Annotated in this window: 55 protein-coding genes (2 of these 55 only partly in view); 33 read left to right on the plus strand and 22 right to left on the minus strand. The window is 65.8% G+C overall.

The window, feature by feature from the left end; translation table 11 throughout:
* The 13 genes from FHR56_RS08910 to FHR56_RS08970 form a co-directional block, all read left to right on the plus strand.
* Window positions 1–46, plus strand: partial view of a DUF3085 domain-containing protein gene (locus tag FHR56_RS08910; protein ID WP_160947709.1) — the 3' end only. Its footprint begins 317 nt before the window's first position; only the last 46 of its 363 coding nucleotides appear in the window; its start codon lies beyond the left edge, outside the window; it ends in the stop codon at window positions 44–46.
* 388 nt (window positions 47–434) lie between these two features.
* Complete coding sequence (locus FHR56_RS08915) at window positions 435–1,121, plus strand: hypothetical protein (protein WP_160947710.1); 687 nt, start codon at window positions 435–437, stop codon at window positions 1,119–1,121.
* Window position 1,122: 1 nt separating this feature from the next.
* The gene (locus FHR56_RS08920) at window positions 1,123–1,491 is read left to right on the plus strand and encodes a DUF3085 domain-containing protein (RefSeq protein WP_160947711.1); all 369 of its coding nucleotides are present in this window, start codon (window positions 1,123–1,125) and stop codon (window positions 1,489–1,491) included.
* A gap of 342 nt (window positions 1,492–1,833) precedes the next feature.
* A complete protein-coding gene (locus FHR56_RS08925; protein WP_160947712.1) occupies window positions 1,834–2,757 on the plus strand; it encodes a DUF3577 domain-containing protein in 924 nt (307 codons plus the stop codon).
* Between the two features lie 63 nt (window positions 2,758–2,820).
* Window positions 2,821–3,534 (plus strand): DUF3275 family protein, encoded by a 714-nt coding sequence (locus tag FHR56_RS08930; RefSeq protein ID WP_160947713.1) that lies wholly within the window; start codon window positions 2,821–2,823, stop codon window positions 3,532–3,534.
* A gap of 93 nt (window positions 3,535–3,627) precedes the next feature.
* Complete coding sequence (locus tag FHR56_RS08935; protein ID WP_160947714.1) at window positions 3,628–4,035, plus strand: hypothetical protein; 408 nt, start codon at window positions 3,628–3,630, stop codon at window positions 4,033–4,035.
* Between the two features lie 16 nt (window positions 4,036–4,051).
* A complete protein-coding gene (locus FHR56_RS08940; protein WP_160947715.1) occupies window positions 4,052–4,312 on the plus strand; it encodes a hypothetical protein in 261 nt (86 codons plus the stop codon).
* Between the two features lie 75 nt (window positions 4,313–4,387).
* A complete protein-coding gene (locus tag FHR56_RS08945) occupies window positions 4,388–5,059 on the plus strand; it encodes a hypothetical protein (protein ID WP_160947716.1) in 672 nt (223 codons plus the stop codon).
* 74 nt (window positions 5,060–5,133) lie between these two features.
* Window positions 5,134–6,243: a DUF6094 domain-containing protein gene (locus FHR56_RS08950; RefSeq protein WP_160947717.1), complete on the plus strand. Its 1,110-nt coding sequence runs from the start codon at window positions 5,134–5,136 to the stop codon at window positions 6,241–6,243.
* A gap of 37 nt (window positions 6,244–6,280) precedes the next feature.
* Entirely contained in the window at window positions 6,281–6,598 is a 318-nt protein-coding gene (locus FHR56_RS08955) for a methyltransferase (protein ID WP_160947718.1), read from the plus strand.
* 137 nt (window positions 6,599–6,735) lie between these two features.
* On the plus strand, window positions 6,736–9,009 hold the full coding sequence (locus FHR56_RS08960) for a helicase-related protein (protein ID WP_160947719.1): 2,274 nt from the start codon (window positions 6,736–6,738) through the stop codon (window positions 9,007–9,009).
* Window positions 9,010–9,360: 351 nt separating this feature from the next.
* Window positions 9,361–10,116, plus strand: coding sequence for a YdcF family protein (locus FHR56_RS08965; RefSeq protein WP_160947720.1), 756 nt, complete (start codon window positions 9,361–9,363; stop codon window positions 10,114–10,116).
* Window positions 10,106–11,938 carry an ATP-binding protein gene (locus FHR56_RS08970; protein ID WP_160947721.1) on the plus strand — a complete coding sequence of 611 codons (1,833 nt, stop codon included), beginning with the start codon at window positions 10,106–10,108 and terminating at the stop codon, window positions 11,936–11,938. Before FHR56_RS08965 ends, FHR56_RS08970 begins: the two co-directional genes overlap by 11 nt.
* Before the next feature lie 71 nt (window positions 11,939–12,009).
* Here FHR56_RS08970 and FHR56_RS08975 read toward each other — a convergent pair whose 3' ends face one another.
* Entirely contained in the window at window positions 12,010–12,453 is a 444-nt protein-coding gene (locus FHR56_RS08975) for a hypothetical protein (RefSeq protein ID WP_237473322.1), read from the minus strand.
* A gap of 264 nt (window positions 12,454–12,717) precedes the next feature.
* On the opposite strand from FHR56_RS08975, the gene FHR56_RS08980 reads away from it, so the two are divergent.
* Complete coding sequence (locus tag FHR56_RS08980; RefSeq protein ID WP_202407026.1) at window positions 12,718–13,131, plus strand: hypothetical protein; 414 nt, start codon at window positions 12,718–12,720, stop codon at window positions 13,129–13,131.
* Here FHR56_RS08980 and FHR56_RS08985 read toward each other — a convergent pair.
* The 3 genes from FHR56_RS08985 to FHR56_RS08995 all read right to left on the minus strand — a co-directional run bounded on the left by FHR56_RS08985 (window position 13,115) and on the right by FHR56_RS08995 (window position 16,651).
* Entirely contained in the window at window positions 13,115–14,626 is a 1,512-nt protein-coding gene (locus tag FHR56_RS08985) for an MASE1 domain-containing protein (RefSeq protein ID WP_160947723.1), read from the minus strand. The two genes, FHR56_RS08980 and FHR56_RS08985, sit on opposite strands and share 17 nt — an antisense overlap.
* A 170-nt stretch (window positions 14,627–14,796) precedes the next feature.
* Entirely contained in the window at window positions 14,797–15,609 is an 813-nt protein-coding gene (locus FHR56_RS08990) for a hypothetical protein (RefSeq protein ID WP_237473323.1), read from the minus strand.
* The gene (locus FHR56_RS08995; protein ID WP_160947724.1) at window positions 15,590–16,651 is read right to left on the minus strand and encodes a hypothetical protein; all 1,062 of its coding nucleotides are present in this window, start codon (window positions 16,649–16,651) and stop codon (window positions 15,590–15,592) included. Before FHR56_RS08995 ends, FHR56_RS08990 begins: the two co-directional genes overlap by 20 nt.
* A gap of 147 nt (window positions 16,652–16,798) precedes the next feature.
* On the opposite strand from FHR56_RS08995, the gene FHR56_RS09000 reads away from it, so the two are divergent.
* From FHR56_RS09000 to FHR56_RS09040, 9 genes are all read left to right on the plus strand, one after another.
* Window positions 16,799–17,386, plus strand: a complete 588-nt coding sequence (locus tag FHR56_RS09000; protein WP_160947725.1) for a PilL N-terminal domain-containing protein — start codon at window positions 16,799–16,801, stop codon at window positions 17,384–17,386.
* A complete protein-coding gene (locus FHR56_RS09005; protein WP_160947726.1) occupies window positions 17,380–18,039 on the plus strand; it encodes a hypothetical protein in 660 nt (219 codons plus the stop codon). The genes FHR56_RS09000 and FHR56_RS09005 overlap by 7 nt, the downstream gene beginning before the upstream one ends.
* A 40-nt stretch (window positions 18,040–18,079) precedes the next feature.
* A complete protein-coding gene (locus FHR56_RS09010) occupies window positions 18,080–18,808 on the plus strand; it encodes a TIGR03759 family integrating conjugative element protein (protein ID WP_160947727.1) in 729 nt (242 codons plus the stop codon).
* Complete coding sequence (locus FHR56_RS09015) at window positions 18,793–19,401, plus strand: transglycosylase SLT domain-containing protein (RefSeq protein WP_160947728.1); 609 nt, start codon at window positions 18,793–18,795, stop codon at window positions 19,399–19,401. Before FHR56_RS09010 ends, FHR56_RS09015 begins: the two co-directional genes overlap by 16 nt.
* Window positions 19,398–19,991, plus strand: coding sequence for an integrating conjugative element protein (locus FHR56_RS09020; protein ID WP_160947729.1), 594 nt, complete (start codon window positions 19,398–19,400; stop codon window positions 19,989–19,991). The genes FHR56_RS09015 and FHR56_RS09020 overlap by 4 nt, the downstream gene beginning before the upstream one ends.
* A gap of 1 nt (window position 19,992) precedes the next feature.
* Window positions 19,993–22,185 (plus strand): type IV conjugative transfer system coupling protein TraD, encoded by a 2,193-nt coding sequence (traD, locus tag FHR56_RS09025; protein ID WP_160947730.1) that lies wholly within the window; start codon window positions 19,993–19,995, stop codon window positions 22,183–22,185.
* Window positions 22,182–22,931, plus strand: coding sequence for a TIGR03747 family integrating conjugative element membrane protein (locus FHR56_RS09030; protein WP_160947731.1), 750 nt, complete (start codon window positions 22,182–22,184; stop codon window positions 22,929–22,931). The genes traD and FHR56_RS09030 overlap by 4 nt, the downstream gene beginning before the upstream one ends.
* Window positions 22,932–23,236: 305 nt before the next feature.
* Complete coding sequence (locus FHR56_RS09035; protein WP_343160764.1) at window positions 23,237–26,224, plus strand: UvrD-helicase domain-containing protein; 2,988 nt, start codon at window positions 23,237–23,239, stop codon at window positions 26,222–26,224.
* An 87-nt stretch (window positions 26,225–26,311) separates the two neighbouring features.
* Window positions 26,312–27,373, plus strand: coding sequence for a hypothetical protein (locus FHR56_RS09040; protein WP_160947732.1), 1,062 nt, complete (start codon window positions 26,312–26,314; stop codon window positions 27,371–27,373).
* Between the two features lie 98 nt (window positions 27,374–27,471).
* On the opposite strand, the gene FHR56_RS09045 is transcribed toward FHR56_RS09040, so the two are convergent.
* The 18 genes from FHR56_RS09045 to FHR56_RS09130 form a co-directional block, all read right to left on the minus strand.
* A complete protein-coding gene (locus tag FHR56_RS09045; RefSeq protein ID WP_160947733.1) occupies window positions 27,472–28,047 on the minus strand; it encodes an alpha-ketoglutarate-dependent dioxygenase AlkB in 576 nt (191 codons plus the stop codon).
* Between the two features lie 10 nt (window positions 28,048–28,057).
* A complete protein-coding gene (locus tag FHR56_RS09050; protein WP_184502475.1) occupies window positions 28,058–31,180 on the minus strand; it encodes an error-prone DNA polymerase in 3,123 nt (1,040 codons plus the stop codon).
* A gap of 9 nt (window positions 31,181–31,189) precedes the next feature.
* Entirely contained in the window at window positions 31,190–32,512 is a 1,323-nt protein-coding gene (locus FHR56_RS09055) for a DNA polymerase Y family protein (protein ID WP_202407027.1), read from the minus strand.
* Window positions 32,451–33,245 carry a translesion DNA synthesis-associated protein ImuA gene (gene imuA / locus FHR56_RS09060; protein WP_160947735.1) on the minus strand — a complete coding sequence of 265 codons (795 nt, stop codon included), beginning with the start codon at window positions 33,243–33,245 and terminating at the stop codon, window positions 32,451–32,453. Before imuA ends, FHR56_RS09055 begins: the two co-directional genes overlap by 62 nt.
* 359 nt (window positions 33,246–33,604) lie before the next feature.
* On the minus strand, window positions 33,605–34,915 hold the full coding sequence (locus FHR56_RS09065) for a recombinase family protein (protein WP_160947736.1): 1,311 nt from the start codon (window positions 34,913–34,915) through the stop codon (window positions 33,605–33,607).
* A gap of 149 nt (window positions 34,916–35,064) precedes the next feature.
* Window positions 35,065–36,420 (minus strand): hypothetical protein, encoded by a 1,356-nt coding sequence (locus tag FHR56_RS09070; protein ID WP_343160765.1) that lies wholly within the window; start codon window positions 36,418–36,420, stop codon window positions 35,065–35,067.
* A complete protein-coding gene (locus FHR56_RS09075) occupies window positions 36,417–37,007 on the minus strand; it encodes a hypothetical protein (protein ID WP_184502610.1) in 591 nt (196 codons plus the stop codon). The genes FHR56_RS09070 and FHR56_RS09075 overlap by 4 nt, the downstream gene beginning before the upstream one ends.
* Window positions 37,008–37,077: 70 nt before the next feature.
* A complete protein-coding gene (locus tag FHR56_RS09080; protein ID WP_160947738.1) occupies window positions 37,078–37,602 on the minus strand; it encodes a hypothetical protein in 525 nt (174 codons plus the stop codon).
* A 24-nt stretch (window positions 37,603–37,626) separates the two neighbouring features.
* Window positions 37,627–37,953 (minus strand): hypothetical protein, encoded by a 327-nt coding sequence (locus tag FHR56_RS09085; protein ID WP_160947739.1) that lies wholly within the window; start codon window positions 37,951–37,953, stop codon window positions 37,627–37,629.
* Window positions 37,954–38,008: 55 nt separating this feature from the next.
* On the minus strand, window positions 38,009–38,548 hold the full coding sequence (locus FHR56_RS09090; RefSeq protein ID WP_237473324.1) for a DUF4189 domain-containing protein: 540 nt from the start codon (window positions 38,546–38,548) through the stop codon (window positions 38,009–38,011).
* Window positions 38,549–38,564: 16 nt separating this feature from the next.
* Window positions 38,565–39,695, minus strand: coding sequence for a type IV secretion system protein (locus FHR56_RS09095; protein WP_160947740.1), 1,131 nt, complete (start codon window positions 39,693–39,695; stop codon window positions 38,565–38,567).
* Between the two features lie 47 nt (window positions 39,696–39,742).
* Complete coding sequence (locus FHR56_RS09100) at window positions 39,743–40,381, minus strand: hypothetical protein (RefSeq protein WP_160947792.1); 639 nt, start codon at window positions 40,379–40,381, stop codon at window positions 39,743–39,745.
* 520 nt (window positions 40,382–40,901) lie between these two features.
* Complete coding sequence (locus FHR56_RS09105) at window positions 40,902–41,618, minus strand: response regulator transcription factor (protein ID WP_160947741.1); 717 nt, start codon at window positions 41,616–41,618, stop codon at window positions 40,902–40,904.
* A gap of 82 nt (window positions 41,619–41,700) precedes the next feature.
* Window positions 41,701–42,813, minus strand: coding sequence for a DUF6624 domain-containing protein (locus FHR56_RS09110; protein ID WP_160947742.1), 1,113 nt, complete (start codon window positions 42,811–42,813; stop codon window positions 41,701–41,703).
* Window positions 42,794–43,936 carry a hypothetical protein gene (locus tag FHR56_RS09115; protein WP_160947743.1) on the minus strand — a complete coding sequence of 381 codons (1,143 nt, stop codon included), beginning with the start codon at window positions 43,934–43,936 and terminating at the stop codon, window positions 42,794–42,796. The genes FHR56_RS09110 and FHR56_RS09115 overlap by 20 nt, the downstream gene beginning before the upstream one ends.
* Window positions 43,937–44,004: 68 nt before the next feature.
* The gene (locus tag FHR56_RS09120; protein WP_160947744.1) at window positions 44,005–44,199 is read right to left on the minus strand and encodes a hypothetical protein; all 195 of its coding nucleotides are present in this window, start codon (window positions 44,197–44,199) and stop codon (window positions 44,005–44,007) included.
* A 68-nt stretch (window positions 44,200–44,267) separates the two neighbouring features.
* Complete coding sequence (locus tag FHR56_RS09125) at window positions 44,268–46,454, minus strand: peptidase domain-containing ABC transporter (RefSeq protein ID WP_160947745.1); 2,187 nt, start codon at window positions 46,452–46,454, stop codon at window positions 44,268–44,270.
* Entirely contained in the window at window positions 46,447–47,721 is a 1,275-nt protein-coding gene (locus FHR56_RS09130) for an HlyD family efflux transporter periplasmic adaptor subunit (RefSeq protein ID WP_160947746.1), read from the minus strand. The genes FHR56_RS09125 and FHR56_RS09130 overlap by 8 nt, the downstream gene beginning before the upstream one ends.
* A 311-nt stretch (window positions 47,722–48,032) precedes the next feature.
* Between FHR56_RS09130 and FHR56_RS09135 the strand changes: the two genes are divergently transcribed.
* From FHR56_RS09135 to FHR56_RS09180, 10 genes are all read left to right on the plus strand, one after another.
* On the plus strand, window positions 48,033–48,410 hold the full coding sequence (locus FHR56_RS09135; RefSeq protein WP_160947747.1) for an RAQPRD family integrative conjugative element protein: 378 nt from the start codon (window positions 48,033–48,035) through the stop codon (window positions 48,408–48,410).
* On the plus strand, window positions 48,407–48,649 hold the full coding sequence (locus FHR56_RS09140; RefSeq protein WP_160947748.1) for a TIGR03758 family integrating conjugative element protein: 243 nt from the start codon (window positions 48,407–48,409) through the stop codon (window positions 48,647–48,649). Before FHR56_RS09135 ends, FHR56_RS09140 begins: the two co-directional genes overlap by 4 nt.
* A gap of 32 nt (window positions 48,650–48,681) precedes the next feature.
* On the plus strand, window positions 48,682–49,050 hold the full coding sequence (locus FHR56_RS09145) for a TIGR03745 family integrating conjugative element membrane protein (protein ID WP_160947749.1): 369 nt from the start codon (window positions 48,682–48,684) through the stop codon (window positions 49,048–49,050).
* Window positions 49,051–49,060: 10 nt separating this feature from the next.
* Window positions 49,061–49,510, plus strand: a complete 450-nt coding sequence (locus FHR56_RS09150) for a TIGR03750 family conjugal transfer protein (protein WP_160947750.1) — start codon at window positions 49,061–49,063, stop codon at window positions 49,508–49,510.
* Window positions 49,507–50,202, plus strand: a complete 696-nt coding sequence (locus FHR56_RS09155) for a PFL_4703 family integrating conjugative element protein (protein ID WP_160947751.1) — start codon at window positions 49,507–49,509, stop codon at window positions 50,200–50,202. The genes FHR56_RS09150 and FHR56_RS09155 overlap by 4 nt, the downstream gene beginning before the upstream one ends.
* The gene (locus FHR56_RS09160) at window positions 50,199–51,203 is read left to right on the plus strand and encodes a TIGR03749 family integrating conjugative element protein (protein ID WP_160947752.1); all 1,005 of its coding nucleotides are present in this window, start codon (window positions 50,199–50,201) and stop codon (window positions 51,201–51,203) included. Before FHR56_RS09155 ends, FHR56_RS09160 begins: the two co-directional genes overlap by 4 nt.
* Window positions 51,193–52,668: a TIGR03752 family integrating conjugative element protein gene (locus FHR56_RS09165; protein ID WP_160947753.1), complete on the plus strand. Its 1,476-nt coding sequence runs from the start codon at window positions 51,193–51,195 to the stop codon at window positions 52,666–52,668. The genes FHR56_RS09160 and FHR56_RS09165 overlap by 11 nt, the downstream gene beginning before the upstream one ends.
* Window positions 52,669–52,675: 7 nt before the next feature.
* The gene (locus FHR56_RS09170; RefSeq protein ID WP_160947793.1) at window positions 52,676–53,113 is read left to right on the plus strand and encodes a TIGR03751 family conjugal transfer lipoprotein; all 438 of its coding nucleotides are present in this window, start codon (window positions 52,676–52,678) and stop codon (window positions 53,111–53,113) included.
* A 77-nt stretch (window positions 53,114–53,190) separates the two neighbouring features.
* The gene (locus tag FHR56_RS09175; protein WP_160947794.1) at window positions 53,191–56,049 is read left to right on the plus strand and encodes a conjugative transfer ATPase; all 2,859 of its coding nucleotides are present in this window, start codon (window positions 53,191–53,193) and stop codon (window positions 56,047–56,049) included.
* 14 nt (window positions 56,050–56,063) lie between these two features.
* Window positions 56,064–56,478 carry the 5' portion of a thioredoxin domain-containing protein gene (locus tag FHR56_RS09180; RefSeq protein ID WP_160947754.1) on the plus strand. Its footprint extends 296 nt past the window's final position, so only the first 415 of its 711 coding nucleotides appear in the window; the start codon lies at window positions 56,064–56,066; its stop codon lies beyond the right edge, outside the window.

Below are 56,478 nucleotides of genomic sequence, written 5' to 3' on the forward strand. Positions count from 1 at the left end.
CGAGCAGCTCATGATGCTGGCCGTTCCCTCCGACCGCACGAACTGAGTTCGCTGCGCCTCCAAGCCCTCGCCACGCGAGGGCTTTTTCTTGTCTGGAATCCGGTTGCCGGCTGAGCGCGTTGAGGCTGGTCCGCCGACGCGGTCCGCAGGACGCTCCGGGCATGCCTGCCGACAGACGTCGGTGACATGCCAAGCAACCTCGGTCTTCAAGGTTGCGCGCAGCGCCCCACGTTGCGTGGCCGGACCAGTTCGCTTCGCATCCACTTCGCGAACGGCCTCCGATTGCTCGGTGGCGGATGCATTTGCCCACCCAACCCAGCACGGGGCTTTGCACCTTTCCCCGCTCGACGGGCCGGCGTGCCCCGATTCCAGTCCACCCCGCGGATGCCATGTCCGCAAGGGGCTGGCTCCGCATTCTTTCCAGGAGCCAAGCCATGGCAAACAGCTACTACGAGGGCACCGGTGTCCTCATTCTCGACCGCGTTACGCCGGTCATCCGAGCGCTGTTCAGCGAGTTCGCGCTGGATGCCGACTATCCCGGCAACGGAGAGGCGTACATCGCCCTTCGGTCCGACAGTTCCCCCAGTTGGGACGATCTGCGCGAGACGCTGATCGATCTTGCAGCGCCACTGGGCTTTATCCCTTCACCAGACAGCATCACGCCGATCGGTGAGGTGTTGCAGGTGCTCGGAAAGCACTTCTGCGCCGGCGGCAACGCGGCATTGGCATCGATGATCGAACGTGACGACTTCGGGGACGCAGCCGATCTCAAGGATCTTTTCCTGCTCGCCATCTGCTTCGATGACGGGCATCACCTTCGGGAGATCCGCTTCGAAGGCTGCTGGCGATGCGACAGGCCTCGTCTGTTCGAGTTGGGCGGCGCGGGCCACTACATGAGCCACGAGTTCGCACTGGACAGTGCGTCCAGCGATGCGCCACAGCTGGGCCCCTTGATCCGCAGCGCCCTGTCGAGCAACGACTTCGACGGCGCAGGCATCGTAGTTGCGCGAGAAGCGCTGCGGCTGCTGGCCGGCATTCGCGACGTGGCCCATCGCGACAAGGTGCAGCGCGCCGCCATCTGGAAGTTGATGGAAGGCCTCGTTGGCCAAGGGGAGCGATGACATGCCTCTCCGCTTCCGGGGCGTCGAGCTGCGCCCTGTCCTCACCGAAGCCATCCGTGAGCACTGCCCGATCGTCCTGCAGCGGGGTGACGGCGTGTACTGGCATGCAGCATGCAGTCCACCGCACTCTCGCGGATACCTCACTCCAATCGCGTACGCGCTCGGCTCCAACCCGCGGGTGAATGCTTTCGAGCACTGGTGGGACCGGGCCTGCGACACACTGGGCACCGACACCCTTTGCAGGGCGTTCGATCCCCGAGATGCCGTGTTTGCCTGCATCCTGTACGGCAACTTCGATCTGGAGCTATCGGCAGAGCCTAGCCCGCTGTCGATACGGCCTGTCCCGGCCGGTACGCTGTTTCACCACTGAGCTTCCGTTGTTCCCTAGCCCCCGCCATGCGGGGGCTTTTCTTTTGCGCTCAATGCGGTCACGCCGCAGCGCGCGTTATGGCTCGCGGGTCGAGGCGGAACGCAGGACGCTCCGCGCATGCCTGCCGACAGAAGTCGGCGACATGCCAGGCAACCCTCGGTCTTCGAGGTTGCGCGCAGCCGCCAGGCTGCGTGACCGCCCCAGTTCGCATCGCATCCTCGCGCGAACGGCCACTGGATCCCGGTGGCGATGCATCCGCCTGTTCAACCCACCGCGGGGTTACGCACCTCTCCCCGCACGATGGGGTCGGTGTGTCTCCGCTTCATCCTATGGAGCACCACCATGGCTACCTCATCGTCATCCGAAACGAAGTCGTACTTCGATTTGCACACCTCGGGCATCGGCTACCTGAAAAATGTCCGCGAGGTCCCTGTCCGCGGCGGTCGCCGCGCCCAGCCGTTCCTCGCTTGCAAGATCGACGCGCTGGTCGGTTCCGCAAAGGATCCAAGCTACCGCACCTTCGATCTGAAAGTCTCCGGTGCCAAGGCCAAGGAACTGGTCGAAAGCTACATGGGCGTGGACGACCGCCGGAAGCGGCCCCTTGTCCGCTTCCGCGTCGGCGACCTCTGGCCCGATCCCTTCATCCGCAATGAAGGGGAGCGCAAGGGCGAAGCCGCAGCGGGCCTCAAGGGCCGTCTGCTGAAGGCGGAGCTGGTTGATCGCGGCGAGTTCATGCGCATCGAAACACACGAGCTCATCACGCGCGGCATCGGCTATCTCAACCGCCCGGAGGACGTTCGTCCGAAGGACGGCGATCCGTTCCTCGCCTGTTGCATTGCCGCGCTGGCCGGGCCGACCGACGAGCCGGAGTACCGGTACGTCGAGGCAAAGGTGACGACGGAATCCGCAGCCCACCTGGTGCGGCGTTGCGTGCAGGCCGTGGAGGCCGAGCGCAAGGTGCTCATCTCGTTCCTCCTGAACGACATGAAGATCGATGCGTACCTTCGCACCAAGGGGGAACGTGCCGGCGAAGCCGCAGCCTCCCTGGAGGCCAATCTGGTCCACATCGGGCTCATCAAGATCGATGGCCAGAAGGTCTATCCGCTGGCCACGCCGGCTCCCGACACACCGCCGGCCGAGGATGCCTCCGCGTCCGAAGCCGATAGCGCCTCCGACTCCGCGTCCGCCCATGCCCCCGAGCCCGCCGAGCGCGACTCCGTGAGCGAGGAGCAGGACCGCGAGCAGGAAGCGGTCGAGTCGTTCTGAAACCGGCAGGGCCCCGCACGGGGCCCCGCCCATCTTCTCCCGAGCGAACGCAAGGACATCACCATGGACACCACCACACCCGGCGAGCGCGCGGCGCCCTCGCCCATCATCGTTCCGGGCCAGCTCACGCTGCGCACCATCCGCGGCCGCAACGGCCCGTTCACCGTCGGACGGCTCATCACGCACCTGGGCGTTTTCGCGGTCAAGGATGCGGAGCTGGAACAGTATCCCGAGGGCAGGTATGACGGAGAGTTCGTCATCCGCTACATCTTCCCCAAGTCCTACCCGGTGGGCGACGGCATGCGGTTCGAGATCCGCGCCAACCTGGACGGCATGACGCTCCACGGCATCGACAAGCTGAGCCGTGACGAGGCGCGCAGCTTTGCCACGCAGGACGTCGATCCCCTCGACGAAGAGCAGGGTGCGACTCCCGGCGCGCGCCAACCGGCTCCGGCAACGCCAGCCGAGCCAGCTACGCCGTCCACGGGCGCCGAGATGTCGCAGGCATCGACGGATCCCCTGATCGATACCACGCCTTTCGGCGTGGATATGCCCTCTTCCGCACACAGCGCCGCCAGCCAGCCGCAAGGTGCGCCCGGGAGCGAGGACGCGGCCCTGTTCGGCCTGCTCTGGCCGCTGCAGGACTGCGTGAAGCTCGATTCGACCATCGACCGCCGCACCTTGCGTGCGCAGATCGCCCGCCTGGGCGAACTGGGCTACGCGCTGGACATCAAGGCACAGGTCTGGAGCCGCCCGGCGGTGACCCAGGCCGCGTGATCGCTGGCACCGCATCCGCGGTGCTTCCCATCCATCCGCCGGGTGCGCCTCTCCTTCGGGAGGCGCCCGGCTCCATTCTTCAGGAGACCTCTCATGGGCTGGTATTTCTCCCATCAATCGCGGTCTGAACTGATCGCGGAACTGATCGCACCGCAAGAGACCGAGCGCACCAATGCGAAAGTTATCGCTCACGCCCTGCGCGGCAACGTGCTGTGGTGCGTGGTCGAAATGACCGTCAAGACCGAAAGCGCACATAGTGATCTGCCGCCGGGTCAGTCCCTGCGCTACATCCGCTGCGATCTGCTCGAACGCAGCTATGACCAGTGGGGCTACAAGTCGCTGGACGAGTCCATGCACCCGTACTACTACTCGTGCCCGCTGTCCTATCTGGACCTCGCGCCGGAGCAGTCCGCCGACTGGCGTGCAGGCGTTCGCGCCTACCACGCACGGCGGCGCACCCCCACCGCATCCGCGTCATCCGTCGCGGCTCTGGTGTCCTGAGCCAGGGAGAGCCGATATGGACCCGATTCTGTCAACCCTCCCTCGCCCGCTGCTGGCTTTCGTCGAAGGCCAACTGTCCAACGACGAGACGTCCACCGATGCAGAGCTCCAAGAGCACTTTGTCGCCAACGGCCTCACCGAGGACCAGGCGCGGCAGGCACTGACCTATCGCGCGCAGTACCTGAGCAACATCTACCTGGACGGCTTCACGCCCATCACCGCAGCCGACGACGTGCTGCGCTTCAACCCGTTCAGCCGGCAGTTCGAGCCGGTCTGAGCGCCACCACTCCACCCCATGGGGCAGCAACTGCCCCGAGGGCAGAGCTGTCCCCGCGTATCCGAGGACAACGCCATGCCCACCACCGATTCCCAGCCTTCTCCGCTCTACCGCATCGACGAATGCCCCGACGTCATGGCCGACGCGTGCGTCGCCGATGACCAGGGCGGCCTTGTGTTTCTCTCGATCTGGGCCCGCGACACGGCCGTCCAGCAGTTCCTCGCCCGCCTGACCCTGGGCCGGGACGAGCAGGGCCTGCAGCAGTTCAACATCGTCACGCCCGAGGGTGGCAGCGCCCCGGTGTTCGTCGGCAACGTGGATCGCCTGGAAAAGCGCATGACGCGCGCCTTCCGGCGAACCCTGTTCGGCTCGCTGTCCAACGTGTGGCTGTTCGACCGGCGTTGCGTCAGGCCCGACAAGGCCAACGCCAGCGCGCTGGCCGTGCTGCCAAAGGACAGCACGTGCAGGCTGGACCGCCTCTGGTCGCTGGTACGCGATACCTGTCCGCTGCCGCTGCTGGACCACTGGCGCGACCCGGTGCTCGATCTGCTGCATGGCCGCGACATGCTGTCGCGCCTTCCCTTCGCCCTCGGGCCGCTCGAAGGCCACCGGCTCGCGATCGACGTGCCGGTCCTCACGCAGGCCCTCGGCGGGCTCATCCGCAGCGGTGACCTGCGCATCGAGCCGCAGCGGCCGCCGCATTCCATCGCCTTCACGCCACAGCAATCGCTCGAAGCGGTGGCCTGAGTTCCGCAACGTTCGTGCCCGCGTCGACACCGCCGACACGAACGCATTCCTTCATCCATCCCAAGGAGCATTCCATGGCGCTCATGTTCGCGCGGCTTGCCCGCAACTTCATCAAAAGCGGGTATTACCCCACCGACGAAACCACGCTAGAAAGAGCCCTCCAGGCACTGGTGCCCGGCAACGGGCCGATGTGCATCCTCGATCCCTGCGCAGGCGAAGGCGCCGCCCTCGCCGAAGCCGCCCGCGCCCTCGGGAGCGAGCGCACGCAGGCGTATGCGGTCGAGTTCGACGCGGAGCGGGCACGCCATGCCCGCGGCCTGGTCGATCACTGCCTGCACGCCGACCTGATGGACACGATGATCTCCAAACAGGCCTTCGGGCTGCTGTGGCTGAACCCGCCCTACGGCGACCTGTCCAAGGACGTCGACGGCAACATCGGCTACCAGGGCCAGGGCCGCGCCCGCCTCGAAAAGCTCTTCTACCAGCGCACCCTGCAGTTGCTGCAGTACGGCGGTGTACTCGTCTTCATCGTCCCGGGCTACGTGCTCGACGCGGAGCTGGTGGGCTGGCTCACGCGCCACTATGCGGACCTGCGGATCTACCGAGCGGTGGACACGCAGTTCAAGCAGGTGGTGATCTTCGGCCGGCGCATCCGTCAGCGCGACCTGGCCGGCGATGCGGCAGCCGCCGCACGCACCCTTCTTCTACAGGTCGGGCACGGCGAGGTGATCCCCGACGAACTGCCCAGCGAATGGCCGTTCTTGCCTTACATCGTTCCCGCCAGTGTGTCCCCACCGGAGCACTTCTTCCGCGTGACCATGGAGCCTGAGCAGTTCGCCGATGAAGTCGGCCGGCTGCGAGGCCTCTGGCCGATGCTCGATACGCACCTGGGCGCCGCGCAGCAGTCGCTGCGCCCACCGGCGCGGGCCTTGTCTCCGTGGCATCTCGCCCTGGCTCTGGCCGCGGGCGCGATCTCGGGCGTCGTGCGCTCCAAGTCCGGGCGTGTGCTCATCGTCAAAGGCGACACCCACAAGGACAAGGCGCTGCAGCGCGAGTTCACCGAGCGCGAAGACGGCTCGATCGCCGAGACCCGCATCCTCACCGACAAGTTCGTGCCGGTGATCCGCGCCTGGGACATGACCCCAGGCTCTCCCACGCTGGGCGAGGTCCTGACCATCCGCTGACCCCAGCCGATCCATCCACCACAGAAGGAGAACCACAATGTTTCCACTGTTCCAGCGGCGCAAGCCGCTTCCGCAACCGCTGTTCGCGCCGGGCTCGATCCAACTGAGCGAAGAAGTGCGCTGGCTTGCGAGCAAAAGCCTGATCGATCCCCTGCCCTACGTGCATCGCCATGTGCGAGGCGATTGGGGCGAGGTCGGCGAAGCCGAGCGACAGGCCAACGATATGGCGCTGGAGTGCGGCGCTCCGATGACCTCACGGTTTGCCATCACCCCACGACTGTCCCTGATCGTCGTCACCAGCTCGGACCAGGGTACGACCGTCGTACAACTGCCCGAGGAACGGACGGTGACCTGACCCACACGCTTTTACTGCGGGCCGCGAGCGCCTGCGGCGTCTGACCACCTCGGCCGCGAGCCGAATCTTCATCCCACCCCGGGGCATGCCATCGCCCCTTGGGGGAGGTGCATGCCCCATTTTCTTGGAGCATCACCATGTCCCTCGATCTCGAACCCGCAGCCGATGCGGAGCCCGTACAAGGCGAACTGCTCGACGCAGAAGCCTCCCCCCTCTCCCTGAGCCTCACTGAGTTCATCACCGAATTCGGCGACGAGCTGCTCGAATCGCTCAACCGCGCCAATCCACCGGTCTATGCCGGCCAGCCGAGGGCGCATCGCGAGCGCGTCATTGCGGACCTCAAGCGCCGGCTCTTCCCCGCCCAAGCGGAAGTCGTCCACGCGGCCGCCGAGCTGCTGATCGACCGCGGCGAGCGCGCCGCGTTCATCAACGGCGAGATGGGCTGCGGCAAGACAACGGTGGGTATCGCCACCGCGGCCGTGCTGCACGCCGAAGGCTACCGCCGCACGCTCGTCCTGTCGCCGCCGCACCTGGTCTACAAGTGGCGCCGCGAAATCCTCGAAACCGTGGCGAATGCCAAGGTCTGGGTGCTCAACGGCCCGGATACGCTGGTCAAGCTCATCAAGCTGCGCGAGCAACTGGGCGTGCAGCCCACCGGCCAGGAGTTCTTCGTCCTGGGCCGGGTGAGGATGCGGATGGGCTTCCACTGGAAGCCCATCTTCGTCGAGCGGCGCATGCGCGACGGCCATGTAGCCGCTTGTCCGGACTGCGGCACGATCATCACCGACCTGGATGGCGAACCGGTCAGCCCGGTTGCGCTGCAGGCGGAGGAGTACCGCCGCAAGTGCAGCCACTGCGCCACACCGCTGTGGACGCTGATGCGCCCTCGCACCCTCTCTGGCAGCGACCAGTCCTCGGCCGTGCTAAAGGCGCTCAAGCGCATCCCCACCATCGGCGAGGTCACCGCGCAGAAACTGATGCGCAAGTTCGGCGACGGCTTCCTGGCCTCGATGCTGGGCGACAACATCCACGAGTTCATCAACCTCATGGATGGCGACGGGGAGCTGGTGTTCTCCGACCGCCAGGCCGCGCGCATGGAGCGTGCGATGGCCAACATGGAGTTCGGCTTCGGCGAGGGCGGCTACCAGCCCAGCGAGTTCGTCAAACGCTACCTGCCGAACGGCACGTTCGATCTGCTCATCGCCGACGAGGCGCACGAGTACAAGAACGGAGGCAGCGCCCAGGGCCAGGCCATGGGCGTGCTCGCATCGAAGTGCCGCAAGTCGCTGGAGCTCACCGGCACCCTGATGGGTGGCTACGGCGACGACCTGTTCTACCTGCTGTTCCGCGCCCTGCCCGGGCGAATGATCGAAGACGGCTACCGCCCCTCCAAGAGCGGCAGCATGACCTCGGCGGCCATGGCATTCATGCGTGAGCACGGTGTACTCAGGGACGTCTACACCGAGAGCGCGGGCACCGCGCACAAGACCGCCAAGGGCAACAAGGTCAGCGTGCGGACGGTCAAGGCGCCGGGCTTCGGCCCGAAGGGCGTGCTGCGCTGCGTCGTGCCGTTCACGCTCTTCCTCAAACTGCGCGACATCGGCAGCGATGCGCTCCCGCCGTACGACGAGGAGCTTCGTGAAGTGCCGATGGCACCTGCACAGGCCGCCGCCTATGCGGCGTTGTCCTTGCGGCTGACCACCGAGTTGCGGCAGGCACTGGCCCGCCGCGACACCACCCTGCTGGGTGTCGTCCTCAACACGCTGCTCGCCTGGCCGGACACGTGCTTTCGCGCGGAGAACGTCGTGCATCCCCGCACGCGCGCCACGCTCGCGTTCGTTCCGTCCCAGTTCCACGACATGGAGACCATGCCCAAGGAGCGGGAGCTCATCGACATCTGCCGGCAGGAGAAGGCCCTGGGCCGGAAGACGCTGGTCTACACGACGTACACGGGCAAGCGCGACACGACTTCGCGGCTGAAGCGAATACTCGAACTGGAAGGCTTCAAAGTCGCGGTGCTTCGCGCAACCGTGGATGCGAGCCGTCGCGAAGACTGGATCGCCGAGCAGGTGGACCGGGGTGTGGATGTCCTCATCACCAACCCGGAGCTGGTGAAGACCGGGCTCGATCTGCTGGACTTTCCGACGATCGTGTTCATGCAGTCCGGCTACAACGTCTATTCGCTGCAGCAGGCCGCGCGTCGGTCGTGGCGTATCGGCCAGAAGCAGGACATCCGGGTGATCTTCCTGGGCTACGCGGCGTCATCGCAGATGGCGTGCCTGCAGCTGATGGCGCAGAAGATCATGGTGGCGCAGAGCACGTCGGGAGACATCCCGGAAAGCGGGCTCGAGGTGCTGAACCAGGACGGGGACTCCGTGGAAGTCGCGCTCGCGCGTCAGTTGGTGGCTTGAACGCCTGGCACTGCAATTCGCAACTCTCAACGGCTCCTTCGGGAGCCGTTTTTTTTTCCTTCGCAGGTTCCCGTCATCAACGAAGCTCGGCGCCCCGGCTTTTATTCATCGGCTACGTTGCTGGGCACTTGCTGTGCGTGAGCGCTAGAAGCCATCCCCAAGCCGCTCCCCGATCGTGGCCATGGCTCCCGGAAACAGGTGAGTCAGCAGTGCCCCGATCGCCAGGGCGACTGCTATGCTGGATACGGTCACAGCACCGGTACGCATGATCCTTGCGATCAAAGACCGGCGGGTTGTCGATGGGCATCCAGTAGTCATCTGCATAGACGGGCAAAGCGGCAGATCAAGAATATGACAGTTCTTCTGGCACTTCTAGGGATCCTCGTTGGCGGTCTGCTTTTCAAGAAGAATCAAGCACGTTGGGCCTTCGCCACGTGGCTCGGCACCGGCGCAGCGCTGATCTTCATCGGCTGCGGCCCCGGTGCCCAGGTCTTGGTGGACGGTGTTCAAGCCGGGTATAAGAGTCTTCCACCCCCGCAATGGGGGGCCAGGAACGCGATCGTGGTCCTCGGCGCCGGGACAGAACGCATCGATGGCGCCGCCTCGCCGGAAGTCGGATTTCTGGCCTACGGCCGGCTGGTGAAAGGCCTGGAGCTGTATCGCGGCTGCAAAGCGGTGGCAGCCGAATGCCGGCTGCTTCTCAGCGGCAGCGACGTGCACAAGCATGGCCGCACCGAGGCGGCGCTGTATGCCGACGCCCTCGTGCGGATGGGCGTCAGCAGTAGCGACCTGATCCTTGACTCCAACAGCGACAACACGTGGGAGAACGCAAGAAACTCGTCGGCGATGCTGAAAGCGCTCAAGCCCGACCGCACAGTCCTCGTGACTTCGGGCGTCCACATGCGACGTTCGCTGGAGTACTTCGCGCAATTCGGCGTGCGGCCGACGCCCGCCAGGAGCGATTACCTGAGCCCGCTCCCATCGCTTGTGCCGCTGTCGTACAACCTGACGGTCGCGGACATCGCCCTGTACGAGTACCTGGGCATCGCCCGCCTGCACATCTACAACGCCCTGGGCCTGAACAAGAAGGTGCACGATGCAGGATGAGGCCCAGGACAGCTCACTCACATTGGTGGAGGTGGCGGACAAGCTGCGCCACAAGGAAATTGATGCGATCGTCAGCGGATACCGAGAACGATCCGTTTCCCTGAAGCGGACCGTCCTGGTCTTCGCGGTAATTGTCTGGGCCCTCTACTGGAGCCGCGGCGCGATCACAGATCCTCCCGATGGATGGCAGCATCTATCGCTCGATCAGGTGCTCCCCATCGAGGCGACGAAGCTGCTGCCGTGGCTCATTGGGCTGCTGCCCGCCTGCGCGATCTGGATGGTGCTGCTGCGAGCGGGAAAGATCCAGGAAACGGAGTTCGTCGATGGCGCTGGCGCGATCGCCAACTACATCATCATCGGAGTCATGCTTTCGTTGGCGTGGAACCTGACCATGGCGAGCGCCACGGTCTTGCCGATCATCAGCATCATCATCGGCGCGAGGTTCGGCAGGCGGTATTTCTACCTCAGCATGCTGCTCGCCTGCGTCATCGTCGCGATCGCCGCACCCGAGCATTATTGGGTGAAGCGTCCCGCGTTCGCTGTCTTCGCGTTCGGCTTCCTCGTCGGAATCCCGCTGATGACAAACAAGCTGCTATCGACCCTGTGGGTCATCTCGGCACAGGCGGTGAGATCGCGCGACGCGCAAAACCGGTTCATCGCCACCATGAGCCACGAGTTGCGGACGCCGTTGAACACGGTGATCAATGCAACAGCCCTGATCGACCGTTCGCAACTTCCCGAGCAGCAGCAAGAACTGATTGCATCGGCCGAAGTGAATGCCTGGGCGTTGCTGGGTCGCGTCAACGATGTCCTGGACGTGGCCGCCATCGATCGCGGGCAGATGGCCTTCGAGAATGGTCCATTTCGGTTCTCGGAGGTACTGCAGACAGTGCAGGGCGTCTGCGGGCCACAGGCACTCGCCAAAGCCATCGACTTCGAGATTGCAGGCGCGACCGACCTTCATGAAATCTTCGTCGGCGATCCGGCCCGGGTGGAGCAGGTCATCAGCAACCTGGTCAGCAATGCGATCAAGTTCACACCCGCTGGCGGCGCCGTCACACTGCGCATCATCGATTCCGGCCCGGACATGGCGGGGCGCCAGCGCCTGAGCATCCAAGTCATCGATTCCGGACCCGGAATTCCCGCTGCGGATAGGAGCAGGATTTTCGATCCCTTCTACAAGGGTGGGGGCTCTGTGGTCCGTGCGCAGAGCGGCGTAGGCCTCGGTCTCTACATCGTCAAAGCGGTCGCAGAGCAGATGGGCAGCCAGGTCGAGGTCTCCGACAATCCTGGTGGCGGATCCGTGTTCACCTGGAACATCGCGTTCGCGAGAGCCGCACCAGGTCAGCAAGTGGAGGCGCCCATTCCGTTGCACCAGGCGCTGGATCGCCATCGCGCCACCATCCCGGCGATGAGTTTCCTGGTGTTCGAGGACAACCTCCCGAACCGGCAGGTCATCCAATGGCTGATGAACCTGGCTGGTCACTCCGTCAGGTTCGCCGTGCCTGGAGCCGCCCCGATCAAAGCACTACTGGCGGATAGGCCCGACGCCATCCTCCTCGATCTGCACATGCCCGAGCGTTCTGGCTGGGATGTACTTGCGGAAATCGAAGCGCACATAGGCATCCACCAAGCCCCCCCGATCGTCATCATCAGCGCTGATTCCGACCCCAACACCGTAGCGGCCTGTTTGGAGAAAGGCGCGGTGGCCTACCTGACCAAGCCGATCGCCCCGCACAAACTTCTATCGTCGGTGCAGGCGATTTCCCACATGGCGCGGCCAGGTTCCCAAGCAGGCAGAGCAGATGGGAGGAACCCATGAGCCGAGAAGCGCAGGCCCGATGATTGACGTGCAAGACACCACACTATGAACCCAGGCCAGCCTGTCAACGTCTATGGGCCGGAGGCCGCACGGAAGCTGAGGATCAGCTTCACGGCGGCGCGGGCGACGGCCTCGAAGCGCCGCTCCAACGGAGCCCGATCAGCGCCGTGGCAGGCGTCCAGGCGGAGTTGCTCGCAAGCCATCCGCAACTGCTGGGAGCCGATCGGCGCTATGGCATTTTTCAGTGCGTGTATCCGTTCGAGGAGGTTCTCCGGGCCGACGTCCTGGGCCGTGGCGCGGCTTTCTGCAACGCATGCCTCAATGTCGGATACGACCGCATGCACGTACGCGGCGGCTGCCTCCCGAGATAGCGTGGACAGCATGAAATCGAGGGTAGAGCCGGCTTCGACTTGAGGCTGTTCGTACGATATGCCGGCGGCGGCCGCCTTAGCCTCTTTCGTCAGCTTTCGCGGTTTCAGCCCGATCGTGCGGAACAACTTGCGAACGTAAACCATGGGAGCCATACCTGGGCGTTTCGAGGATGGGGCAGGACGCATTTCGCGCCCCATGCTTCTGTCCTCCACGAGCACTATGCAACGCTCCTGGGCGTATCTCCATACCCCCCATGCCCGGGTCAGCAAGCTGAACCAGCCATCCGCCCGTGCCGTGGACTTGTCGACCGCTCACGTCATCGGACCACGTACCTTGGATCGGCCTGAAATGCAGGCGATAGCTCCCGGAATGGGACGAGGACGACCATGAAAAGGATGAAGACGAGCATGCTGATCCACATCGCACTGGCGGGTGCCCTGCTGGCTTGTGCCGGCGCGGCACAGGCATGCTGCCCCGACGGCGGCCACGGGGCTCCGGCGGCCGCGGCGGGGCTGGGCGAAAGCCTGCCGAAGGCCCGGAACCTGGCGTTGGATCCGGCGTGGCGGATCTATGAGTTCAGCCGCGATGGAGTCACCTACCTGCAGATCAACGATGTGGCGGGCACGGTGCGTGCGGCCGTGGGTCGGGTCAACGACACGCTGTGGGTGTTGCCCATGGGTGCGGACGTCGCACGCGTGACTGTGCCGGACAAGGGCGCGGGCACCAGCGGGTCCGTGGTGTACCAGACGTCGGGCTTTGTCGTGCGCGTAGTGCCAGGCCGCAACGGCGGCGACGCCTGGGAAATCAGCGCCGCAGACTGAGCCCTTCGCCCACCGACTCAGAAACGAGAAAGCTGAGGCAGTACGCATGGCGGCGCCGGCAGGTGCCGCCATGCACTTTGAGCCTGGCCGCGAGCTCCCAGTCGGCATCGTGGGCCACGGTACGGCGCCGATCCAGCGGGGACGCGTCGGCGACTACGCAGAGCACGATGCCTTGGCGCCTTCCGGCTCGCCACACCCTGCCCTTGATGAGATGGCGCTTCGCTGGCGGCAGGGTTTCGACAACGTTGAGGATGCATCGGTACGCGACAAGCTGCAGCCCGAGGGAGAGCTGCATGGGATCGCCATGCAGGCGGCACTCGAACTCGGTATCGCAGAGATTGCTCATCGCGACCGAACGCAGGGTGACGTACAGGCCATGCGTCTCGATGCCCAGTGGGTACAGCGCGGTGACGTACTCGTCGAGCAATTGGGCCTGGATCACGCCCGTGCGCGTCATCTCCATCGCCGCGGCATGCTGTCCCCGCGAGCGGAGATGGGCCACGATGTCCGTGCGCAGCTTGTTGATGTGGACGGCCAGGTCGCTGTACTCGACCACCCGGCGGCGCAGCGTGCGTTCCGCCTGCATGTAGCTCGCCTGCGCAATCTGCCAGGCTTCCTGACGCTGGTGGCGAAAGTGGCGGGCGTGCTCGAAGGCCGCGGACAGCCGGGACCCGAAAACGAACAGGCCCGTGGCCGCAGCGGCGAGAGCGACCTGCACACGGAATGCCTCGGCATGGTAGGCCGCCAGCGTCATGGCGTCCGGCAACATGATCCCGATCGCCACGTTGGCGAGCACGACGCCGACAGCGGCGCCGCGCCAGCCGTGCAGCAGCGTGAGCACCACCGAGGGGACGACCATCAGCGACATCAGGATCTGGTGCGACAGGCGGTCCTGCGCCATACCGGAGATCAGGAACAGCGCCACCACGGCTGCCGACCCGAGCAGGCCATCCCTCGGCAGCCGCGGCCGGGCTGTGACCGGCTCCTCCCGGCGCAGCCAGAGCAGAGCCGGCAGCGTGAACATCAGCATGCCCAGGTAGTCGCCCAGCCAGTAACGCGTAAGCGCCTCCAGCGGGGTCAGCGCGGTGTAGCCCTTGAACAGCGCATTCAATGCCATGTTGCACAACGTGCTCCACAGCGCGAGGATCAAGGCCAGGGGCAGCAGCAGGTACTCCTGGTCCACGAGCCGCGGTAGCTGCCGCCGCGCGGCATGCACGGCCAGCGCCACGCATGGCATCAGCAGGAAGGGACTGGTGTACGCCCACACAGGACTCGCGCCATGCTCGATCATCGGCACGCGGATCACCAGCAGCGCGGCCGCATCACCGGCGAGCAGATAGGGCCACAGGCGATACGGCAGGAACAGCAAGGTCGCGGCGCGCAAACCCGCCGGCAGATACCACTGATCCATGGAACAGCGCCATGCCAGCAGGAACGCGGCGCAATAGGCCGCGCTGAGCAGAGCCCCTTTGGCGATGTCTTTCCCCGCGGCCATTCCAACCGGTCCCTGGCGTGTGGGCGCCACTGTACAAGCGCGTTCGGCGCTTGAGGTAGACAGTTGCTTAGCCGCGTGCTTCACGCCTGGCGAAACATCGGCCATGCACCGTCAGCCCGCTACCGCGTGCTCTTACCGGGCTGATCGCGCGCTCCGCCTATTCAGAGCATCTATTCATCGTTGCGCCGAAGCTCCTTCTCCCGTAGCTCTCGATACAGCGGGGGGTAATACACCCGCAGAGAGGGCAAGGGCGCGAACCAGGTCTTGTTGAGCATCCAACATGCGGCCCAAACCAGCACGGCAGCAAGAAGGATGCCGGCGTCCCCGAGCTGGAAGATCAAGTCCAGGACAAGGGATCGACCATCTTTATGCGTGAACGCGAGCGCGAAGTCGGCAACAGCCATGACCAACGTCGCGAAAACGAGGTCGCCTAGGCGTCGATCCTCGGAGAGCCTATCTTTCCAACTTCGCCACTCGCCATCGTACATACGCAGCAGGAAATCGCTCTCTCGTTCCAACGCGAGATCAAGGAGCTTTCTGGCAGACACTTCGCCATACCTTTCCGAGCCCCGATCTGACGAATCGACGCCGACCCCGGGAAAGAGGAAGACGAACCAACGCACCCAAGCACCCAGCAGCGGCAGTACGAAGCTGACCAAGAGACCGAAGGTCGCTGCCGACACTACGAGAAAGCCGAGGTCCTTCCAGAGCATGTCGGCCGATGTCGACCACTGAAGCATCCCTTTCCCACCCTTGAAAACCAGCGCGGCATCGACGAACAGCACGATGCAGACGAACCGCATCACCCACTGAGCATCCCACGCCTTTTCCATCAGGCTGAGGTGGGGTAGCCCCTCCTTAGCGTTGTCCTTCGATTTTTCTTCACCTGCCATCTCTACGATCTCCTCTTCAGGGGGACGGTTCGGCAGAGAATGCCCTTCCCTGCCATTGATCGAGCGATGCTCAGACAACGAACCGGTCATGCATGCCCGGCAAGCACCATGTCCGCCACGCCTCATCGAGTGTTGCCTTCTCCTCCGGTCTCGCGCAGGCCGCACCCGCCATCGCGAACAGGCGGCCCAGGCGCTCCTCCTTCTCCTGCGACGTCACGGCGCCACGCACCACCATGGGTCCCACCGCCATGACGATGCGGTGGCAGATCTCCGCGTCGAGCCCATTGCCGTCCACGCCGAAGCCCATCGCTCGATTGGGCGTCAGCACCGGAGGCAGCGTGCGCAGGATGACCCGGTGCAAGGCCTTGTCTTCGGTGACGAGCGCGGGTGTTCCCACGAACTCGTATCCGGCCTGCCGCAGCATCGGGATGCTCAGCCATAGGTTGAGATCGCCGGCACGATTGCGGAGGTATGGCAGGGTGATGTGGTCCGTCTCGTCCTTCTTGCCAGGCTGAAAGCTCAGAAACGATTCGAGGTACGAGTACGCTGGTTTCGGGTCTCCGTCGAGCTTCAGGGACTGTCGGCCCTTGAGCAGAACGCAGAGCGCCAGCAGCATGGCCATGCCGGTAAAGCGTGGAACGTCGGCCTGCATCAGGGCGTCCAACTTCGCAAGCGCATCCTCCGCCGGCACCTTCTGCGACAGCAGCGATCGCATGAGCGCAACGTAGGGGAAGATCAGACTGAACTGGGTCCGCAGCGCTGGTTCGTTGTTTCGTAGCAGCGCGACCTGCTGCTGCGCGAACCCATCGCGGAACAGAAAGCCCCGCGACGCCAGCGCTGCCAACCTGTCGTTGATCCAGGCGGCAGGGTCGGTGCTCTCGCGGAGCTTCTGATTGGACATCCACTGCTCCATCAGCGCCGGCCACGGGTTGAGCGTGTAGCGCACGCGATCCGCGGCCGGGATCTGTTCTGCCCATTCCGTGCGCGCGAGCGCATTGGTGTCGAGGAACAGTTCGTACGGCCCGCCACCCTTCGCAACGTTGACGAACGGCCACACGAGGGCGGTGGTGCCGGATGGCGGAAGCCGCTCGCATCGCGCAGCGTACGGAATGGGTTGGTTGCTGGACTCCATGCTCAGTTTCTCCCTGCATTTCGTTTTGTTATCGGCGTGAACGCCGGCGACCCGGCAAAGCGCCGCGCCGCGATCCCGATTGTTGCCTGACTCAACGGCTCGCGATCGCGCATCGTCTCGACCACCCAAGTTACCGGGACGACCCGCATGCAGCCACACCCCTCGCCCGATCCACGCCGCTGGGGCTTCGCCCCGGTGGCCGCCGTGGTCGCATCGGCCCTGCTGGGCGGATGTGCCAGCGCTCCACCGACCGCCGACGCCGCCGATCCCAGCCCGCCGCCCTCGGTAGTTTCGCCCGCCAGGGCCGCCGCGGAACGGCCCTCGCCCGTGCCGGTCACGCGCCAGGGGCGCTACACCTTTGTGGAGATCGGCGCCGAGGATGGGCAGCGCGATCTGTTGATGCAGGTCATGGACGTCACGCTGCCATCGCCGGATGGGGCAACGGTGCTGGACGGCCTGCAGTACCTGCTGCGGCAGTCGGGCTACCGGCTGTGCCCACCCGATGCGGACAGCGCCACCCTCTACGCCCTGCCGCTGCCGGCGGCACATGTGCGTCTCGGTCCGATCACTCTGCGCGACGCGCTCCAGACCATGGCGGGCAGCACCTGGGCGCTCTCGGTGGACGAGACGACGCGCGTGGTCTGCTTTCACCGAACTGCCGCCGGCGCCGCCGACGCGGCCAGCGCCGCGGCGAATGACGCGGTCCTGCCTCCGAAGGAGAAACAGCCATGGTGATCTCCCATCCGCCCGCCGGGCGCCCCCGCGTTCGCTGGCCCTTGTGGGCCTGCACCATCGCCTTGATGGTCCTGGGCGGTGTGACCGCATACAACACCGTCCAACTGTCGCGCATGGCGCAAGAAGCCAAGCAAGCGAACGTCGATGCGGAAATGCAGAGCCTGGCCAGCAGCGTGGCGCAATTGCGCGGCGCATTCGATGCCGCGCGCCGGCAACCGGCACCCGTCAGCGAAGCAACCTTCTCCTCGGCGCAGAAGGCCCTGGGCGACCGGCTTACGGCGCTCGAACAGGCACGGGACGGCACGGCCCGGACCGAGGACCTGGCAGCCCTGTCCTCGCGCTTCGACGCCCTACAGGCCCATGTCGCCGCCCACAAGGCGCCCGCAGCGCCACGCAAGGCGCGTCTATCGGAGGGTGCGGCGGCCCGCGAGGCCGCGCCCTCCCCTCCACCGTTCACGGTGCTCGGCACCGAGATGCGGGCCGGCGTGCCCTTCCTGGCGGTCGGTCCCTCCGGGCAGGCGTCGCCCGCGCAGGTTCGGCTTCTGCGCGAGGGCGAACAGGAGAGCGGGTGGCGGCTGGAGGTGATCGAGCCGGAAACCGCGGTGTTCGCGGTCGGAGAGCAGATGCGCCGGCTTCCGCTGCGTGCACGCTGAGGCGGCCGACATGCGAGCGCAGAGCCGTGCAGCCATCGCGATGCTCATCGCCGCCAGCCTGTGCGTCCTGGCCCTGGGGTTGCCCGACGTGGTGCGCGCCCAGACGCAGGCAGCGCGCATTGGTGATACCCGCGCCGTGGCGAGCGCCGCCCGGCCGTTGAGCGATGCGCGCGACGACGAGACCCGGGCCCGCGACTGGGGTCTTCGCGCGGAAGAATGGTCGCGCTACCAGACATTGATGCAGGGCCCGTTGGGCATCTATTCCCCCAACCTCGACCCGCTGACCGCCCTCGGGATCGAGGCGCGCAACGAAGACGAGCGGCGGCGGTATGCCGAGCTACAGATCCAGGCCGAAGCACGCCGAGTGCAAAAGACCCTGGACTACCAGCGCGCGTACGACGCGGCATGGCAGCGGCTGTACCCCAACCAGCAACGAGTGGTGCTGCAGGGCGGCCCCGCAACGGGCGGCAGCGGTACTGCGGAGCCTGGGCGTATCGCCCTGTTCGTGAAGGAGGACTGCGCGGCATGCGACCAGCGCGTGCAGCAACTTCAATCCGCGGGCACGCCGGTGGACGTGTACCTCATCGGGAGCCGCGGCGATGACGAGCGCATCCGCCGCTGGGCCCGTCGCGCGGGCATCGATCCCGCCAAGGTGCGGGCGCGGACGATCACGCTCAACCACGACGGCGGCCGCTGGCTGTCGCTCGGTGCCTCCGGTGACCTGCCGGCGGTCATGCGCGAGGTGGGTGGTCAATGGCAACGGCAGTAATCCCGCAGCGCTGCTGCAGGGCCCTGAGCCTGGGGATCGTGCTGGGCACTTTCGCGTGGAGCGCGGTGTCCGCCCTCGCCCAGGAGCTTCCCCCACCCGCCTACCAGATCGCCGCGGCGCAGTCCGGCGTGCCGTCGTCCGTGCTCTACGCGGTCGCGCTGCAGGAAAGTGGCACCCGGCTGCGCGGCCGGCTGCTTCCCTGGCCCTGGACGCTCAACGTCGCCGGCACGCCGCAGCGGCACGCCACGCGCGTTGATGCCTGCCTCGCGCTGCGCCGCGCACTGCGGGACACCCCCGCTGAACGCATCGACGTCGGCCTCGGCCAGGTCAATGCGGGGTACCACGCGCACCGTGTGCAGCAACCCTGCGCATTGCTGAACCCATACCGCAACCTCGGCATCGCTGCGGAAATTCTGCATGAGCAGCACCGGCCCGGCGAAGACTGGCTGGCCGCGGTGGGCCGCTACCACCGTCCTGCAGGCGGCCCGCCCGCGGCGCGCTACCGCGGCGCCGTGCAACGCCACCTCGTACGCGTGCTGGGCAACCCGCAGGCGGTGGCCTCATTGAAGCCGCTTCGAGAGAACAACCCATGACGTTCCCTGCCTCGCGTTTCCGGCCATACGCGGCTCTGTGCCTGTCGCCACTGCTATGCCTGCCGTCCTTCGGCCTGCGGGCGGAACCCGCGCCGGCTGCACCGCCGACCCGCCCCAGCCTGATCGTCGTCGAGGACCGGGGAGGCGCACCGACGCAGCCCTACTACGACGAACTCGGGCTTCCACCGTTGCGCGTGGCCAGCGCCCCTTCGGCCGCGGGAACAGCCAGAGCCCCGGCCCAGGCCCAGATACAGGCACAGCTCGAGGCTGTGGGGCTGCCAGCGCGCTCCGTGCTACTGTCCCCGGGCGTGGTGGACGCTCGCCCGCTCCAGGCGCCGGGGCTCACCCCGTTCTTCCTGGTTGGTGACGACCCACGCTCCAGGGCATGGCTGCAGCAGCGCGCCGGCACGCTGCGCCAGATGCGCGCCGCCGGCCTCGTCGTGAATGTCGAGTCGTCGCGGGCACTGGAAGAGCTGCGCGCTCTGGCGCCGGGTCTTTCGCTTTCGCCGGCATCGGGGGACGACCTGGCCCGGCGCCTGGGCCTTCGCCACTACCCCGCCCTGCTGACCGCCACAGGCATCGAGCAGTGACATGGCCCAGGCGCATGCAGTCGAGGTGCTGCTGCGCCCCGCGGTGGAGCTATACACCGTTGCGGTCTGTGCCGGCGCCGCGCTGGCGTGCGTGGTGGCACCGTGGTCGCTCGCGCTGAGCCCCACGCTGGGAGTTGCCAGCGCCCTCGCCTTCGCGGCCTTCGGCGGCATCCGCCTGCGCCAGGCCCACGCCATCCTGCGCTACCGGCGCAACATCCGCCGCCTGCCGCGCTACGTGATGACGAGTCGCGACGTTCCGGTCAGCCAGCAGCGCCTGTTCCTCGGCCGCGGTTTCCGCTGGGACCAGCGCCACACCCACCGCCTCATGCAGACCTACCGGCCCGAGTTCCGCCGCTACGTCGAGCCAACCGCGCTCTACCGGCTTGCGCGGCGTTGCGAGGAGCGCCTGGAGTTCACCCCACCGCCGTTCGCACGGCTCGCGCGCTGGACGGCCTGGGACCATGCTCTGAACCCGGTGCGGCCGTTGCCGCCGGTCGGCGGACTACCGCGCCTGCATGGCATCGAGCCGCAGGAGGTGGATGTCACCCTGCCCCTGGGCGAGCGGGTCGGACACACCCTGGTGCTCGGCACGACGCGTGTCGGCAAAACGCGCCTGGCCGAACTGTTCATCACGCAGGACATCCGCCGCCGCGCGGCGGACGGCGGGTACGAGGTGGTGATCGTCTTCGACCCCAAGGGCGACGCGGATCTGCTCAAGCGCATGTACGTGGAGGCCCGCCGCGCCGGGCGCGAAGGCGAGTTCTATGTGTTCCACCTGGGCTGGCCCGACCTGAGCGCGCGCTACAACGCCGTCGGGCGTTTCGGCCGCATTTCGGAAGTCGCCACGCGCATCGCGGGTCAGCTGTCCGGTGAAGGCAACAGCGCGGCGTTCCGCGAGTTCGCCTGGCGGTTCGTCAACATCATCGCGCGAGCCCTCGTGGAACTGGGGCAGCGTCCGGACTACCTGCTGATACAGCGCCACGTCATCAACATCGATGCGCTGTTCATGGAGTACGCCGCGCACTTCTTCGCGCGCACCGAGCCGAAGGCCTGGGAAATCATCGTCCAGCTCGAAGCACGCCTCAACGACAAGAACATCCCGCGCAACATGATCGGGCGCGAGAAGCGGGTGATCGCGATCGAGCAGTACCTGGCTCAGGTGCGTGTGTACGACCCCGTGCTCGACGGCCTGCGCAGCGCGGTGCGCTACGACCGCACCTACTTCGACAAGATCGTCGCGAGCCTCTTGCCACTGCTGGAAAAGCTCACCACCGGCAAGATCGCACAGTTGCTGGCGCCGAACTATTCGGACCTGGCCGACCCTCGGCCCATCTTCGACTGGATGCAGGTCATCCGCAAGCGCGCGATCGTGTATGTCGGGCTCGATGCCCTCTCCGACGCGGAGGTGGCGGCCGCCGTGGGCAACAGCATGTTCAGCGACCTCGTCTCGGTCGCCGGCCACATCTACAAATTCGGCGTGGACGATGGCCTGCCCGGCGCCAACGCCAACAGCAAGGTGCCGATCAACGTCCACGCCGACGAGTTCAACGAGCTGATGGGCGACGAGTTCATCCCCATGGTCAACAAGGGAGGCGGCGCCGGCATCCAGGTCACGGCGTACACGCAGACCCTCTCCGACATCGAGGCGCGCATCGGCAACCGCGCCAAGGCCGGCCAGGTCGTGGGCAACTTCAACAACCTCGTCATGCTGCGCGTCAGGGAAACGGCCACGGCCGAACTGCTGACCCGCCAGTTGCCGAAGGTCGAGGTCTTCGCCACCTCCGTGACCAGCGGCGCCACCGACAGTTCCGATCCCACAGGCGCAACCGCATTCACATCGAACACCCAGGACCGCGTCGCCAGCACCAGCGTGCCGCTGATCGAGCCGGCGCACGTCGTCGCGCTGCCCAAGGGCCAGGCCTTCGCTCTGCTCGAAGGCGGCAACCTCTGGAAGGTGCGCATGCCACTGCCCGCGCCCGATCCCGACGAGGACATGCCGCGCTACCTGCAGGAGCTGGCGGCCGGCATGCGGTTGCACTACGTGATAGACGCCGGGAGCTGGTGGGACGGCCAGGGCGCCGCGGGCCCACGGGATGTCGGGCTGCCGGACGACCTGCTGCGAGACACGATCGCCGCGCCCGATGCGCCAGATCCCGACGGTCCGCACGATGTCGCTGAGGCCGATGCGCCATGAGCGACGTCGCCGCCACCGCGCAGCGCCAGCAGGTTCGCCAGCAGGGCTTCATCGTCGGCCTCATCACGTTGCCGTTCCGCTGCTTCGGCGTGCTGTGCGGCTCGCTGCTGCTGTGCATCGTGGTGGAGTGCGTAGGCATGGCGCTGTTCTGGCCCGAACAGGGATGGCGGCACGCGCAGGCCATGTTGGGCCATGAGCTGGACCAGCTGTCCGACTACTTTGTGCGCAGCGCCCTCGTGCAGGAGCCGGGTCGCACCGCGCACCACTGGGTGCAGCAGGGCTACGAGTGGGTGTTCGTGCGCAGCGGCCTGCTGGAATGGATGCGGGACGCCTCGCGCCAGGCCCGCGCGAACGCGGGCGTCCAGGCGTGGAGCCTGCAGAAAGCCCTCGGCACCGTGGCCACGCACACGCAGGACTACCTGATCGCCGCGGGCTACACCGTGCTCGTGTTCATGGTGCGCCTGCTCGTACTGTGCCTGTCGCTGCCGCTCTTCATCCTGGCGGCCTTCGCAGGCTTCGTGGACGGGCTGGTGCGCCGGGACATCCGGCGGTTCGGCGCGGGGCGTGAATCGGGGTTTCTGTACCACCGCGCGCGCGCCAGCCTCGTGCCGCTGGCGGTGCTGCCCTGGGTGATCTACCTGGCCCTGCCGGTCAGCGTGCATCCGGTGGCGATCCTGCTGCCGGCGGCGGTGATGTTGGGGGTGGCGATGGATATCACGGCGGGGAGCTTCAAGAAGTATCTTTGATTCGACCATAACGATGCTTGATAGACGGGCGCAGCTAGGCTAAGCGCACCGACCTTTCGCTTTCAGCCGCTTCGTCGCGCTCAAGGGAAGTTACCGTTAGCCGTCATCAGACACCCCAGCAGCAGTCCCGGACGACTCGACACGACATGCGGCCCGGAACCGAACGCAGGATCCCAATGGGCTACTGACGGAACCGCCGTACCCCTAAGCCACCACTTTTCTAATGACCGTCACAATCGCCAGCCCCTGGGACGTAGCGGCAGTCCCCGTCGCTTACCATCCTCCCCGAGAAGTGGGAGGTTTCGGTGGAAGTAGCGAACAAGGAAAAGCAGGCCCCGGCAATGCCGAGCCTTTCGGTCAGAGAGTCGTGGTGGGACGTCTGGTTCTGCTTTCGCAGGCCGATGACCCTGGAGATTGCACCGAAGGGACTGTCAATAGCTGGGCAGAAATTGCAGTACTGGCAGTTGTCGGCAGTGGAGAAACAGGAGCCGACCTGGTTTCTACCCCGATGCTTGGACCGCGGTCATCTCGTTCTGACGTACCGGTCCGGTGACGAGGAACGAGTTTCGTCCCTGGTCCTGCCGAGTAACGCCCGAGCGCAAGCACGCATTGACTTACTCCAGCGCGTGCATCTGGAACTCATACGTCGCCTGGACGGGGTAGATGAGGCGCTTCGCCCTGTTCGCTCCGACATCGAGCGCGTCTATAGGTCGGACCGTTACGTGCGTCATTCCCAAGCGAGCCGGCTCGCGAACGACCACTCACCAACGATCGGCAAGATGAAGTCGATCTTTGCTTGGCTCCATCGCCATCCACTTCTTCCGCCAAGCAGCCTGAAACGGGCTGGGGTGATGAAGGAGGAGCTGGCCGCCTTGGCCAAACTGGTCAACGACCCCGAAGTGTCGCGAGCAGAACACAACGAGCGATACATGGTTCTCCAAACTCAGGCGGAGGCAGCCTACTTCGCCGTGGTCGAAAGCAGCCCTCTAACCCCGGAGCAGACGGCCGCGGCGCTGGTGTTTGAGGATGCGACTTTGGTGATCGCTGCCGCGGGTTCGGGCAAGAGTTCGTGCATCGTCGGCAAGATTGGCTTTGCGCTCAAGACCGGGATGTTCCAGGACCGACAGGTCCTTGCACTCGCCTACAACAGCAAAGCGGCCAAGAGCCTGGGCGATCGATTGTCTAAGAAGCTCAACGATGCCATCGGACGCAAGGTGTCTGTGGCTTCGAAGACGTTCCATTCCTTCGGGTTGTCCGTTCTGATTGAGGCCAATGGCGAAGGAATTCGTCCACGCGTGTTCGAGGAGGATAAGGGCGAGGAAGGACGGTTCCTGCGCACGGTTATCGCGCGCCTGAAGGACGAAGATCTCTCATTCCAGCAGGCACTCGCCGATTGGTTGCTTTTTGCGCCTTTTGAAGACCCCACTCCCTTTGGCATAGCGGGCAGCGTGGAAGAGTGCGCGCGGCGCTATGAGGAAACCTGCCGGCAACGCATCAAGGCAAAGAGAGAGGAAGCAAAAGAACGCTACGACGCGACCATCCCCACGCTCGATCCTGCGGTGTACGTGCGGTCTCTCGAAGAGCGCGGTATCGTGAACTGGCTGGTCCTTCGCGGCGTGTCGTTCGAGTACGAAGCGCTCGACTGGGACGGTGCCACACTCCTTGGACTTGGCGTTTCCGCATCCTCGAAACGCAGACGGCCTTATAAGCCGGATTTCACCTATCGCGTGGTCCAGCGCCTTGATGACGGCTCGCAGCGCGAGGTGCTGATAGTTCACGAGCACTTTGCCCTGGACCGCAACGGAAAGGCCCCCGATTGGATGGGTGGCTCCGAGTACGTTGCGCAGGCCCACAGCAAACGCGCAATGTTCAAGAAACGAGTAGCCAGCGGTCAGCGCACAGGCAAGCCCGTGGTCTTTTTCGAAACCACCTCGGCTCAGTTTCGCGATGGCACACTCTGGGCTCATCTAGAGCGATCGCTCCGGGATTCAGGCATCAAAGTGGGGGCGCCCTCCAAGGAAGTGTATCGGCGAGCCATCGCCAGCTTTGGCCCTATCGAAGATCGCGAGAAGCTCATCATGGACTTCGTGCTTAGGTTCAAGGACTCCGGTCTCGATGAGAAGCAGGTGTTCGAGGAAGCTGAAAAGCAGCCCAACTCCTGGCGCGCTCGCCTCTTCCTCAAAGTGGCCTTCCCCGTGTTTCATGCGTACCAGCAGGCGCTAAAGGACGCGGGCAAGATCGACTTTGCCGACATGCTGCGGGATGCACTGGCCGCCCTGCGCGACGGCCGGGTCCGGACCCAGTATCGGTTCGTGCTGGTGGACGAGTTCCAAGACATTGCGCGTCTTCGAGCAGACCTCGTCAAGTCCGTCCTGGACCAAGCGCCCGACGAGTCAGTTGTCTTCTGCGTTGGTGATGACTGGCAGACGATTAATCGTTTCTCTGGATCGGACGTCGGTATCTTCAAAAATATCGGCACGCACTTCGGCCGCCACGAACGCCAGCTATTGCTGCCGCGCACGTTCCGCTGCTCCAGCGGCATCGCTACTTTGGCGCGAGAACTGGTGCTGAAGAACAGAAACCAGTTCGACAAACCTGTAGATGCAAAACCCGATCAACTGCTTCATTGCGTGCGCGTCGTTCTGCACAAACCTGGCGCCGAGCATCGGATGCTGGCACTAGAAACACAACTGGACGGACTGATCGACACGGGCAAATCCCTCGGCATCGCACTTCCCTCCGTGCAGATCCTTACCCGTACGACCGCCGAAACCACTGCGCCGCAGGGACTGGAAACGGAGGATGCGATCAAGGCGCTGAAGCGCAAGTACAAAGGTAAGCTGGAGCTGGACGCAATGAGCCTGCACGGTTCCAAAGGTCTGGAGGCGGATTTCGTAGTTCTGGTGGGACTCGATTCCGGGTTCCGGGGCTTCCCTGACGAACGCGAGACTGAACCTTTGCTGGACCTCGTCCTGCCCAAGCTCGCCGACGAGAACGAAGAAGAGAGACGCCTGCTCTACGTGGGTCTCACGAGGGCCAAGCATCAGGTAATCGTCTTGGTCAACGGGGAGGCGCCGAGCGAATACATCCTGGAACTGTCGGCGCTTTCGAGGGCCCATTCTTTTATCGAATGGATCAACCTGGGCACACAACGTGTCCCTTGCCCTAAATGCAAGGTCGGGTCCTTGCTGACACATCCAAGGAATGACCGAAGGCTAGATTGCTCGCGCTCGGTGAGGTGTGGGCATCGCAGTTGGATACCTGAGCGCTCCCCGCAGAACGCAATCCCTTGAAGGCTTGACCCCAAGTGACTGCGACCTGCAAATGCCACGCCTTCTCCCCCTCCTTTCGCGCTCAGCGCCTCACCGATGCCACAAGCAATGAGACAAAATCCGACTGCTGTTCGATTTCACGCTGACCTGGACCGGTTGGCTCTCGAACTTGTGAAGGCTTTCGGCCTGAAATTTTCCAGCGCGCCGAAGGAGCAAGGATCGCCTTTAGCGCAGCAAGGGCTGGATTCACCGCTACTGCGCTGGCTCGACTTTCGCATGCGGTACGTTGAGCCCTACCCGCGCCCTGTAGTGTTGTCCGACCGCTTTCCAAAGGTCGATCTGCCAGCTTGTGCGCAAGCCGGATTGGAAGCACTTGTTCGGCGCTTCGAGCAGGGAGAGGACGTGAATCCCTACCAAGGTCGTGGCCTGATTCTCAGGAATGACACCAGCGCTTCAGACGATCAGCGGCATGCCCGTACCGACCTGCTCTTCGCGGATTGGGGCATCCTTCATTTCCACCTGACAACTGAGCCTATTCCCGCGGGGAAGTACTTCTCCAGGCCTGCCGATTACCTTGCTTTCTGTGTCGTAGGGGGAAATGGGGTTGGCCTTCTGGACGTGCTTCAGCACCCTGGTAAAGAAGGCTTTGCCGATCCTCACTTGTTCGAAGTGTTGGCAAGCAACTGGCCGGAGCATTTAGAACAGTACAGGATCAAGGGCGCGATTCCTGAGCAGAGTTTGGCCCGTACGCAGGACGCCATTTCGTCATTGCGAGTCGGGGGTGTGACGACGATGTACACCCATGGAGGGGCTGTCTATTTCCCGCCTGGCGGAGGCGTTACTACCGCTTCCACCGCAGGAAACGTAACTATGGCATTGCTTCGCATTCAACGCCTCGTCGATGCTATGGCAGAACTTGCCGACGATCCCGACGGTCAAATGCACAGCGTCGCTCGTACGCGAGGAATTCAGAGACCGGCATTTGGGCTTGGTGTTGTTGAAACGGGACTGAGCATCATGGAACTCAGCTCGATGGAGACATCCTCACCGCTGTACTTCGTCCTGGCGCCTCCCGAGCCTGGTAGCAAGCCATCGGTTTGGCGCGATTTGAACGAGGCGTTTGTTCCTCCATGGGCGGCGCAAAAGCTATCTCCTGGTGGGACGGCTTGACAAGTTCTGCATTAGCTTGACGACCCAGCACGTGTGAGGTCTTGAGCTATCACCTGCCCAAGGGCATGCACGGCAGATCGGCGGTCGGGGCCGCCCCATCAATTTACGCGCGAGCGGAAAGTAATGGACCACCGCAGTTCTGCCGTGGGTGCCGTGGAGTGCTGCCAATCCCAGCGCGCCTCGTCGGTCATCTTGTAGATCGATCGCGGCGCCACGTCCAACTGCAGTACCTTCCGTGTCGCCGGCTCGTCCGGATACGGGCGGAACTTCAGGGTGGCGCTTCCGCCTAGCGACACACCCACGATGGTCTCGAAGTCGGGCACGTCACGATGCCATCCAAGGGGCGTACCGGGCGTGTACTCCGCGACAAGGGCATGCACCAGGTCTTCTGCAGGAACATCGATCCACCGCGCCACCCTCTCGCGTAGCCAAAGCAGCCGCGAATCCAGCGCCACCCCTGGCAGAAGCCGGTTGGTGTCGAAGTCGTACGATCCGCCGAAGCTCACCACCTTGCGTCTCGCCAGGTACTGCTTGTACTGCGCCGCGTGCAGCGGCAGCGACCGGATGATGTCGATGAGTTCCTGCTCTTCCTGCTCGCTCAGGAATGCCTCCTGATAGACCAGGCCGCGAATCGACGAACGGATCGGTTCCTCGCCGAACAATTGCCCCTGCATCACGTCACCCTCATTTGAAATCCCGGCTCTCCGTCGCCAGCCGCCCCAGCAACGGCGACAGGTCCGCGAGCCGGTCCGCCACCAGATTGCACACCTCTCCCTCGCGTTGCCAGCGCCCCTTGACGGCCAGCAGCCGGGATTCCAGCAGCACCTGACGCTGGGCCTCGCGCACCCCGCGCCAGACGATGACCTGGGTGGCGCCGTGCTCGTCTTCCAGCGAGACGAAGATCGTCCCCTTGGCCGTCTCCGGCTGCTGCCGCAGGGTCACGATGCCGGCCGTCCGTACCACGCGACCATGGGGCATGCGGCGCAGTTCCTCCGAGGTCTTGAGCTTGTACTTGTCCAGGCGCTTGCGCAGCAGCGCCATCGGGTGGCTGCGCAGCGTGAGGCCGGTGGACGCGTAGTCCCACACCACGTCCTCGCCCTCCGGCGCGGCAGGCAGCTCCAGGTAGTCCTCGTCGACCGGGGCCTTCCTCAGCAGTTCGGGAGCGGCGTGCAGCGCCGCGGCATCCCAGACCTGCTGCCGGCGGTGCCCCGAGAGGGTGGCCAGCGCACCCGCGGCCGCCAGCAGTTTCATCTCGGGCTGCGCCAGCCGCGCGCGCTGCGCCAGTTCCTCGGCGCTATCGAACGGCCCAGCGCGGCGGGCCTCCATGATGCGCTGCGCGCTGGTGGCCTGCAGGCCCCGGATCATGTGCAGGCCGAGCCGCACGGCACGTATATCCGGAAGATCCTCCAGGGAGGTCTCCGCATCGCTGTACATCACATCGACCGGGCGCACCTCCACACCGTGGCGGCGGGCATCCTGCACCAGTTGGCTGGCGGAGTAAAAGCCCATCGGCTGGCTGTTGAGCAGCGCCGCGAGGAAGGCTGCTGGCTCGTGCCGCTTGATCCAGCAGGAGGCGTAGACGAGCAGCGCGAAGCTCGCGGCGTGGCTCTCGGGAAACCCGTATTCCGAGAACCCCTTGATCTGCTCGAAGATCTGCTCGGCGAAGGCCTTCTCATAGCCCCGCGCGGTCATGCCATCCACGATCTTGCTGTAGTACTTGCCCAGGCCTCCCTTGCGCTTCCAGGCTGCCATGGCGCGGCGCAATCCGTCCGCTTCGCCCGCGGTGAAGCCCGCGGCGAGGATCGAGATCTGCATCACCTGCTCCTGAAATACGGGCACACCCAGGGTCCGTCCCAGTGCGGTCTTGAGCGCCTCACTCGGGTACGTCACCGGCTCCTTGCCCTGCCTCCGGTTGAGATAGGGATGCACCATGCCGCCCTGGATCGGCCCCGGCCGCACGATGGCGACCTCGATCACGAGGTCATAAAAGCAGCGTGGCCGCAGCCGCGGCAGCATGCTCATCTGGGCCCGGCTCTCGATCTGGAACACGCCAATCGTGTCGGCCTTGCAGATCATGTCGTAGGTGTCGCTGTCTTCTGCCGGGATGTCCTGCATGCCGAACGCATACCCGCGGCGCAACCCGATCATGTCGAGCGCGCGCCGGATGGCCGACAGCATGCCCAAGGCGAGCACATCGACCTTGAGCAGGCCCGCGGCATCCAGGTCGTCCTTGTCCCACTCGATCACCGTCCTGTCGGCCATGGAGGCGTTCTCGATCGGGACCATCCGGCACAGCCGATCCCGGGTGAGCACGAACCCGCCCGTGTGCTGGGAAAGATGCCGGGGGAAGCCGATCAGCTGGGTGGTCAGCGTGATGAGCTGGCGTACGGCCAGGTCCGCGACAGACATGCCCAGTTCCTCGAAGCGTTCCAATCGAATGTCCTCGCCATCGAACCACTTCTGTCCTTCCGCCAGTGCATCCAGCGTCTGCAGGTCGAACCCGAGGGCTTTGCCGACGTCGCGGATCGCTGATTTCGGCCGGTAGCTGATGACCGTGGCCGTGAGCGCCGCGCGGTCACGGCCGTACTTCTCGTACAGGTACTGGATCACCTCCTCCCGCCGCTGGTGCTCGAAGTCCACGTCGATGTCAGGCGGTTCGTTGCGCTCCTTGCTGATGAAGCGCTCGAACAGCACCGACATGCGCGCTGGGTCCACCTCGGTCACGCCCAGGCAGTAGCAGACCACGCTGTTGGCGGCCGATCCCCTGCCCTGGCAGAGGATGTGCCGCGACCGCGCGAAGGCCACGATGTCGTACACGGTGAGGAAGTAATGCTCGTAGCGCAGCTCGCAGATCAGCTCTAACTCGTGTTCGATCTGCGCCTGCACGGTGGGTGCGATCCCTTGCGGCCACCGCCGGCCTGCGCCCTCATAGGTGACCTGCCGCAGGAAGCTCGCTGCCGTGTGGCCGCGCGGCACGACCTCGTCGGGATACTGGTACTTGAGTTCGTCGAGCGAGAAGCTGCAGCGCGTGGCGACGTTCAACGTCTCGGCGAGCAGGTCGGCCGGGAAGGTCTGCGCCAATCGCAGCCGCGTGCGCAGGTGGCGCTCGGCGCTGCGGTGCAGCGCGTGGCCGCATTCTGTGAGCGGCTTGCCGATCCGCGTCGCCGTCAAAACGTCCTGCAGCGGCTTGCGCGACCTGACGTGCATATGCACATCGCCCACGGCCACCAAAGGCAACGCCGTCAGTTCCGACAACATGCGCATGCGGTGCAGCCATACCTCGTCGTCCAGTTGCCGCACCTGGTCCACGCCAATCCAGCATCGCCCGCGGAATTGCGACAGCACCCATGTTCCTGCGGCTTCCAGTTGCGCATCGGTAGATTGGCGATCCGGGCAGAGCAGCACAAGGCAGTCCGCGAGCTCGCCCCCGGTGATCTGCCCGAGCGTCAGGTGGTACTCGCCCTTGCTGGATGCGCGGCGCAATTTCGTGATGAACTCGCACAGGTTGCCGTACCCGTGGAGGTTCCGCGCCAGGATCACCAGGGTGAAACGTGCTTCGTCCGCGGTGCGCGGCTGCACGCAGAACTGGGAGCCGAGGATCAGGGGCAGCCCTGCCGCCTTCGCGGCCACATGTGCCCGCACCACACCCGCCATGCTGCATTCGTCCGCGAGGGCCAGTCCGCGGTAGCCCAGCTCCTTCGCGCGCATGACCAGTTCCTCCGGGTCGCTCGCTCCGCGCAGGAAGGTGAAGTTCGACACGCAGCGCAGCTCTACGTAGCTGGGGATGGTGCGCGGCCTGCGGTTCATGTCGCCCCCTCACGCGAAGTGTCCATGCAGGAACCAGGCGGTCTGGTCCCCCGCCAGGCGCTGCTGGAAGACCCACAACACGCCGGCATGGGCGCTCAGGGCGAGCCAGTAGTCGCGCTGAACGTTCAGCGCCCGCTCGTCGTCTCCCGTTCCCGTGCGATGCCACCAACCGCCCTCGACACGGTCCGGCCCGAGCAGCAGCTTCAGCGGCCCCTGGTAGTACGGCCGGTCGTCGCGCTCCATGAGCCGCAGTGGCTCGTCCAGCATCCATGTGGGCAATGGCAGTGCATGGGCCGACGCTGCCGCCTTGCGGCGCCTCACGGGGTCGCTGGTCCAGCCCTGCATCCATTCGAGCCGGTGGTCCTCCTGCAGCACCGGGCGGCGTACGCAGTCGATGCCGAGCCGCGCCTGAATGCGCTCCAGGGCCAGCTCCGTTTCCATCCCCTTGCGCAGCGTCTCCGGCAGCAGAGAGCGGCTTTCCTCGACGACCGGAGCCACCTCCGAAGCCAGCAGCTCGATGTCGCCCGCGGGCGCGAGCAGCTGCACCTTGCTCAAGTGCTCGGCCAACAGGCGGGCGAAGTGCTCGACATTCTGCGTGGGACGGGCCGTGCGCACGGTGAGCTCCCCTCCGGTGCCGGCGTCCTTGGCTCGCATCACGTCATGGCACCAGCGCAGCGTGAACGCGGTCGCGCCCAGTCGCCGGGCCGCCAGCCACCCGGCCATCTGCACCAGCAGGCGCCGCGCCCCGAATAGCAGCGCGGGAGCGGCTTCCACGCGGGCCATCAACTCCAGGCGAGCGTGGAAGGTCTCCGGCAGGGTGAGCCACTCGTAGGCCTCGGGCCGCAGCCCGTAGGCCTGGTCCAGCGCGGTCAGAAGCGCTTTGTCGAAGCGGCGCCCCATCCCCCCGCGCGGCAGGCACCGGACGTCGCCCAGACTGCGGCATCCCACACGTGCCAGGGTGTCGCGGTGCTTGCTTACCGTGGTGAGCGCCTCCAGTGGCAACCGGTCCAGCAACTGCGCGATGGGCGCGCCGAATCCGTCCGGGATCGCCGCACCAGCCGCATGGCGCACCAGCGCGAGTGCCGCCAGCCCCGTGGGCGCCCAGGCGATCCGGGCGCCCAGTTCCGTGCAGCCGGCTTCCACGAGCGCGCGCAAGGCGTCCATACCCCCATGGAGCCGCGCGCTCGCGGCCACCTCCGCGACCACGGCGTCCTCCAGAAGGGCCACCCGCGGCGTGAACTGCAACGCCCACACGCCCAGCGACGCCGCATCAATGGGATGCGGGCAGGCCGCGGACGGAAGGGGCAGCAACGCGGCCCAATGCGAAGGCATCGGCGGGCTCCTTGCGGGAGGGTGGGATCGGCGGGACCGGCCTGGACTTCAGCCGCGGAGGCAGCATGGGCTCCAGGCTCGCGGGTATGGCCTCCAGGTACAGGGCGTCATCCAGCGGGGCACCGCGCCGCTTCGGAATACGCACCTCCAGCTGCCAGCCGTCGCCCAGCGCGGCAGCGACACGCAGGGGCGCGGGTGACGCTCCGGACAGCGCGGCCGTGGGCCGCAGCAGGAACACTGCCGCATCGCAGGACTGCGCATGGACCTGCAGACGCCGGATCTGCTCCGGCCGTGCCTGCGGCAGCCAGGACAGCACAGCACCGGCAGGGTTGGATTTCAGCAACTGCTCCGTCACCCACAGCCGATCCGCGGGCGCGCTGGCGTGGATCCACACCACGCGATCGGGCGGCAGGCCCAGTTGTGCCAAGCCACTGGTATGGGGCTGCTTGGGCGGCGCCACGAGGTAGATGCACCCGTCCGATGCCAGCAGCGCTGGCACAGAAGGCGCCAGCAGGCGCCACTCGCACAGTGCGGGCTGGGGCATGAGCAGTTCCGTCAGCGAGTGGGTTGGCCAGCCTCCTCCAGGCAGCTGCGCATCGAGCGCATCGAACCCGGATGGCACTGTGCGACCGAGGGGTTGCCCAACTTCCGAGCCGAGCCACACCGCTTCTGCAACGTGCTGCGGAAGAACGGTCGAGTCGAAGGCGTGCGGCGAGGTGATACGGCGGAACATGGGGAACTCAACAGTGCGAAAACACATGCACTGTATGAATAAACAGTATATCCATGCCCGCGAAATCGCGGTTGTCGCCGGTGATGCCATCCACCTATAGGCGCTGTGGAATCTGCGAAAAAAACCTTCCGAGTAGGGAGCGCGCTCACCCTTTCCGACAGTGGATTGCCGCGACTGCACCCGCCCTCGGCGTGGGCAACCTCGACCTCGTTGATTCGTGCCGACCACCCATTGCCCACCACCGGAAGGAAGCTGCGCATGCGGCGCAGTTCCGCAAACAGCAGCCGGCTGCGCCGGGAGGATTGCGTGGCCCCCGCTACCCAGGCTGGCGCCCGCCGCTGCCTGGACGGCAGAGCTCCCTAGAACTCGTACTTTACTGACGCCCGCCAGAACTGCGAGTACGGGACCTGCAGCAAGCGTGCGGTTTCGGCCTTGCTGTTGCCCTTCTTGCGCAGCTTCCGTGCTTGCGCAAGCCAGGCTGGGGCGCCGCGCGGCTTCTTCTGTGGCTTCAACTTGGCTGCATGGGGTGTCCGGACCACGACTCCGGTGAGCAATGTCACTTCGAGGTCGTCGGGGTAGACCTTGATGCGGCGGATGATCCCACGCAGGTACTCGGCCTTCTGGTGGTGGGACTGCCGATCCAGTGCCATCCCCGTCAGACGGTCGATCAGCGCAATCAGTGCCTGTTCCAGCGGCTTCGCACGATATCGGTCCTGGCATGTGGTGCCAGCGCCGTAGCGCTGCAACCTTGGGACGTAGTACCGATAGAGGGTCTTCTTCCTGGGCACCCCTACGTGTATGAGCGCTCGATCGCTTTCATTGAAGATCAAGCCACGCAAGACGCTGATGAAAGGATAGCGATTCTTGGCCGCTCGCCGCGCCCCGCTTTGCGCCATGGCTTCTTGCGTGGCGTGCCACGTTGCCTCTGAAATTACCGCCGTATGCTGGCCCGGCTGCGGCTGGCCGAGGTGGACGAGGTCGCCGCAGTAGAGGCGATTACGCAGCACCCTCGTCAGTGCAGACTTTTTGAGCGGACCGCCGTACTGATTGCGAAACCCCTTGCGGTGCATTTCGTCAGCCAGCAGCTTCACCGAGCCAATGGCTGGATAGCGCCTGTGCGCGTAGCGGACGGCCTCAGCTTCCGTCTCCATGATGTCCAGGTATCCCTTTTTAACCATATAACCGAAGGGGCGGCGGCCACTCTTCCAAAGCCCCCTCTGCCTGGCGCCTGCGAACCAATCGCGCAGGCGCTCGGAAGTCATGTCGCGCTCGAACTGGGCGAATGACAGAAGCACGTTGAGCAAGAGCTTCCCGATGCTTGTCGCAGTGTTCAGGGACTGAGTCACCGACACGAATGTGACGTTGTAAGACTCGAACAAGGAGATGAGATTGAGAAAGTCGCGCAGCGAACGCGACAAGCGGTCGATCTTGTAGAGGACGATCATGTCCACTGCCCCCTGCTGCACCTGGGTGAGCAAGGCCTGCAGCGCAGGTCGCTTGATCGTGGCCCCCGAGTAGCCGCCGTCGTCGTACTGTTCGGGGAGCAAGTGCCAACCCTCGTAGGCTTGGCTTGCGATGTAAGCAGCGCAAAGGTCGCGCTGGACCTGCAGTGAGCTGAGTTGAGGGTCGGTTTCGTCCGCTGACTTGCGGGTATAGATGACGCAGCGCATGGGGATCTCCGGCAAAAGAATAGGAGCACGCTCAGCACTTGCTGCGCATGCACTCAGATCTCTTTTTGCTGTTCAAATCCACGCCGTGAAGGCGACATGCGACGTTCAGACGTCTATGCGACGTTGACGAGGTCGAACCGGATACTACCTCAGCGCGCCCGGGCTGGGGCCTGTTGGACGGTGGCTTCTTCCAGTGCCTGCGTGCGCGATACGTCCTCGCCCGCGCGGGCATCTGCGGCAGCCGCCATGGTCGCCTGCGGAGCCAACAGATCCACCTTCACGCGAAACCCCGGGGTATGCCCTTCGATCCAGGCTGCTCCGTTGTCCACCTGCACGTTCTTGATCTGCTCCGGCCGGGTCATCCCGTCGCGCCGAGCCTCGTTGGTGGCATACATCGCCGCCATGGCCGGAACATCCGCAGGCAGCTTTCCCTTGATGGCCAGATAGAGCGGGTCCGCCTGCATGTCGGCAGGCGCCGCTGCGCCGTGCTCCGGCACTTTCAGCGGCACGTGCCACCCCTGCTGCTCGCGGGCTTCCGTCTTCGGCAGATGCAGACGCTGCATGTGCTCCGACCATTCCGGCGCACCGATGCCCTGCCGGCCTTCACCTGCCGGCAACGGCCCGCGCAACTCGTTGACGGCGTCACCGGCCAGCCCGCGCACGCCGCGCGCCAGGAGCGTCGTGCCGACCCGCATGGATTCGACATCGCCCCGGTACTTGCCGATCATCGGCGCGTACTGCTCGGCGCACTGGCGCGCCGCAGGGTCTTCCAGCACGGAGCGATCGGGCCGCCCATCGCCGTCCACCGGCAGGAAGTTGTGCATGCGGTGCGACTCGACGATCAACCCGCCGACTGCGCTGAAGGGGTTGCGCGCATCCCAGCCGCCCCTGCTGTTGTCGTAGCCGGCGCGCTGCAGCGTGGCGACTTCCTCGGGCGTCGCGTAGATGCGGACCTGGCCGTAGTGACGGCTGGCGGCGCTGACGGGATCGCCGGCCATGACATGATTGATGACGTCGGTGCCACCTTCGGGGATCCGGCGATCCAGGCTGACCGCACCGTAGGCGTTGAACGTCTCTCCCTTGAGGCCGAAGTGGTGGGCGCTTGCCTGAGCCAAGGCTCCACCGAGCGAGTGGCCGGTGACGGACACCTCCGGGGCTTCACGCCCCTTGCCAATCGTGTTCGCATACGCCAAGGCCTTGCGCGTGAAGTCGAGGGCATCAGCCACCTGCGCGTTGTGCCGTGTAGCGACCATGCCCCCATCGGCGAGCACACCATCCTGCAGGGGCTGGCGATCGAACTCCGTCCCACGATGGGCAACGATCAGCTGGCCATCATCGATGCGCTGGTAGAGGACTCCCTGATAGCCCGAAGGTCGATCCACATATTCCAGGCGCTTGTAGGAGACGCCACCGATTTCCACGGTAGGACTGTTGACCCCCGTTTGGCTGGGCTTTGAATAGACGTCATAGGCAAGCGCTGCATATTGCTGGTCGGTGAGCTTCACGGCTGCACCTTCTGCGCCGACAAGGTGACTTTGAACAGATCGCCGCGAGCACTTTCCTTGAAATCCTCGACGCTCGCATTCCCGACATCAGCGAAGTTCTCCACATCCTCCCTGGGGTAGTGACCCTTCCAGAAATAGGTGGCCTTGGCACCCGATTCCATGATCTGAACCTTCTCCACACTGGGGGAAAAATTCGTCTCTTGCTCGGCCCCCGAGGCCTTGAGCGACGCCCCCACACCCAGCAGATCCCAGCGGCAGGTGCCCTTGCCAAAGTAGTCTGCGTCCACCATTGCATCGGCATAGATTGTGGACACGTATGTCTTGTCGTCGATCTTCTGGAACGTTGCAGGCACGCTCTCCTCCCTCTGTTTCGACCACACGCCCGCGACCGGATCCACAGGCGTGCATTGTTCATAGTTGGTGATTCGATAGAACGCTGCGCCCTTCACGGATCGAAAATCGCCAGGTGCGCCTTCGATCGTCATCGTGATCCGGAAGGCTTGCGTCGGATGGGGATTCTTTTGGTACACCGGGTCACCGCCGGCCTCAGCGCGTGGCGTGCCGGCATTCTCCGAGGCAGTATTCATCGGGTTGCATCCTGTCAACAGCAGCAGAAGGGAAAAAACACAGGGGATCTTGGCGTTCACGGAAAGGGTCTCAAGCCACCATGGTGCGCCGCGCGGCATGCTCCGCGGCGGCGAGAGCGTCGGTGAGCCGGCGGCAACTCGTTCGCACGTGCATGCGCTGCACCAGCAGCATCGCTATCAGAATCAGGAAGGACAGGCCCAGCTCCGGCACCTGCATGAAAACCGGCAGGGAGCCGGCAAGCGCTGCGGCCGCCAGAGCGGACATCGACATCAGCCCGGTCACGACGATCGCCTGCGCGATGGCCCCGCGCAGCTGCTTCGCCTGTTCCGTCCGTTTGCCTCCCGCTCGCAGACGCCACCAGGCGCGCGAAGCGCGCAGCACCAGGACGCTCAGCCGTCCCACGATGCCGACCTGGAGCAGTGCGCCCGCCACCGCCGTGCCCTGGGCTGCCAGCAACGCCACGTTGGCCGCACTGCGGTAGGCGAGGACGACCATGCATGCGGTGAGTAGCAGCGCGAGCAGCGCAGTGGTCAACAGCGCAGACGTGCGCCGGACAGAAGCCTGCCACTCTTTCGACCACGCCATGTGGGTCATGTCACAGCTCCTGCGCTGATCGGGTCAGGGGACGGCGGCGCTGTCCGGCACCACGGAAGAACGGGGCGTAGTGGCCGGAGCCCCCGCCTTCCCACCAGTGAACGCATGGGGACAGACACGCGCATACATCGCCGACGAGTAAGCGTTGTAGCAGTAGGGGTTGGTGACAGTGAAAGCGCCCGTGGCAGGATTGATCGGCGCCCAGCAATCGCTGGGCACGCCGATCGTGCAGAAGAGGAAGGGGTCGTTGTTGTAGTACGGAATGAACTCGTAGTAGCCGTCGGTCTGCGCCCACGAGGGCGCCGCCATGACCGACAGCAGCGCTGCGGCAAACAATCCACGCTTCTTCACGACCCTTTCTCCTTGAGGGGGTTGCCAACCTTCCAGCCTCGTTCGAGGCCAACCATCAATAGCTCTTGAAAACTGCCTTGGAGCATGCTGTGTAGATGACCTTGCATTGCATGCCGGGCACAGCACGATTCTCTCGCTCGCAACGCTCCATGGCGACACCGCTGGCGGCTTCTTCGTCGCCGGCCGCGGCGAAGCTTGTCGGTCCGTCGAGGTACCCTCTCCCCCCCACTTGTGGCTCCGCGACGGCAGCGCACTGGTTCTTGTAGACAAAGCCAATCCGGCAGTCCTTTACCCCGTTGGAAACGCACCGTTTCAGCGCGTCAGCCTCCGCTTCGGATTTCGATGTTTTGCCTGTCGTCACCCCAAAACTGTTCCAGCCGTCGCCCGCTCCCATGGCAATGGCACCCCAGGTCTTGACCCAAACCCCAGTCGGCCGGGGAGCCTCCTGCGGCGCGGCCTGGCTCTGCGGAATCGGGGCACAACCGGCCGCCCCCTGGCCTCCGATGGGGTACTGGCCGGGGGGACATCCCCCTTCAGCGTGTGCTCCATGCACGGCAGCCATCAAGACGCAAAGCGCTAGGAATTTGAATTGCATGGGCATCTCTTTCACCTCAGCTGAACCGGGGGCCCTGATTGGCCAACCCTCTGCCACCACTGCCCTCGGGAACAACATTGCTGGACGGCGCGCCGCTCACCCGTTGGTTGGATGATCCCACCATGGAGCCCGACGAAGCCTGCGAGTCCGTTCGAGTTTGCGCGGGGCTGTAGGAGCCCGGCGGCTGCCCCTGCGGACCCGGCGAAGACGCGGCGGCAGTGCCGAAAGCAGAGTACGTCATGAACGTCCCCATGTTCCCTTGCCAGACGGCTGCCGCGATCGTCGGTATCGTGACGATCAGCGCGGTCATGATTAGTCCGATGCCACCCTGCTGCAGGGCCTGCGACGACAGGCCCTCGGCATTCGCCAGGGGGATGAACTTCATCGCCCAGTACGCGGCCGCCACCTTTGCGGTGAACTTCAACACCATCGCGGACACGACGGACAGCATGGACATCGAGAACAGGGTTCCCAACACGTAGAACAGCCACTTCCGGAACAGGTCCTTGGTCTGCTCGAACATCAGGAAGAAGATGAAGATCGGTCCGATCCCCACCAGGAATGCCATGGTGAACTTGAACAGCAGCAGCATGGCGCCTGCCGCCATGGGCGGACTGGCCGTGCCGAAGCTGGCTAGCAGCATGGAACGGCCCTTCTTCTCGATCGCTTCGGGATCGGTGCCGTCCACCCGCACCGCGTCCAGCGCGGACAGGGCCAGCTGGGTGTATTTGAGGTTGTCGTCGATCGAGTCGGCCGCGCTGCTGGTGTCGTCGCCCGTGAACAACCCGTGGATCTCCTTGTCCAGGTTGTCCGTCATCGTCTTGTGCAACGCCGCGCCGTTCGCGCCCAGGGTCGAGGCGATCATCAGGATCACCGCGACCTTAGCCGCCTTGACCATCGTCGCCATCGCCGATTCACGCGATTGCCCGGTGGCGATGCGATACCCCTGGATCAGAATCCAGAAGGTCGTGGCCGTCAACGCGATCACGCTCACCCAATGCATCGCGCGGCGCGTCAACTCCAAGCCGAACTCGGCGATCTCGTCGGTGAAGTAGTTGTTGACCAGCCGGAAGAACACGAAGTCCCCCAGGTTGGCGTCCGCCAGCGGCTGCATCCAGTGCGTTGCGTTGTCGAAGATTCCGTTCATGCGATTTGCCCGTATGCTGTCTCGTGATGATGGGTGTTGCTGTGCGGCTACTTCGACAGCGCGCCAGCGAGCACGCCCGCTTGGATCACCTGCCCCAGGATGTTGTTCTTGTTGCCGTCCAGCGCCCGCCGCGCCAACCGCGACTGATCGTCCTTGAGCGCCACGATGTAGGTTTCGTAGGCCTTCATCTGCGCCTGCCAGTAGTCCAGGTCCATGGAGTTCTGCGCCACGAAGCGCCGCACCTCGTTGTCGTTGGCGGCCAGCGCGCCCTGGCTGGTCCCAATGCCGTCGCGCTGCGACTGCACCTGCTTGAACTGCTCGTTGCGCTGGATGAGGCGCTTGAGCATTCGCACCGTCTCGTTGTACTGGGCGTTCTTCGCCATCACGATGCGCGCGCAGACCTTCATCTGCTCGTCGACGGCGCTGCCGTTCATGTCCGGCGCCAACGCCTTGAACTGGTTCATCAGCCCGGCGATGCCGCTCTGGCTCGCGCCGGGGCAGCTGTCCTCCAGCCCGTAGTCCTGGGGTCGCTCGGGAAAATTGTCGGCCATGGTGGAGTCGCCGAACTGCAGCCGCTGCAGCTTGATGAGCTGCTGCTGGTAGTGCTCCAGCTGCATCTGGTACTGCTTGATCGTCTCCGTCCAACGTTTGGCCTGCTCGGCGTACTCCTGCAGCGCCTTGGCCATCGACATCGGGTCATTGACGATCCACGTCGCGTTGGCAGGTCCGGCAGCCAGGCAGGCGGCGATAGCAACACCCGCGAACAGGCGTGTCAGGCGGGGAGAACGGTTCGAGGGTCGGGCCATGGCGGTCTCGCGATAGGTCTGGTGCCGTAGAGCTGGTTGGGCGATTGCCTGAGCCGCGCCCAGGGCACCGGGCGCCAACGGGCAGCGGTCTGCTGGCCGCGGGAGCCGCAGGAGCGATCGCATGCGGGAGCCTGCGGCGGCCACCATCCACATGTGCGGACACGGCAGGTTGCGCGGACTCTGGCATGGCCCTGCCCCGCTTTCCATCGCACGATGCCCCGGCAGACACCGCGGCTTGGCGCGAAAGCCTTGCGCCACAAAGCCTCTGCGATGCCGACTCAGAAAACTCTGACCCTCCGTCGCGGCGGTCTCCGACCCGCACGGCGTCCGCGGCACAGCGGCGATTCCGCCGCTGTGCGCAGTATCCGGGAGCATCCGCTCCACCACAGCCGGGATCCGCTCATTGGCCATGGGGTTCATCCAGCTCGTAGTGCAGACCGTTCGCGTAGAGGTATGGGAGCAAGTCACTGCCATCGCGCAAGCCGAGCTTGGCCAGCCCGCTGTATTTATGCGTCGTCACTGTGCTGTAGCTGCGCCCGGTGCGCTCCCCAATCTCCGCGGCTTTCTCGCCACGGCTGAACGCGAGCAGGATCGACCGCTCTGCCTCCGTCAACGATGTCCAGGGATGCGCCTTGATGCTGTCCAGATCGATGTTCCGGTCCAGATACCGGCCGCCCGAACCAACTGCCTCGATGGCCTGCGCGAGCTCCGCCACCGCACTCGTCTTTGCCACATAACCCAAAGCACCGGCCCGGAACACCGCGCTCGCGAGGAATGCACTTTCCTCCGCGGTGTAGATGACCACCTGAGCTGTTGGATCTGCCTGCATGACCGCCTGTACCAGACGCACCCGCTTCAGCTTGCCGGGCATCAGCAGGTCCAGCACCACCAGCCGGACGTCGCCATCAGGAGAATCGGCGCAGGCCGCCAGTAGCTCCGCGCTGCCATGGAAGGTGAGGCAGTGCGATCCCGGCACGGCGAAGGCCGTGGAAAGCAATTGCAGCACAGCAAATGTCGCCGACGGATGGTCGTCGGCAATGAAAACCTTGCGAGTCCGGCCATCCACTGGGCCCGTCCCCTTGTGGCCCGCAGGCCCGGCATTGGTCGTCCAGTCCATCACTGCGTTTTCCGTGGCTCAACCGACATTCCCGAGCGCGCTGCGCTGCGGCGGCGTTGCTGCCGCGCACCGCGTGCCCCACTCACTCACTTTGCATCGATCTCAGGTAGGCATCGAACGGCTCCATCTCCATGATCTCTCGCCGTCGATCGAGCGTTGCCCTGTCCTGGATCGGATACGCCTCGACTTTTCCTCCGTCCTCGCTGACCTGGGAGCCGTAGATCTGGTCCTTCTCCTGGTACATGCGCAGTCGATCGATCATGAGCGCGTAGTCGTGGCGGGCCATCTCGCCCCGGAGCATCAGAGGCCGCGCCATTCCGAGCGCCTCGCGTATCAGGTCAGGGCTGTGGGAGTGCTGCACCAGGGTGTAGAACGCCCGTACACCCTTGCGTCCCACCATCCGCGCATCGGGAAAGCCGTACTTCCTGAGCACATCCGAAACGAACACGGCGTTCTCGGCATCGTCTGCGTCTGCCGCCTTCGCTTCGGTGGAATCCGCACCCGTTCCCGCCTCGTCCCACATCTCTCTCAATCGCTGATCCCGCTCGTACCGCTCATCCAGAGAGCGCCTCAGATCGGAGTGCGTGATGGGCGGCGGCGGCTGGCACAAGGCGGCCCTACCGATCACCTGGTCATAGGGCACCCCGACAGAGATCAGATCGCTCGCGGTCCGCAGATCCACAGCGATGGGCGCAAGACCCAGGTCATCGCGATCCTGGTTCACCGACATGTCGTCCAAGCCCTCCTGCAGCTGGAGTGCGCCGTCCTTCAGCACGGGCATGGCACCGTAGGATGGCTTCTTCCCACGGGAGAGCGCCACCCGGTCTGCGAGTTCGGCATAGCCCTGGGCGGTGACATCATCCCCGACGCGCTCATATAGCGCGTCCATGAGCATTCGCTGGAGCTTCCTGTCGCCACGCGAGGCAAGGACGATCGGCCCAAGGGCATTGATGCCTTCGCACCCCACCTGGGCCTCGGTGGGTACCCCGCCATCGAGCACCCGTGCCAACTCGCCCAACTCCTTTGCTCCGAGAAGCCTGCCGCTCGCCTTCGCCTGCAATGCCAGAAGCTGGTCCCGCACACCCGGCTGATGGCCTCCCGCAGCGTGCGCAGACGCGGCGAGCCCCCCGAGAAGCAAACAGATCCAAACCCTTACCAGTGTGCGCATCGCGGCTCTACCCAGGGTGCTCTTCAAGAGATTTCGTATCGACTGCTCCGGACGCAGCAAGCTGCTGACCCAATTGCTTGTACCGACTGCTTGCGGAGATAACCTGCAACTCCACCCCGGTGAAGTCAATGGCTCCAGGCCGCAACGGTCGCTGCGCCAGACCAACGACAAATTCGCAGAATCCGCCGAGGACCTTCATCTGCGGCAGGCAGTCCTCGAACCAGAGAAACTGGCCTTGCTGGTTGACCTCCACGAACACATGCTCGCCCGCGTCGTCCACGATGAAATCGAAGCACCCCATTTCCAGCGACATCTCGCGCATGAGCGCCCTGCACTTGCCATGGACGTCAGCGGGAAGCTCGATGGGACTGACGAAATTCTCGATGTCATCGATCGCGCGCCAATCCAGAACCCCGGCGCCTGACCGCTGCGAGTCGATTCGCACCGAATACTCGCGCTCCCCCAGGAACGTGGAGCGCACTTCGTACTGCTTGGACACGCGGCGCTGGTAGATGGCCGGCACGGCGCGCACGACGTCGGCGTCGACCAGATCTCCCGCCACGATCTCCGATGTGTAGTTCTCCCGCACCCCGCCCTTCTCGAACCAGGTCATGGACTCGAAGGTCTTGAAGACCGTGCCGAGACCATTCTTCCGTCCGGCCTCGATGAACCTCGCGATCTCGTCGGGATCGTTGCTCATCAGCGTAGGAGGAATCTTGAAGCCGACGCGAGAAGCATGCCGCAACTGCTGCACTTTGCTTTCGCCGTTTAGGCGCGCAGCCGGCGAGTGGACCCATCGGGCCGAGCTCGATAGAGGCGTCCAGAAGAATGCAAAGAATGCCGCGTTGTCCGCCGCCGCGAATTTCCGATCATCGGGGTGCATCCATTCCGGCAGCGCGATGTTGCCGAGCCGACGCAGCCATACCACCTCGAAGTCCGATGGACCGTAGTTCTGACCGCCCACGGTCCATCGGACCTCGCCCCCCCCGAGCTCGATGCTTCCGACGCGGTCGCCGGCCCGCTGGGGTTCGCTCCAGATCACACATCTGTGCCCCAGCAGCTCCATCGCCGCAGCGACCGCGAGCGCATGCGAGTCGTCGGCGTAGGAGATGATGAGTAGGTTGATGCCGCTGTATTTGCCCATATCCACGTGCCCGTTCCGAGAAACGGAGGGCCCAGCGGACTGGACCCTCCGACCATCAGCCTTTCAGCCGCGCATCAGCGGTCGCTGCGCGAGTTGCCCGTGCCGTTGCTGGGGGTACCCACGGTGACCTTGGTGCGGTTCTTCTTCTTGCCGTCGCCGTCATCGCCGTCGTCGTCTTCGCCGCCGGAGACCTGCGAGATCTCCTGGCTGCTCAGCTCGCGCGCATGCACGTAGCCCATCACCCGCTTGCTGTTGTCGTCGTTCTGCATTTTCCTGCTCCGTAGGAACAAACATGGTGGCAGCGAAGGCCGCACTGCCGTCGGCATCCAGGATGGGTTCACCCTGAAATTTCTGTGGATCGGTGTCGCACCGCTTCCAGCTTGACTCCGCCTTCGCCCGGGCGATCGCTGATGACGCACCCGCCGCGCAGGGTCACCACCCGGTCCGCGCTGGCGATCGTGTCGGGGCGGTGCGCGATGATGATTCGGGTGATTTCGAGGCGCGCGATCTCGATGTTGATGCGGCGCTCGCAGTCCATGTCCAGGTGGCTGGTGGCCTCGTCCAGAACCAGAATCCGCGGCTTCTTGTAGAGCGCCCTCGCGAGCAGGATGCGCTGCTTCTGGCCACCGGACAGCGACGATCCCATGTCGCCCACGAACGATTCATAGCCCATCGGCATGGCCTCGATCTCCGCATCGATCTGGGCCAGACGCGCAGCCGCGACCACGTCTTCCAGGCGCGCCGCTTCATCGAAGAAGGAGATGTTGTCGGCGATCGACCCCGCGAAGAGCGCGTCGTCCTGCATCACGGTGCCGATCAGGCTGCGGTAGTCGTTCAGGCCGTGGTGGCGAATATCCACTCCGTTGACTTCCACCCTGCCACTGGTGGGCTCCAGCAGCCCGAGCATCACCTTTGCCAGGGTGCTCTTGCCGCAGCCGCTGGTGCCAACGATGCACAGCGAAGCGCCGGCCTCGACCTCCATGTCCACCCCGCTCAACACCAGCGGCTCGCCCTCGGCGTAGCGGAAGCTGACATCCTTGACCGCCAGGCGCGGGCGAACAACCCGCTCTCCGCTGCGCGCCGTAGTCGCGTTCCGCTCGGGCAGCGCCAGGGCGATGTCCGCGATGCGCTCACCATGCAGGCGCAGCATCCTCAGTTCGACCAGCTTGTCGACCAGGCCGCCCATCTTGGTGGAGAACTGGTCCGCATATGCGACGAACGCGACCACCATTCCCGCCGTGAACCTTCCCTGCATCGTCAGATACGCCCCGCAGGCGATCAGCGATGCGCGCAGAAGGCCGAACAGGCACTGGCTGACCACTCCGAACGACAGCGCGATGCGCTGGACTACCAGATCGCGGCCCGCCATCTCCATGGTGGCATTTGCGAGACGCGCACTGCGGTCGGCCTGCTTGTTCGCCAGCTTGATGGCCTGCACCCCGCGCACGGACTCCATCAGCACCGTCTGCTGCTTTGCGCCGTAGACCAGTTGCTCCTCGGTCGTACGCCAGAGCGTGCGGTACATCGCCCAGCGCAGCAGGACGTAGATCGCGAATACGCCCAGGACGAAGCCGGTGAGCGGCAGGCTGTAGAAGCACAGAATGACCAGCGCGAGCGTTCCCATCGCGCCGTCCAGCATGGCCTCCACGAAGCTGCCCGTGAGCGTGGCCTGGATCGAATGGATCGACGAGAACCGGGACACCACATCGCCCATGTGGCGCTTCTCGAAGTATTCCAGCGGCAGCTTCATGAGGTGGCTGAAGAGGTTGCCGGTCCACTGCGCGCTCAGCGACGCGCCAAGCCAGCTCAGCAGCCATGCCCGCGCCAGCGTCAGGCCGGCCTGGATCGCGATCACCAGCATGAACCCCAGGGTCATGACCAGAAGGAGGTTGCGATCGGAGCCCACGAGCACCTGGTCCAGCACCCACTGCATCTGGAATGGCAGGGTGAGCGCCAGCACTTCGATGCCCAGCGCCAAGCCCAGGACTTGAACGAGAGAACGCTTCCAGCCGGAGACGCGCCCCGTGAGAAATCGCAGCGGCACGGGCTTCATGCGCTTCGTCGTCTCGAAATCCTCGCCCGGGATCAGCTCCAGGATGATGCCGGTGAAATGCTTCCCGGCCTCTGCCATGTCCATCCGCACCTTGCCGCGCGCCGGGTCGTGGATCTCGATACCCTTGGCCGTCACCTTGCTCAGCACCACGAAGTGGTTGAGATTCCAGTGCAGGATGCAAGGGGTCGCGGCATCGCGCAGATACGGCATTTCCGCGCGCAGCGCCCGCGTCGCGAAGCCCAGGGAGTGGGCGATATGCATCACACGCGACAGCGTCGCACCCTTGAGCGAGGTACTGAACCGCCTGCGCATACCGGCCAGATCGGCGTGATGGCCGTGGTAGCCCGCGACCATCGTCAGGCACGCCAGCGCGCACTCCGCGGCCTCCGTCTGCATCACCACGGGAAGCCGGCTCGCCGCGCGCCAGTCCGCCCACCGCCATGGCACGCTTCCCCAGGCTGCCTCAGCCATGCTCGCGGTCCTCAAAGGAGCGGCGCTTGAGGCCGTAGAGTGGATCGAAGAGCCACTCGAAGAGCCGGCGGCGATCGAGCAGGATGTCCGCGTCGAGCGTCATGCCGGGCCGCAAGGCCTCGGGCCTTCCGTACACCTGCACGTGCTGGTTCTCCAGATGCACCAGCACCCGGTAGCTCGACTCCTTGATGTCCTTGCCTGTGGCCTTGTTCGCCTCGGACGGCGACAACGAACTGCGCGACACCTGCTGCACTCGACCGATGTACTGGCCGAACTTCTGGTAGGGATAGGCGCGGTACCGGATGACGACCTCTTCGCCCTTGCGAATGAAGCCGACGGCCTGCGTCGGAACCCAAAGCTCCGCCTGCAACGTCGATGCCGCCGGGAGTACTGCCACCATGGGCTGTTCAGCCACGACGGATTGGCCGGCATAGATGGGGGCACTGGTCACCGTACCGTCCACCGGAGATTTCAGAAGCGCTGCATGCTGAGCGGCGTTCTTCGCGATGAGCTGCGCCACATCGGACAGTTCGCGCTCGGTCTCGTTGGTCCGGCCAGCGACGGTGTCCGGCAACTGATCGGCCTGCGCCTGCAGTTCGCTCAGTTGCTGGTGCAGCTGAAATCCCTGCCGGCGCAGGTCCATCAGTTGTGCCTGGTGCTGCAGTGCCTGATCGTGCTGCGTCAGGATCTGCTGCTTGCTGACGACGCCCGAATCCTGGTACTTCGACCATTGTTCGTAGAGCGCCATGGCATCCTTCGCCCGCTGGGCCTGCAGCGCGGCCTGGTCATCCACCTGCCTGATCTGCGCCTGCAGCAGCCCGATCCGCTGCCGGATGTCCCGGCGCTGCATGCCCGCCAACCGGTCCTGGCCGGAGAGATCGTCCAACAGCTTCTCGCGCTTGAAGGCCAGTTGCTCCGACACAGCGACGCCGACATCACCCTTCGATGCACTGCTTTGCGTTTCGGACACTTCCAGCAGCGGCTGGCCCGCCCGCACGCGGTCGCCCTCGCGCACGAAGACGCGGGTGACGGAGCCTGTCGCGGGCGCCGCCACCGTGAGCAATCCGTCGCTCGGCACCAGGGTCCCGCTGACCGGCTCGCGGCGGGTGTACTGGCCGAAGGCGAGCAGCAGCGCGATCGCGATGACCGCGCACACACTGAACCCCATGAAGGCCCATCCAATCCGTGGGGACCGCAGGGATATGGAACCGACCAGCGAGCTGCGCCTGTTCTCATAGACCTCGTTGCGGAACAAGCTGGAGCTCACACCATCGTCCTCGCGGTAGCTGTTCCCAGTCGATGCGCCCAAGGCCATCTGCGGGCAATGATGTCAGCCTGCTTCTGCCGTTCCTATTGGGAAAATTACGAGAGCCGGCACTGCTCGGAAGAGACGGTTTTTCCTGGGTGAAAGTCCTCCCCGCTCTGGGTGAAATCCCCTCTTGAATTGCCGCTACTCTTGGGCGTGCGCGTCACCTTCTCAGCGAAATGCGGTCGCAGCCGTAGCCGCATTGATTGAAGCGCCTGTGCGCCCGCCTGCGCAGCATCGAGTCTCCCCACAGCACAGCAAGGAGACTCGACATGACCCCGCGTGCCACGGCCAGCCACGCCGCATCCCCTCGCCTCCCCCTGTCCGGCGTGCTGGCCATGGCACTCCTCTTCGGCGCGGCGTCCGCCCATGCCGACACCGCCCTCGAACGCGAGCGGCTGGCAGGCGCACAGCGCCTGCTCGATCAGGCGGACCGGCTCGCCGCCATGGCGGCTCCCGCAGCGGCCGCCGAGCCGTCCCGATACCACTTCGACTACGCGCGCCTGCACGACGACGTGCGCCGAATGCAGGCGGGCTTCGCCAGCTACCTGGTCCCGGTGCGCGCGCAGCCGCGCGACCCGTCAGCGCTGGCGGGCGAATACACGCGCGAGAGCGCCCCGAGGCCGGCGCCTGCGGAGCCGCGGCGATGACCGCGAGCGCGGACCAGCTCGCGGCCTTCCAGGCCAACGGCGGGTTCCCGGCCTCGGCCGTCGCCGATGTCGTGCTCGGCTTCGTGTTCGCCGTACTGCTGCTGTGGGGCGTGTGGGCCATGCGCGCCGCCTACGCCGGCTGGGCCGAGCAGCGCCTGTCGCAACGCCAATTCGTCGCGGTGATCGTCCGCTTCCTCGCGCTCTACCTAGTGCTGACCTTCCTGCTGCTTTCCCGCTGATCCCGATCAACCCGATGAACCGAGGAACTGCCATGCAAGCATCCACCCTCCCCCGACGCCGCGCCTCGCGCGCCGCGCCCATCCTGGCGACCGCCGTCCTGCTGCCGATCGCAGCACCAGCGTTCGCGGCCGGCCTGCCCACGATGGAAGACCCGTCCCGCGGCGCTGGCAAAGGCATCCTGCAGACGCTGCAGAACTACGGCTACGACATCGTGCTATTGGTCGCGCTGCTCGTCGTGGCCTCCATGTTCGTCGGCGTCTGCTACCACGCCTACACCCGCTATTCGGAAATCCACACCGGCCGCGCCACCTGGGGCGCCTTCGGCCTGACGGTGGCGGTGGGCGCGATGCTGCTGGTCGTGGGCATCTGGCTGCTCACCAAGGCCACGGCCATCCTGTAGCAGCGTGCCCATGGCTGCCCAGGACACGACACGCGACGGTCTCGTCGCCTTCCTCCCGCACCGGCTCAACCGCCAGCCCGTGGTGGTGCGCGGCCTCACCGCCGACGAACTCTGGGTCTGCGCCGGCGCATCCGCCGCCGCCGGCCTGGCCGCAGGATTGCCGCTGGCGTGGCTCACGCGCAGCATCGCCATGGTGCCCACGATGATCGTGGCGGGCATCGCCGCGGGCGTTTTCATCGGGGGCGGCATCCTGCGGCGCCAGAAGCGCGGCCGGCCCGACACCTGGCTGTACCGCCAGATGCAGTGGCGGCTGGCCCTGCGCCATCCGCTGTGGGCCGCGCGCCTGGGCGGCCAGGGGCTGGTCACGCGCTCCGGCTGCTGGACCACACGCCGCACGGCACCTGTGCGCCGCCTGCGTGGCCGCCACCCACGCCACGTACATCCCCGGGGCCGGCCATGAGCCGCTTCCGCAACGAGGTGGCGCACCTCCAGGCCCACGTCGCCACCCTGCGCCGGGTGGGCGCGGCACTGTTCGCGCTGGCGTTGCTGCTGGCGCTGGGCTGGGCGAATGCGCCGCGCCACCTGACCATCCACGTGCCGCCCGACCTGCGATCGGGCAGCACGCGCAAGTGGTGGGACGTGCCGCCCGAGAACGTGTACGCGTTCGCGTACTACATCTTCCAGCAGATCAATCGCTGGCCCACGAACGGCGAGGAAGACTACCCCCGCAACCTGCGCGCCTTGTCCGCCTACCTCACCCCATCCTGCCAGGCACTGCTGCAGCAGGACTACGAGACGCGCCGCAACAACGGCGAGTTGCGCCAGCGCGTGCGTGGCATCTACGAGATCCCGGGCCGCAGCTACGGCGAAGACCCCGCGACGCGCGTCAAGGTCCTGTCCGAGCGCGACTGGATCGTGACGCTCGACGTCAGCGCGGACGAGTACTACGGCGGCGAGCAGGTGAAGCGGGCGCTCGTGCGCTACCCGCTCAAGGTGGTCCGCCTCGACGTCGATCCCGAGCGGAACCCGTTCGGCCTGGCCCTCGACTGCTACAGCGGCACTCCGCAGCGCATCACGCCCCCCGCGCCAGCGCCCGCCGCACCCGGCTCCCCATCCCCGCCCGCCGCGCCATTGCCTGGAAGCACGCCATGATCCGATCCATTCCCTTCGCCCTGCGCGCGCTCGCGCTGGGCGCCACGCTCTGGCTGGGCGGCGCGCCCGCAGCCCATGCGCTGCAGATCCTGCGCTGGGAGCGCATGCCCCTGGCGGTACCCCTGCGCGTCGGAGAAGAGCGCGTAGTCTTCATCGATCGGAACGTGCGCGTGGGGGTGCCCACCGCCATCGCCGATCGGCTGCGCGTGCAGAGCGCGGGCGGCGCGATCTACCTGCGCGCGAGCGAGGCGATCGAGCCGACCCGGTTGCAGTTGCAGGACGCGGACAGTGGCGCGCTGATCCTGATCGATATCGCCACCGAAGCGCCCAAGGAAGGCCAGGCGCCGCTGGAGCCGGTGCGCATTGTCGAAGGCGACACGGCGAACCCGCGCTACGGCGCCCGCGACGGGGCAGCGGACACCGACACGGGTAGCGGCGAACAACACACCGACACGCATGCGTCCGGCCCCACCGAGCGCGAGACACGCGCGCGCCACGAGACCCCGTTCGCCGTGGTGCTCACCCGCTATGCCGCGCAGAGCCTCTACGCTCCCTTGCGCACGGTGGAACCTGCGCGGGGCGTGTCGCAGGCGAACCTGCGCCGTGGCCTGAACCTGGACGCCCTCGCGCCTTCGCTGCCCGTGCGTGCGCAGGCCCTGGCCGCCTGGCGCATGGAGGACCAGTGGGTGACCGCGGTCCGCCTGACCAATACCTCGCCGCGCTGGGTGGATCTCGACCCCCGCGTGCTGATCGGCGACTTCGTCGCCGCGACGTTCCAGCACCCGGGCCTGGGACCGGCCGGCGACACCACGGATACCACCGTGCTCTACCTCGTCACGCGCGGCCGCGGGCTGAGCGATGCGCTGCTACCGCGCATCAGCCAGATCGATGCCGCGCAGAACCTGCCGCCGCCCCCGGCGGCCGCCGCCGCAGTGACGGAGGCCACAGCGACCACGCCCGCCACACCGCAACAGCCATCGGGAGCCGCCCATGAAAAGTAACGGCCTGCTCAAGTGGCTGATGATCCCGGTGGTCGCGCTGCTGGTCTTTCTCGGCATCCATCTCACCTCCGGGCGCTCGGACAAGTCCGCCGCAGGCAGCGGCACCGCGCAGCTCACGCCCGAGGAAATGAAGGCCCTGGGCATCGACGGCGACACCCCGCGCGACACCGTGGCCACCCTGGTCGCGCAGGTCAAGCAACTGCGCGGCGAACTGCAGACCGCGGTCGGCGAGAACAAGGACCAGCGGGCCGAGAACGAGCGGCTTCGCCAGCGCGACAACTCCATCGACCAGCGCATCCAGACCGCCATCGAGGGCGAGCGCAAGCGCCAGCAGCAGGAGCATGACCAGGTTGCCGGTGACAAGCAGCAGACCCAGAGCATGCTGCAGGATCTGCAGCACAAGCTGGACCAGCTCGGGGCGAAGGGCGGCTCGGCCGACCTGCCGGTCGGGCTCGGGCTGGAGGACGGCGACGGCAAGGGCTTCGGCACCTCCGGCGCCTCTGGCGTGCGGTGGGTGGAACCCGACGATGCGCGGCCCGACGCAGGAAAGACCGCGCCCGGCGGCACCGGCAAGGCCGATCGCTTTCCCATGCACTTCGGTCCCGCCGATGGCGGCGCGGGCGGCGGCACAGCATCCGCCACGCCAGCCGGCACCTCGCCCACCACTGAGGCCAAGCCCTCCAAGCCCGTCTACACCCTGCCCACGAATGCCACGCTCATGGGTTCCGTCGCGATGACGGCCCTAATAGGCCGCGTGCCGATCGACGGCACGGTGAACGATCCCTATCCCTTCAAAGTCTTGATCGGCCCCGACAACCTGACGGCCAACGGCATCGACCTGCCGGAGGTGGCGGGCGCCGTGGTCAGCGGCACCGCCTCCGGTGACTGGACGCTCTCGTGCGTGCGCGGCCAGATCCGCTCGGTCACCTTCGTCTTTCGCGACGGCACCATCCGCACGGTCCCGGACGACAAGGCCCAGGGCGGCGCCGGCAGCAACCGCGGCGGCTCGGGCAACGGCAATACCGCCGACGGCCAGGGCCCCATCCTGGGCGGCCTCGGCTGGATCAGCGATCCGCACGGCATCCCCTGCGTCAGCGGCGAGCGGCGCAGCAATGCGCAGCAGTACCTCGGGTCGCAGGCCCTCATCACCGCCGCGGGCGCCGGCGCGGCGTCGCTCATAAAGAGCGACAGCGGCAGTGTCGCCGTGGTGAGCAACGGCAACGGCTCGCTGGGCACCGTCGGCATCTCGGGCAACGAGGCCATGGGCCGCATCCTCGCGGGCGGTGTGCAGGAGATGTCGCAGTGGGTGAACAAGCTTTACGGCCAGGCCTTTGCCGCGGTTTACGTGCCACCCGGCGCCCAGGTCGCCGTCCACCTCGAACAACCCCTGCAGATCGACTACGACGCCCTGGGCCGCAAGGTCCGCCACACCACTGGAGGACCCCATGCAACCGACCTGGACTGAGCGCCGCATGCCGCTGCGCTGCCTGCTCGTCACCATCGCCCTGCTGCTGCCCGGCTGCGCCACGCACAAGGACGACCTGCTGTCGCATGGCGACCGCACGATGCGGGACATCTGGGACCAGGAGACCGGCGGCACCGGAGCGCCCGCCGCCCAGGTCGGAGGCGCGGCGGCACGCCAGTTGCTCGATGCGCGACAGGTCCTGCGTCGCCCGCTGACGGCGACCGACGTCCAGGCCATCCCCGTCGAGAACGCGGCCTACAGCCGCACCGCCCAGAACGAGATCTACCGCCAGTTCCGCCGCCTGCCCAACCCCGACCTGGTGATGTACGTGTTCCCGCACCTGGCCGGCACCGATCCCGTCCCCGTGCCGGGCTACAGCACGGTGTTCCCGCTGTACCAGCGCGTGCAGTACGCCATGCCCGGCGAACGTGTGGAGGACTACTGATGCCGCGGCGGCCGCGCTGGCGCTGGTCCGAGCGCGCCGCGGGTGCGCTGCATCGGCTGCGCAGCGGTGTCGCCGCAATGGGCTCTTCCGCTCCGGACCACCCGGGCGCAGAGCCACAGGATGCATGGGAAACCCACATCTCCCGGCTCGCCGAGAACGGCATTCCGGCGCCAGGCGCCCACGCGCACCCGCCCGGCACGCCACGCGCCACCGAAGACGACGAGCATGCCCTCTACGGCGTTGCCCCCTCTTTCGTGGACATGCTTCCGTGGGCCGAATACCTGCCTGACTCGCGCAGCATGCTGCTCGACGACGGCATGTCCGTGGCCGCGTTCTTCGAGCTCGTGCCCATCGGCACGGAGGGCCGCGAGATGGCATGGCTGTGGCAGGCGCGCGATGCGCTGGAGAACGCGCTGCAGGACGCCTTCGACGAGCTGGACGACCACCCCTGGGTGGTGCAGCTCTATGCGCAGGACGAGGCCAGCTGGGACCGCTACCTGCGCGGCCTGGACGCCTACGTGCAGCCGCGTGCGCGCGGCACGGCGTTCACCACCTTCTACCAACGCTTCTTCGCCCACCACCTACGCGCCATCGCCAAGCCCGGCGGCCTGTTCGAGGACACAGCCGTCACCCGGCTGCCCTGGCGCGGGCAGGCGCGCCGCGTGCGCATGGTGGTCTACCGGCGGATAAACGACACCGCCAGCCTGCGCCGGGGCCTCTCGCCCGAGCAGGCGCTGAGCACCATCTGCGACCGCCTGCAGGGCGGCCTGGCCAACGCCGGCGTGAGGGCGGAACGCCTGGGCGCCCCGGACGTCCATGCCTGGCTCCTGCGCTGGTTCAATCCCCAGCCGAGAATGCTCGGCGATACCGCGCTGCACCGGGAACGCTTCTACGACCTGACGCGCTATCCCGACGTAGCCGAGGAAGGCGAGATCGAACTCGCAAGCGGCACCGATTTCGCACAGCGCCTGTTCTTCGGTCCGCCGCGCTCCGACGTGGACAACGGCCTCTGGTGGTTCGACGGCATGCCCCACCGCGCCGTGGTGATGGACCGCCTGCGCAACGCACCGGGCACGGGCCACCTCACCGGCGAGACGCGCAAGGGCGACACGATCAATGCCCTGTTCGACCAGATGCCGGAGGACACGGTGATGTGCCTCACGCTGGTTGCCACGCCGCAGGACGTGCTCGAATCCCATTTGAACCACCTCGCGCGCAAAGCCGTGGGCGAGACGCTGGCCTCCGAGCAGACGCGCCGTGACGTGCAGGAGGCGCGCGGCCTCATCGGCAGCGCGCACAAGCTCTACCGCGGTGCCCTCGCCTTCTACCTGCGCGGGCAGGATCTCGCGCAACTGGACGAACGCGGCGTGCAACTTGCCAACGTGATGCTGGGCGCCGGCCTGCAGCCGGTGCGCGAGGACGACGAGGTCGCCCCCCTCAACACCTACCTGCGCTGGCTGCCCTGCGTGTTCGACCCGGCGAAGGACACGCGGCAGTGGTACACGCAGCTGATGTTCGTGCAGCACGCGGCCAACCTCGCCCCCGTATGGGGGCGCAGCCGCGGCACGGGCCATCCCGGCATCACGCTGTTCAACCGCGGCGGCGACACGATCACCTTCGATCCGCTCAACCGGCTGGACCGGCAGATGAACGCCCATCTGTTCCTGTTCGGGCCGACCGGTTCGGGCAAGAGCGCCACCCTCAACAACCTCCTCAACCAGGTGACGGCGATGTATCGCCCCCGCCTGTTCATCGTCGAAGCGGGCAACTCCTTCGGGCTATTCGGCGACTTCGCCGCCCGTCTCGGCCTCACGGTGAACCGCGTGCGTCTCGCCCCGGGCGCTGGCGTCAGCCTCGCCCCGTTCGCCGATGCGCGGCGCCTGGTGGACACGCCCAGCCAGGTCCGCACCTTGGACGCAGACGCCCTCGATGAAACGCCCGATGCCGGCGGCGCCGCTCCCGACGGCGACGAGCAGCGCGACGTGCTCGGCGAGCTGGAGATCACCGCACGCCTGATGATTACCGGCGGCGAGGACAAGGAAGAGGCGCGGATGACGCGCGCCGACCGCAGCCTGATACGGCAGTGCATCCTCGATGCCGCTCGCCGCTGCACGGCAGCGAGCCGTACCGTGCTGACGCGGGACGTGCGTGACGCGCTGCGCGAACGGGCCGGCGACACCAATCTGCCCGACATGCGCCGCGCCCGGCTGCTGGAAATGGCGGACGCCATGGACATGTTCTGCCAGGGCGCCGACGGGGAGATGTTCGACCGCGCCGGCACGCCGTGGCCCGAGGCCGACATCACCATCGTGGACCTCGCCACGTATGCGCGCGAGGGCTACAACGCGCAGTTGTCCGTCGCCTACATCTCGCTCATCAACACCGTCAACAACATCGCGGAGCGCGACCAGTTCCTCGGCCGCCCCATCATCAACGTCACCGACGAGGGCCACATCATCACCAAGAACCCACTGCTCGCGCCCTACGTCGTGAAGATCACCAAGATGTGGCGCAAGCTCGGCGCCTGGTTCTGGCTCGCGACGCAAAACCTGGACGACCTGCCCAAGGCCGCGGAGCCCATGCTCAACATGATCGAGTGGTGGATCTGCCTGTCCATGCCGCCGGACGAGGTGGAGAAGATCGCCCGTTTCCGCGAGCTCAACCCCGCACAGAAGGCGCTGATGCTCTCGGCCCGCAAGGAAGCGGGCAAGTTCACCGAGGGCGTCATCCTCTCCAAATCGATGGAGCTGCTCTTCCGGGCCGTGCCGCCCAGCCTGTACCTGGCGATGGCCATGACCGAACCCGAAGAAAAAGCGGAACGCTTCTCGCTGATGCAGCAGCACGGCATCAACGAGCTCGACGCCGCCATCCTGGTCGCGGAGCGCATCGATCGCGCACGCGGCATTGAGCCGCTGCCACACCACGCCCTCGGCTGAAAGAGAGTCCACCCATGCAACCCACCGTCACCCGCCTCGAGCGCTGGCGCACAGCGCTCTCCCAGGTCGAATGGCCGATCGCCACCGCGGCCGTTCTGATGGCGGCAGCGCTCGCGCTCGCCATCTGGCCGGAGGATCCACAGGTAGCATCCTCCGAAGCTCGCCCATCCCAACCCATGCCGCCCCTGCCCCCAGGGCCGCCCTGGACACGCGGCCGATCGGATGCGCGTTTCACGATCACTGTCTATGCTGACCTGGAATGCCCGTACTGCCGGGACTACGTTCCCGAGCTCGTGCGCTGGATCGACGCCACACCGGACGTCAACCTGCAGTGGCATCACCTCCCGCTGCAGGCCCACGAGCCGGCGGCCAGCCAGGAGGCCCGGCTCGCCGAATGCGCCGGCAAGGAGCGCGGTCACGCAGGCTTCT

Source organism: Xanthomonas sp. F10 (assembly GCF_014206815.1).
GTDB lineage: Bacteria > Pseudomonadota > Gammaproteobacteria > Xanthomonadales > Xanthomonadaceae > Xanthomonas_A > Xanthomonas_A indica.

Excerpts from the sequence above, each read along its gene's own strand:
- FHR56_RS08915 (WP_160947710.1), top strand. The coding sequence starts at position 435 with ATGGCAAACAGCTACTACGAGGGCACCGGTGTCCTCATTCTCGACCGC.
- FHR56_RS08920 (WP_160947711.1), top strand. The coding sequence starts at position 1,123 with ATGCCTCTCCGCTTCCGGGGCGTCGAGCTGCGCCCTGTCCTCACCGAA.
- FHR56_RS08925 (WP_160947712.1), top strand. The coding sequence starts at position 1,834 with ATGGCTACCTCATCGTCATCCGAAACGAAGTCGTACTTCGATTTGCAC.
- FHR56_RS08930 (WP_160947713.1), top strand. The coding sequence starts at position 2,821 with ATGGACACCACCACACCCGGCGAGCGCGCGGCGCCCTCGCCCATCATC.
- FHR56_RS08935 (WP_160947714.1), top strand. The coding sequence starts at position 3,628 with ATGGGCTGGTATTTCTCCCATCAATCGCGGTCTGAACTGATCGCGGAA.
- FHR56_RS08940 (WP_160947715.1), top strand. The coding sequence starts at position 4,052 with ATGGACCCGATTCTGTCAACCCTCCCTCGCCCGCTGCTGGCTTTCGTC.
- FHR56_RS08945 (WP_160947716.1), top strand. The coding sequence starts at position 4,388 with ATGCCCACCACCGATTCCCAGCCTTCTCCGCTCTACCGCATCGACGAA.
- FHR56_RS08950 (WP_160947717.1), top strand. The coding sequence starts at position 5,134 with ATGGCGCTCATGTTCGCGCGGCTTGCCCGCAACTTCATCAAAAGCGGG.
- FHR56_RS08955 (WP_160947718.1), top strand. The coding sequence starts at position 6,281 with ATGTTTCCACTGTTCCAGCGGCGCAAGCCGCTTCCGCAACCGCTGTTC.
- FHR56_RS08960 (WP_160947719.1), top strand. The coding sequence starts at position 6,736 with ATGTCCCTCGATCTCGAACCCGCAGCCGATGCGGAGCCCGTACAAGGC.
- FHR56_RS08965 (WP_160947720.1), top strand. The coding sequence starts at position 9,361 with ATGACAGTTCTTCTGGCACTTCTAGGGATCCTCGTTGGCGGTCTGCTT.
- FHR56_RS08970 (WP_160947721.1), top strand. The coding sequence starts at position 10,106 with ATGCAGGATGAGGCCCAGGACAGCTCACTCACATTGGTGGAGGTGGCG.
- FHR56_RS08975 (WP_237473322.1), bottom strand. The coding sequence starts at position 12,453 with ATGGTTTACGTTCGCAAGTTGTTCCGCACGATCGGGCTGAAACCGCGA.
- FHR56_RS08980 (WP_202407026.1), top strand. The coding sequence starts at position 12,718 with ATGCTGATCCACATCGCACTGGCGGGTGCCCTGCTGGCTTGTGCCGGC.
- FHR56_RS08985 (WP_160947723.1), bottom strand. The coding sequence starts at position 14,626 with ATGGCCGCGGGGAAAGACATCGCCAAAGGGGCTCTGCTCAGCGCGGCC.
- FHR56_RS08990 (WP_237473323.1), bottom strand. The coding sequence starts at position 15,609 with ATGACCGGTTCGTTGTCTGAGCATCGCTCGATCAATGGCAGGGAAGGG.
- FHR56_RS08995 (WP_160947724.1), bottom strand. The coding sequence starts at position 16,651 with ATGGAGTCCAGCAACCAACCCATTCCGTACGCTGCGCGATGCGAGCGG.
- FHR56_RS09000 (WP_160947725.1), top strand. The coding sequence starts at position 16,799 with ATGCAGCCACACCCCTCGCCCGATCCACGCCGCTGGGGCTTCGCCCCG.
- FHR56_RS09005 (WP_160947726.1), top strand. The coding sequence starts at position 17,380 with ATGGTGATCTCCCATCCGCCCGCCGGGCGCCCCCGCGTTCGCTGGCCC.
- FHR56_RS09010 (WP_160947727.1), top strand. The coding sequence starts at position 18,080 with ATGCTCATCGCCGCCAGCCTGTGCGTCCTGGCCCTGGGGTTGCCCGAC.
- FHR56_RS09015 (WP_160947728.1), top strand. The coding sequence starts at position 18,793 with ATGGCAACGGCAGTAATCCCGCAGCGCTGCTGCAGGGCCCTGAGCCTG.
- FHR56_RS09020 (WP_160947729.1), top strand. The coding sequence starts at position 19,398 with ATGACGTTCCCTGCCTCGCGTTTCCGGCCATACGCGGCTCTGTGCCTG.
- traD (WP_160947730.1), top strand. The coding sequence starts at position 19,993 with ATGGCCCAGGCGCATGCAGTCGAGGTGCTGCTGCGCCCCGCGGTGGAG.
- FHR56_RS09030 (WP_160947731.1), top strand. The coding sequence starts at position 22,182 with ATGAGCGACGTCGCCGCCACCGCGCAGCGCCAGCAGGTTCGCCAGCAG.
- FHR56_RS09040 (WP_160947732.1), top strand. The coding sequence starts at position 26,312 with ATGAGACAAAATCCGACTGCTGTTCGATTTCACGCTGACCTGGACCGG.
- FHR56_RS09045 (WP_160947733.1), bottom strand. The coding sequence starts at position 28,047 with ATGCAGGGGCAATTGTTCGGCGAGGAACCGATCCGTTCGTCGATTCGC.
- FHR56_RS09050 (WP_184502475.1), bottom strand. The coding sequence starts at position 31,180 with ATGAACCGCAGGCCGCGCACCATCCCCAGCTACGTAGAGCTGCGCTGC.
- FHR56_RS09055 (WP_202407027.1), bottom strand. The coding sequence starts at position 32,512 with ATGCCTTCGCATTGGGCCGCGTTGCTGCCCCTTCCGTCCGCGGCCTGC.
- imuA (WP_160947735.1), bottom strand. The coding sequence starts at position 33,245 with ATGTTCCGCCGTATCACCTCGCCGCACGCCTTCGACTCGACCGTTCTT.
- FHR56_RS09065 (WP_160947736.1), bottom strand. The coding sequence starts at position 34,915 with ATGCGCTGCGTCATCTATACCCGCAAGTCAGCGGACGAAACCGACCCT.
- FHR56_RS09075 (WP_184502610.1), bottom strand. The coding sequence starts at position 37,007 with ATGAATACTGCCTCGGAGAATGCCGGCACGCCACGCGCTGAGGCCGGC.
- FHR56_RS09080 (WP_160947738.1), bottom strand. The coding sequence starts at position 37,602 with ATGACCCACATGGCGTGGTCGAAAGAGTGGCAGGCTTCTGTCCGGCGC.
- FHR56_RS09090 (WP_237473324.1), bottom strand. The coding sequence starts at position 38,548 with ATGCAATTCAAATTCCTAGCGCTTTGCGTCTTGATGGCTGCCGTGCAT.
- FHR56_RS09095 (WP_160947740.1), bottom strand. The coding sequence starts at position 39,695 with ATGAACGGAATCTTCGACAACGCAACGCACTGGATGCAGCCGCTGGCG.
- FHR56_RS09100 (WP_160947792.1), bottom strand. The coding sequence starts at position 40,381 with ATGGCCAAGGCGCTGCAGGAGTACGCCGAGCAGGCCAAACGTTGGACG.
- FHR56_RS09105 (WP_160947741.1), bottom strand. The coding sequence starts at position 41,618 with ATGGACTGGACGACCAATGCCGGGCCTGCGGGCCACAAGGGGACGGGC.
- FHR56_RS09120 (WP_160947744.1), bottom strand. The coding sequence starts at position 44,199 with ATGCAGAACGACGACAACAGCAAGCGGGTGATGGGCTACGTGCATGCG.
- FHR56_RS09125 (WP_160947745.1), bottom strand. The coding sequence starts at position 46,454 with ATGGCTGAGGCAGCCTGGGGAAGCGTGCCATGGCGGTGGGCGGACTGG.
- FHR56_RS09135 (WP_160947747.1), top strand. The coding sequence starts at position 48,033 with ATGACCCCGCGTGCCACGGCCAGCCACGCCGCATCCCCTCGCCTCCCC.
- FHR56_RS09140 (WP_160947748.1), top strand. The coding sequence starts at position 48,407 with ATGACCGCGAGCGCGGACCAGCTCGCGGCCTTCCAGGCCAACGGCGGG.
- FHR56_RS09145 (WP_160947749.1), top strand. The coding sequence starts at position 48,682 with ATGCAAGCATCCACCCTCCCCCGACGCCGCGCCTCGCGCGCCGCGCCC.
- FHR56_RS09150 (WP_160947750.1), top strand. The coding sequence starts at position 49,061 with ATGGCTGCCCAGGACACGACACGCGACGGTCTCGTCGCCTTCCTCCCG.
- FHR56_RS09155 (WP_160947751.1), top strand. The coding sequence starts at position 49,507 with ATGAGCCGCTTCCGCAACGAGGTGGCGCACCTCCAGGCCCACGTCGCC.
- FHR56_RS09160 (WP_160947752.1), top strand. The coding sequence starts at position 50,199 with ATGATCCGATCCATTCCCTTCGCCCTGCGCGCGCTCGCGCTGGGCGCC.
- FHR56_RS09165 (WP_160947753.1), top strand. The coding sequence starts at position 51,193 with ATGAAAAGTAACGGCCTGCTCAAGTGGCTGATGATCCCGGTGGTCGCG.
- FHR56_RS09170 (WP_160947793.1), top strand. The coding sequence starts at position 52,676 with ATGCCGCTGCGCTGCCTGCTCGTCACCATCGCCCTGCTGCTGCCCGGC.
- FHR56_RS09175 (WP_160947794.1), top strand. The coding sequence starts at position 53,191 with ATGGGCTCTTCCGCTCCGGACCACCCGGGCGCAGAGCCACAGGATGCA.